Below are 56364 nucleotides of genomic sequence, written 5' to 3' on the forward strand. Positions count from 1 at the left end.
ACTACACCGAGCAGGAGGAGCACTACGGCGAGAAGGTGTGGCTCACTCGCAAGGGCGCGGTCAACGCCCACGAAGGAGTGGACGCCGTCATCCCGGGTTCCATGGGCACCCGCTCCTACGTGGTCCGGGGGAAGGGCAGCAAGCCCGGACTGTGCTCCGCCCCGCACGGCGCCGGCCGCAGGTTCTCCCGCACACAGGCCCGGAAGCGGTTCACCGTGGCGGACCTGGCCGAGCGCATGCAGGGGATCGAGTACCGGCACGGCGCCGAATGGATCGACGAGATCCCCGACGCCTACAAGGACATCGACGTCGTCATGGACGACGCCCGTGATCTCGTCGAGATCCGCCACGAGTTGCGGCAGATCCTCAACCTGAAGGGCACCTAGAAGGTTCGTCGACCAGGGGCCCGGGATCGTTCCCGGGAACGATCCCGGGAACGTTCCCGTCTGTTCACTCAGCGGTGCCGATGGCGCCACCGCCGTGTCGGTTCGACCATTGACGATCACTTTCGGAACGAGGTCCCCGAGAGTGAGGTCGTGTGATGGTGAAGCGGTCGGTGTTGGCAGTGGGTGCAGCTGCCTTGGCGGGTGTGCTCGCACTTGCTGGGTGTTCGTCGGGTGGTGGAGGGGAATCGAGCGCGGATTCGATCCTGGTCTATTCGCCGCAGGGCGAGGGGCCGCGAGGTGAGTACATTGCGTCTCACGCCAAAGATGCTCTCGGTCTCGATGTTTCGTTCGTCTCCGGTGGCGGCGGCGAGCTGACCGAGCGGCTGCTCGCGGAGAAGAACAATGCCCAGGCCGATGTCGTTCTCGGGCTCGGCGAGGCACAGCTGAACCAGATCGGGGCTGCCGGTGTGCTGGCCGACTACTCGCCCGTCTGGCGAGATCTGGTGCCCGGCGAGTTCGACTCGGGCACCGGGGCCTTCACCCTGTTCTCGCAGACTCCGATCGTGATGGCGTACAATCCGGCAGCTCTCGACGCGGCGCAGGCGCCACGCAAGTGGGAGGATCTGGCGGACGAGCGGTTCGCGAACAAGTTCGTGTTCCCGAGCGTGACGAGTCAGACCGGGCAGGCTGCGGTCGCGGGGATCTTGTGGCTCCACACCGACCGCGAATCGGGTGAGGTCACGGATGCGGGCTGGGACCTGCTGACTCGGATTCTGCGGAATGCGGTACCGGTCGCATCGGGCCAGAAATTCGACTGGAACCGGGTCACCTCCGGAGAACAGCCGGTGGTCGTGAACTGGCTCGGCGGCATCGAGACCGGCGCGAAGGACAACGGGCTGGATCTGCGTGTGGTCGATGCCGAGGGTGGTTCGCCCTTCGTGTCGACCGGCATCGGTCTGGTGGCCGGCAGCGATCGCGCAGATGCGGCGAAGCGCTTCATCGATTGGTTCGGGTCGGCCGAGGTCCAGGCGGACTTCGTGAAGACGACCGGCAGCGACACCCCGGTGAATCCGCAGGCGCTGGCGCAGCTACCGGAGGCCGAGGCGGCACTGGCGGAGATCGGCAAGCAGGACATCGACTGGGGCGTCGTGGCGCCGCGAATGTCGTCGTGGCTCGAGCGGATCCAGCTCGACATTCTCGGCGGCTGAGCGGTGCCGGTGCAACGGGGAGTGAGTGTCCGACGATGATCGGTATCAAGGGTGTACAGGTCCGGTACGGCGACAAGACAGTGATCCCCCCGCTCGACCTCGAGGTCGGCAGTGGCGAGTTCGTGGCGCTTCTGGGGCCGTCCGGGTGCGGTAAATCGACCCTGCTCCGGGCCCTCGGGGGATTCGTCCCGATCTCGTCGGGCTCCATCGTCGTCGACGGTCGCGACGTCACCGCGGTCGAACCGGAGCGGCGCGGAATCGGCTTCGTGTTCCAGAGCTACGCGCTGTTTCCGCACCTGACGGTGGCGCAGAACGTGCAGTTCGGGTTGAAGGTGCACAGGCTGCCCAGAGCCGAGGTCGTCTCGCGCACCGCGGAAGTCCTTGAACTGACGGGACTGGACGCGTTCGCGAACGCGACGCCGAGTGAACTGTCGGGGGGTCAGCAGCAGCGGGTCGCGATCGCCAGGGTCCTGGCAACGAAGCCGTCGGTGATGCTGATGGACGAGCCCCTGTCGAATCTCGATGCACGGCTGCGGGTCACGTTGCGCGATGAGATCAAGCGCCTGCACCGCGAGCTGGGTGTGACGACCGTGTACGTCACCCACGACCAGGAAGAGGCGTTGGCGCTGGCAGACCGGGTGGCGGTGATGAACTCCGGCCGCATCGAGCAGGTCGACAGCCCGCACGCGGTCTACCACTCGCCGGTCAACCGCTACGTCGGCGAGTTCGTGGGCTCGATCGACGTGCTCGAATCCGGGACCAGGGCATTGTTCGGCGTGGCCCGGGGAGGTCAGCTGGCGCTACGTCCCGAGCGGTTGCGGCTTGCCGACGGAGCCGGGCTCGACTGCGTGGCCGGCGGCACCGTCACCGACGCCGCGTTCCTCGGCTCGACGACGCGCTACCGCGTCGAGATCGGCGGGCAGGGACTGACGATGCTCGCCGGCTCGGACCGCAACGCGGTTCTCCACGTCGGTGACGAAGTGCGGTGCGGTTTCGACCTGCCCGATCTGATCGAGCTGTCGGCATGACCGGGACGACGGCGACGCCGACCGCGACGACGACCTCGCGGTCCGGTGGCCTCACCCGCCGTGTGAAGCGACTGTTGTTCGCCGCTGCGGTCGCCGCGTTCGGGTGGTTCGTCGTGACGTTCCTGTTCTTTCCGAATCTCAGCGTGATCGATGCGGTACTGCGCTCGGACCACGGATCCGTCGGACAGGTCGCGTCGAGGTTGATCGACTCGGGCCGGGTCGTGGGTGCCGTGCGCGACACTCTGGTGATCGCGGTGATCTCGACGGTCACGGCGAACGTGGTCGGGATTGCTCAGGTGTTCTTCCTCGAAGCCTTCGCGATCCGTGGAAGGGGTTTTCTCACAGTCGCCTACGCGGTGCCGCTGGTGTTCGGATCCATCGCGGCAGTGACCGGATACGCGATGGTGTACGGCGAGAACGGGCTCATTACCCGAACTCTGCAAGCAGTGATCCCGGGCCTGCCCGATGACTGGTTCTCCGGGATGGGCGCGGTGATCTTCGTGCATACCTTCACCATGACCGGGTACCACTTCCTGTTCCTGCGGCCGGCGATCCGGCGTGTCGACTTCTCGATGGTCGAGGCGGCCCGGTCGCTGGGAATGCGGCCGCTTCCGGCTCTGTTCCGGGTGGTGCTTCCGGTGCTGAAGCCGACGATCCTGGCGTCGGTGCTGATGGCCTTCATCTCGACTCTCACATCGTTCGCGGCGCCGACCATCCTCGGTGGGGCCGAGTTGACCATGATCGCCCCGATGATCCAGTCCCTGTCGGGGCTGGGGCGCATGGACATGGCCGCGCTGCTCGGACTGCTGCTCGGCGCGGCGACGACGGTGTTGCTGGTGTGGGCGCTGCGTCAGGAGCGCCGCAGCGGTGCCGTGATGTCGAGCAAGACGCCGCGGCCGTTCGAGCCGATTCGGCTACGCGGTCGGGGTACGAAGTTCCTCGCCTATGGGGCCGCGTACCTGCTGGCGATCGTCAATCTGGCCCCGCTGGTGGTGACGGCGCTGCTGTCGCTGGCTCCGGTGGAGGCGATCCGTCGCGGCGAGATCAGTCCCGAGCTCACGGTCGAGCACTACGTCCGGATGCTCACGAACCCGACCGCCTATGAGCCACTGGTCAATTCACTCACACTCGCCGTACTCGCCATCCCGCTGGCGCTCGTCATCGGAACAGTCGCTGCGCACCTCTCGTATCGGTCGCGACGAAGGTTCGTCGGTGACGTCATCCAGCTCACGATGTTCCTGCCGTACTTTCTCCCCGGAATCCTCGTCGCGTTGGGGTTCCTCATCGCCTTCGGTGCGGGGAGTGCGCTCGTCGGCGGTCAGGTCCTGGTCGGCACGTACTGGATCCTGCCGCTGGCGTATACCGTCCTGCTCCTACCGGTGGTGTCGCGCTTCGTCACCGCCACCTACGCCGGTCTCGATCCATCGCTCGACGACGCGGCCCGGTCGCTCGGCGCAAGCCCGACGAGAAGGTTCCTGACGGTGATCCTGCCGGCGTTGACGCCAGTGCTCCTGCAGGTCGCAGCGTTGGGGTTCAACGACACCCTCTCCGAGTACACCGTCTCGGTGATGCTCTACAACATCAACAACAAGCCGCTCGGTGTCACGCTCGGAACGCTGGCTGCCGAACAGGATCCGAACCTGGTGGGCCTGACCACCGCCTACGTCGTCACCATCACGGCGCTCTCGATCGTGGTCGTGCTGTTCGCCGATCGCATGGCGCTGCGGGCATCCAGACGTGGGGTCGGCCGACGATGATCCACCAACTATCCAGACGAACAGGAGCTGTCCTCCCGTGCCCGTGAGTCCCGCACCCATCCCCTGCGTCGGAGGGGTTCAGAGTGCCGAACCCTGCGCCCTCGTGGAGCTTTCCGGGGAGAACGCCTACGCGCAGGAATGGTTCATCGCGCCGAAGAGTGCCGTGTCGGCGTGCGAGGACGCTCTCGTCGTCACCGAACACTTCGCCGCCGTCGTCGACGGAATGTCGAGCCCGCTGCGCGACAGGGGACAGGCCCCGAGCGGTCGGCTCTACGCCGAGACCGTCGCCAGGGAGATCGCCCGGCTGGAGCCGAACGTGTCGGCCCGCCGTGCCGTCGACACGATCAGTCAGGCGCTCACACACATCCGGCCCGATCACGCCGGCCCGTCCGGTGCCGTCGCCGCGGTCTACTCGCGGGCGCGCCGCGAGATATGGAGGATCGGCGATATCCACCTGCGCATCGGCGACCGGGTAGTCCCGGGCGAGAAACGCGTGGATCAGGCTATGACCTTGTTCAGAGCGGCAGTCGTTGCGGCCCATGCGGCGGCCGGAGAGTCTCTCGACGCGCTGCGCGATCAGGACCCGGGGTTGGCGGCGAGCCGGCCGTTGCTCGAACTGCAACACCACCTCGCCAACCGGGACGCCGCCTTCGGCTACGGAGTGCTCGACGGCAGTGCCGTCCCCGACTGCCATATCGAGGTGTTCCCGGTCGCCGGCGCCGCAACCGTGGTCTTCGCGAGCGACGGGTATCCGGGGCCGGCGGCCACGCTCGCGTGCGCCGAACGCGAACTGTTCGCCGCCATTGCACACGACCCGGCCTGCATCGGCGAGCTGGCAGCCATGGGCAAGCCGCTCCGACCGGGCGCCGAGACCCCCGACGACCGCACCTACCTCCGGTTCGACCCATCGAGTTCGTACGCCGGTTTCGACACAGAGAGAGAGTCCTGACGATGAGCACACTGCGCGTGGTGACCTGGAACGTCCTGCACACGAACCGCCATCAGCGGGTCGGGCTGCTGGCGGCAGCCGTGGCGACCCGCCGCCCGGATTTCGTCCTCCTGCAGGAATCGAGCCCACGGCACGCCGAGGACCTCGCGGCGGAGCTGGGCATGCACGTCGCCGCCGTCCCGGACGACGCCGCCGACCTCGTCAGCGTCCCCGCCGTGCTGTCCACACGGGAGCCGTCGGAGGTCCGCGTCGATTGTCTTGCCGGGGACGACGGCCGCAACTACTACCTCACCACCGCGGTACTCGAGGTGGACTCGACGCGGATCAGAGTCGGCTCGACCCATCTGCGCCACACCCCGTCGGCATGGCAGATGACCGAGACCGGCAGGAGGTTCGCCCGAGATTCGGGGATTCGAATCGACTTCGGCGCAATCGAAGCCACCACTGCGGTGCGGCTGCGGCAGCTGGCCGAGATCGGTGATCTCCTGCATCGGAAGATGGAACCGGTGGATCACGAGATCCTGGGAGGGGACTTCAACCTCGTCCCCGACAGCCCCGAGTACGCCGCGATCATCGAGGACCGGCTTCGGGACAGCTGGAACGGCGCCACCGCGGCCGCCCGGGCGACGGTGCTCGCCAGGAACCCACTGGTCGGCGACACGCCCGCGCACCTTCGTTCGGACGGCCCGGCGGCGCGGGCGCTCGACTACACCCTCGACTACCAATTCCATTCGTCCGGAATGGAAGTGGTTTGCGCCGAGGTGATCGGCGAACCGGACGGTGAGGGCGCCTGGCCGAGTGATCATCTCGGACTGAGCGTCGACTACACGCCGGCGGACCGGGGCGCATCGGGCACCGGACATGGCTGACCGCATCACCATTGCGGATGTCGCGGCCGCAGCGGGGGTGTCGAAGTCGGCGGCCAGCCGTGCGCTGCTGGCGCAGCCCGGCGTCTCCGACGATGCCAGGCAGCATGTCGAGGCGGTCGCGGCCCGGCTCGGCTATATCAAAGATGTACGCGCCCAAGCATTGAAAGCGAAGAACACCAAGATCATCGGAGTGTTCGTCCGATCCGTGCGGCTGTCGTTCTACGGGGAGATGATCGCTCACCTCCAGGAACATCTCGAGGAGGCGGGATTCTCCCTCGCGGTCGGTACCGCATCGGCCGGTACCACGCCCGGCGATGTGCTGGCCGGACTGCTCGGACTGCGGCCCGAAGCCCTCGTCATCGCCTCCGGACGGATGCCCGAGGCGCAGATCGTTCCGGTGGCTCAGCGCCTCCCGACCGTCCTGATGGGGCGCGCGAGCACCTCGCCGTCGATCGGGTCGGTCTGCGACGACGGTCGTGGAGCGGAGGTCCTAGCGGGGCTGATCGCACATGCCGGCCACCGCGCTGTCGGGGTGCTGCATGTGGCTGCGGAGCATTCGACGACACTGCACCAACGATCGACCCGGATGCAGCGGGCCCTGACCGAGGCGGGCATCGACACCGTCGCGATCCCTCGGGCGGCCGCGGGTGACCATCCCGAGCCGGATATTCTTGCCCGCTGCCTCGACGACGTCTCGGTCATCATGTGTCCCAACGACCCCACCCTGCTGAGTACGTGGGAACAACTCACTGCGCTCGGCGTCCGGGTGCCGGACGACATTGCTCTCACCGGATACGACGGGATCGGACAACTCGCCAGCCCCGTTCTGGGGCTGACCACCTGGAGGCAGCCGATCGAGCAGATAACCGCAGCCACGGCCCGGCAGGTTCTACGCCGATTGACCGGTGACAGTCCACCCGAACGCATCGAGCTCCCCGGCGATCTGATCCGTGGACGAACGCTGCCCACGTACCTGCCGCTGGGATGACCCGGCGGATGGCGGTCAGGCCGCCGGGAGCCCGCTCGAAACGACGAACACCCCGGGATCGTCCCGGGGTGTTCGTCGACTATCGGATCAGCTGAACTCGATGGTGCTGCCGAAGTTCAGCAGGTTCCCGATCGTTCCGATCAGCGGGAACAGTGAGATGAGATTGAGGTTCATGGCGGACTCTCCCCTGACCAAGGTTTCGTCGAGCGATTGTGATCGAAACGAAATATAGGCCACGGGTCGCCTCGGATACGGCGTTTTCCCGAAATCCATTTGGACGATCGTCCAAATGAATTTCGTTACGCGGTGCGGGCGAGCATCGCGTCGAGGGCCGCGAAGCTCTCGTTGAGGCCCTGTTCCATGCCGGACTCGATCATTCCGTCCCGGTCCTCCGCCGTGAGGAAGATCGAGTCCAGCACCAACTTCGTGCGGCCGTCGCCGAGGTCGACGAAATCGATGGTCTCGACGGATACGTGAGTAGGCATCCCGTCCCATTCGAACGACCACACGATGCGGTCCTTCGGAGTGACCTCGCGGAAGCGCCCCTCGAAGCCGGAGCTCCCGCCCTCGTGGTGCTCGACGAAGCGCCAGTGCCCACCCCGCTCGAGTTCCCACTTCTCGATGTCGAGCCTGTTGCCGCGGCCCCACCACTGCGCGAGCAGCTCGGGTTCGGTGTATGCGGCCCACACGCGATCCCGGGGCGCATTCAGCGTGCGTTCGATGTGCAGGCCACGGTCGCCCGGGGTGGTGACGGTCGTGGCGGATGTCTGGCTGGTCATCGATCCTTCTCCGTTCGGTTGGGGTCGTCGTTCTCCAGGAATGCCTCGAGACGGTCCAGTCGCGCCTCGACCTCGCGGTGGTATCCGAGCATCCAATCGAGTTCCTGCCGAAGTGGATTGGTGCCCAGTCGGCAGAACCGGACCCGACCGCGCTTCTCGCTCACCACCATGCCGGCGGCCTCGAGGAGTGCCAGGTGCTTCTTGATCCCGGTCAGGGTCATCTCGAAACTCTCCGCCAGTTCGCTGACCGTTGCCGCTCCCCGTGTGAGGTGTTCGAGAATTCCGCGACGGGTGCTGTCCGACAGCGCTGCGAACGTGGCGTCGAGATCCGAATGCTGAACCATCTAGTTCAGTGTTGCGCGCCGCGCGGATGTTGTCAATGCGCCATTGATGCCCCAGTCAATGCCTCAGTTGATGCCCCCGGTCGATTGTCCCTAGTACGGAAGGGTTGTGTCGGTGAGCTTTTCGGCCACCGCCCACAGTGACGGTGCGAGGTCGACGCCACGCGAGCTGCGGGGCTGGTCGAGTCGGCGGGTCGGGCCGATCAGTCCCATTCGTCCGCCGGGCCCGTAGTACCCGCCCTGGGCGGCATCGGGACTGGTCGCGGCGAACAGGAGGGGTTCGGCGCCCTGCTGGACATCCTGGGACGGCAGGATCGTGCGGTCGCTGCCCGAGAACACACCGTGCCGCGCCCGGTCCCGGCCCAGGCTCGCACCCGCGGTCTGCAGGTTGGTGCGGGTGTAGCCGGGATGCGCATACGTGCTGAGTAGGTTCCATCCGCGCTCGACCGCGACGCCGGCGAGGTACTGCGCCATCAGCATGTCGGCGAGCTTGGACTGCGCGTAACTCAACGCCGGGCTGTACCGGTGTGCGGAGTGCAGGTCCCGGAAGTTGATTCGTCCGTAGTGCGCCGTGCCGCTGGTCATCGTGGCCACCCGGGGGGCCGGCGCGTCGAGCAGCAGTGGCAGCAGGAGATTGGTCAGGGCGAACGGGCCCAGGAAGTTGGTGCCGAACTGCAGCTCGAATCCGTCGACGGTCTCGAACCGCTCGGGCGGCGACATGACCCCGGCGTTGTTGACCAGGAGGTCGAGGGGGCGTCCGTCGTCGAGGAAACCGGCGGCAAATTCGCGGACGGATCCGAGATCGGCCAGGTCGATCCGGCGGATCTCCAGTTGCGCGTGCGGAAGGTCGTGCATGATCTCCGCGCACGCGGCCTCGCCCTTGCGCGGAGTGCGGCAGGCCATTACGACATGGGCGCCCGCCGCGGCCAGCCGTCGGGTGGCCTCTTTACCGGTGCCGCTGTTGGCGCCGGTGACGATGACGTACCGGCCCTGCATGTCGGGAACGTGGTACATGCGAACTCCCTGGCGATCGATGATTCGCGGGTGGCGTTCGCGTTCCAATCTACCGGTGTGCGCTGACGAGCGAGTGCGTCATCGGGGAGAGAAGCTGCTCGGTGGTGTGCCGAGCAGCTTGGTGAACATCGCTGTGAACGACGCCGGGCTGGCGTAACCGAGGCGGGCCGCGACAGCTGCGACGGGGCGTCCCGTTCCCAGTTCGGGGAGTGCGGCGAGGACGCAGGCGCGTCGACGCCAACTCGCCGAACTCATCCCGGTCTCGGAGGAGAACATCCGATCGAGGGTTCGGGTGCTGACGTGCAATGTGTGGGCCCACGCCTGGTTCCGGTCGTGGATGTCGGGGGCGTCGAGGAACGCCTGGCACAGTGCGCGAAGTTCGGGGTGTCCGGGTAACGGTAGTTCCAGCGGCAGCGGCGCGGTGTCGGCGATCTCGTGCAGGAGCAAGGTCATCAGTGCGCCGTCACGGCCGAAGTGGTCGTACCGGAGGGGGACGTCGACCGCGGCGAGGAGCAGTTCCCGCAGGAGTGGACGTACGTCGACGACTCGGCATGCCCGGGGAAACCAGGGCGCCGCACCAGGCTCGATGTAGAGGCTGCGCGTACTGACGTCGAGCATCGTGACGCGATGCCGGGTGCGGGGAGGAATCAATACCGCTCGGTCCTGCGGTACGGTCCATGTGCCGCAATCGGTTTCGACCTGCATGACGCCGGAGGCGCCGAAGAGGAACTGGGCGCGGCGGTGCCGGTGCCAATCCAGCAGGTGGCGCGGCGGGTAGTCGGTGCCGATGGCGAGGACGGCGCGATCGGTGGTGTCGAGATCGTCGACCGGAACGTTGCGCACCAGAAGACGGTACGCCGGAAGGTGGCGGATTCGCGATAGAGGATGACGGGTCATCGATTGTGCGCCACTCGTGGGGTTCGTAGCGTCGGAGCCGTGAGTATTGCGGTTCTTCTTCTCTTCGGGTGCATCACCGGAATCACCACCGTCGCCTTCGGTTTCGGGGGCGGATTCGTCACGGTTCCGGTCGTGTACTGGTTCATCGGACGGTCGGCGACGGCGCCCGCGGATACGGCGATGCATGTTGCCGTCGCGACCTCGGCGGCGGTGATGGTGGTCAACGCGACGATCGCGACCTACACATATCGCCGGAACGGCGGACGCCGACTGGCGGGAACGGCAACGCTGCTTCCAGCCCTGGCGATCGGTGGACTGCTCGGCGCGCTTCTGGCGACGCGTGTCGACGGGGCGGTCGTTCACGCGTTCTTCGTGGTCTACCTCGTCGCCACCGTCGTCGACGTATCTGTCAGGCGCGGCTTCCTCGCCGCGCCGGCGACATACCGGCGGTCGCCGGGCGGCGCCGCGACCACGATCGGCGGAGTCGCGGTCGGATCCGTCGCGAGCTTTCTGGGAGTCGGTGGCAGCGTGATGACCGTGCCGATCCTGCGCCGACGAGGGATGTCGATGATCGACGCGACAGGCCTGGCCAACCTGCTGACGCTGCCGGTCGCACTCGCCGCGTCGGTGATCTACGCAACCACCGGCCCCGCAGCCGTCGCGTCGGCGACGGGGCTGCGAGTGGGGCTCGTGGATGTGGCCGCAGCAGGGGCGCTGCTGGCGGGTGCCTTACCGGCCATCGCGATCGTCCGACGGTCGATCGGGCGGATTCCGGACCGGGCCCACGCGGTCGGATACATCGGGCTCCTCGTCCTGGTCGCGGCGCTGATGACGGCTCTCCGATGAGTTTGCCCTGCACAAGCGGTCTGAATATATGAGTATTGGGTGGCCCGTATTCGTCAGGCTGTCGAAAGGGACCATGTCATGCAGAAGATCACTCCGTGCCTGTGGTTCGACACCGAAGGGGAGGCGGCCGCGCAATTCTACACCTCGGTGTTCAAGAACTCGAAGATCCGGAACATCTCCCGTTACGGCCCCGACATGCACCGACCGGAAGGCCTCGCGCTCACGATCGAGTTCGAATTGGACGGGCAGAACTTCACGATCCTCAACGGGGGGCCCGAGTTCACCTTCGACGAGGCGATCTCGTTCCAGGTGAGCTGCGCCGACCAGTCCGAGGTCGACGCATACTGGACCCAGCTCACGGCCGATGGTGGGCAGGAGAGCCAGTGCGGTTGGCTCAAGGATCGGTTCGGGGTGTCGTGGCAGATCATTCCTGCCGCCCTGGGTTCGTACATCGGGGGCCCGGACTCCGAGGGGGCGCAGCGGGCCACGCAGGCGATGCTGGGGATGCGCAAACTCGACATCGGTGTCATCCGCGCGGCCTACGAGGGATCCTGACGGTTTGGCCCACACCTGACCGGTGCGGTTCGCTGTCCCCATGGGATTCAGCCGCGCCGAACTCGAGTCGTTCCGGGACAAGGAGGTCCCGGATCTGATCGGTCCGGGGTGTCGCCTGCTGTTCGTGGGCATCAATCCGGGGCTGTGGACGGCCGCCACCGGGGCGCATTTCGCGCGCCCGGGCAACCGCTTCTATCCGGCGCTGCTGCGGGGCGGGATCGTCGACCGGCCGATCGATCCCACCGCCGGCATGTCCGACGCCGACCGCGATCTGCTCGTCCGGCGCGGCGTCGGCATCACGAATCTTGTTGCGCGCGCGACGGCCCGGGCCGACGAGCTCACCGCGGCGGAGTTGCGGGCGGGCGGACAGCGGCTACGCGACGTGGTGGCGACGGTGCGCCCGCGGGTGGTCGCGGTCGCCGGCATCACCGCCTACCGGGCCGCGTTCGGCGCGCGGGCGGCGCAGAAGGGCCGGCAGCCCGACGGCTTCGAGGGTGCCGAGTTGTGGGTGGTGCCGAACCCGAGCGGGCTCAACGCGCACGACACCGTCGACTCCCTTGCACACGCGTATCGCGCCGCGGCCGTCGAGGCAGGGGTGATCGTGGACTGACGTTTTCCGGTGGAGGCCGGTCTCGTGCCGTCCTCGCGAATCGGGACACAGCGGGGGCGCCGTCGAGGCACACTCGGAGGATGGCGGAGATCCGGCGCGGACGGTGGCATCGGCTGTGGACCAACGGTCTGATGGTGCTGATCGCGTTGGCGTTCGGGCTGGTGGGAGCCCCCCGCGCGGGCGCGGCGGTCGATTCGGTGATCTTCGCCGGCACCTCGAACCAAGTCATCACGGTCTTCGCCCCGACACCGGAGGCAACAGTCGCGGAACTCACGGCATGGGAGCGGGGCGCCGACGGCGTCTGGCACGAGGTTGCCGGGCCGGTGGTCGCGCAGGTCGGCGCGGAAGGGATCGGGGCGGCGAGCGAATTCTCGGCCCGCACCCCGGCCGGGGTGTTCCCGCTGACCGGGGCCTTCGGCCGGCTTCCCGATCCGGGCACCGCGATGCCGTACTTCCGTACCGATGTGCAGGACTGGTGGGATTCGAACCCCGCCTCACCCGGTTACAACACACACGTGCGGCAGTCGGTCAGCCCGGGCGCCGCCAGCGAGAACCTTTACGCCGCCGATGCGGCGTACGACTACGCTGCGGTGATCGGATACAATTCCGCGCGCACGCCCGGCGCAGGATCGGCAATCTTCCTGCACGTCACCGACGGCGCTCCGACGGCTGGTTGCGTTGCGATCGACCGTGATTCGCTGGCGTCGATCCTCGGCCGACTCGACCCCGCACGGCACCCGTTGATCGCGATCGGCGTGGGGGAGGCGCCTCGGCCGTGACCGGCGACGGTTCGGCCCTGCCACTGTTCGCCACCGAACCGACCGCGGCGGTGATCCTCGCATTCGCGTTCGTCGCGTTGCTGTACTCCGAGTACCGGATCGGGCGAACTCATCCCGGCGGCGGCTCACACCGTGACGGATGGACCGGTCCCGCTGTCGGGCTCGGCCTGATGGTCTCGTATGTCGGTGGGGCGGCGGTGAGCGTGCTGGTGTCGACGACGGTGACCACGACGGGCGCGTGGTGGTACTTCTGGATCGGCCTGCTGGTGGCCGCGGCCGGGCAGGGACTGCGGCTGCGGGCGGTCCACGAACTCGGGGCGTCGTTCACATTCCAGCTGCAGACCGCACCGGGGCAGTCGGTGATCGACACCGGTCTCTACCGGCGGATCCGGCATCCGTCGTACACCGGTGCACTGGTGTGCGCGTTGGGATTCACGGTCGCCTATACGAACTGGCTCGCACCGCTGACGGTGCTCGCCCTGGCCGCCGCGTACGTGGTCCGGATTCCACACGAGGAGCGGGTGCTCGTCGACGGGCTGGGGGAGCCGTACCGGCAGTACATGCGCCGGACCAAGCGGCTGGTTCCGTACGTGCTGTAGCCGCGGAACGCCGAAGGCCCGGCGGAGCGAATGCTCCACCGGGCCTTCGGTGTTCGACGCGCAGGCTCAGATGCCGGGGCGCTTGCCGATCGTGAGAGTGACCTCGCCGGTGTGGGCGAAGAAGTCGTTGCCCTTGTCGTCGACGACGATGAACGCCGGGAAATCCTCGACGTCGATCTTCCAGACCGCCTCCATGCCGAGCTCTTCGTACTCGACGATCTCGACGTTCTTGATGCAGTCCAGCGCCAGACGCGCCGCCGGGCCGCCGATGGAGCCGAGGTAGAAGCCGCCGTGCGTGTTGCACGCGTCGGTGACCTGCTTGGACCGATTTCCCTTGGCCAGCATGATCATCGATCCGCCCGCCGCCTGGAACTGCTCGACGTACGAGTCCATGCGGCCGGCCGTGGTGGGGCCGAAGGAACCCGATGCCATGCCCTCGGGGGTCTTGGCCGGGCCGGCGTAGTACACCGGGTGGTCCTTGAGGTACTGCGGCATCTCCTCGCCGGCGTCCAGGCGCTCCTTGATCTTCGCGTGCGCGATGTCGCGCGCGACGACCAGCGGGCCGGTCAGCGACAGCCGGGTCTTGACCGGGTGCTTGGACAGCTCGGCCAGGATCTCCGGCATCGGGCGGGTGAGGTCGATCTTGACCGCGGCGCCCTTGCCGGTGCCCGAGATGCCGTCGGTCTCGGCGTCGAGCTGGGTGTCGGTGACCTCGGGCAGGAACTGGCCGGGGTTGAACTCGAGCTGCTCGAGGAAGACGCCCTCGGGGGTGATCTTCGCCTTGGCCTGGCGGTCGGCCGAGCACGAGACGGCGATCGCGACGGGCAGCGAGGCGCCGTGGCGGGGCAGACGGATGACGCGGACGTCGTGGCAGAAGTACTTGCCACCGAACTGCGCGCCGATGCCGATCTTCTGGGTGAGCTCGAAGACCTGCTTCTCGAGCTCGTGGTCACGGAAGCCGCGGCCGGTGATCGCGCCCTCGGTCGGCAGCTCGTCGAGGTAGTGCGCCGACGCATACTTGGCCGTCTTGAGCGCGAACTCGGCGGACGTGCCGCCGACGACGATCGCGAGGTGGTACGGCGGGCAGGCCGCCGTGCCGAGCGAACGGATCTTGGCCTCGAGGAACTGCATCATCGAGTCCGGGTTCAGGATGGCCTTGGTCTCCTGGTACAGGTACGACTTGTTGGCCGATCCGCCGCCCTTGGCCATGAAGAGGAACTTGTAGGAGTTCTCGTGGCCCTTCGCGGTGTCCGCGTACAGCTCGATCTGCGCGGGCAGGTTGTTGCCCGTGTTCTTCTCGTCCCACATCGTGATGGGGGCGTTCTGCGAGTAGCGCAGGTTCAGCCGGGTGTACGCGTCGTACACGCCGCGCGTGATCGACTCCTCGTCGTCGCCCGGGGTGAGCACGTGCTGGCCGCGCTTGCCCATGACGATCGCGGTGCCGGTGTCCTGACACATCGGCAGCACGCCGGCCGCCGCGATGTTGGCGTTCTTCAGCAGATCCAGTGCCACGAACTTGTCGTTGTTCGACGCCTCGGGATCGTCGAGGATGCTCGCGACCTGCTTGAGGTGGTCGGTGCGCAGGTAGTGCGAGATGTCGTGCAGAGCCGTCTCGGTGAGGAGCCGCATGGCCTCGGGCTCGACCTTCAGGAAGGTGCGGCCGTCCGGTCCTTCGACGGTGGACACCCCCTCGGTGGTGAGCAGCCGGTACTCGGTGGGGTCTTCACCGATCGGCAGCAGGTCCTCGTAGAGGAATTCGGCCATCATCTCTCCTGAACACGGGGGTGCGAAGTTCGACGTTCAGGCTAGCCGCGTGGCGCGAGCGGCCCGAATCGGGGCGTCCGGTGCGCGCATATCATCGAGGTGTGCCGAACATCGTGTGTTCGAGGTCACCGCAGTGGACCCGCAGATTTCCGTAGGCTTGTATAAATAACAACCGGATAACGATCTGCAGCGCGTCGTCTCGTGACGAGCCGCAGGGGTTGGGGCAGCACCGCATATGACTGTCGAAACTGTGGGCGTGGGCCATTCCGTGAATTCCGGCCTCGGCCACGCGTCGGGACTGCATCGGATCCGAGCAGCGCACGCCTGGCTCGACGTGGCCGTCGTCGTCGCGGTGCTCGTATCGACCAATCTCATCGCGCACTTCACCACCCCGTGGGCGAGTATCGCGACCGTGCCGATCTCCGCGGTGATCCTGGTTGCCCTCACTCGCCGCCGTGGCCTGGGCTGGGCCGAACTGGGGCTCTCGCCCCGGCACTGGCGCAAGGGTTCGCTGTACGCGCTCGCGTCCGTCGGGCTGGTGCTCGCGGTCGTCGGGATCGGGATCGCGCTGCCCCTCACCCGCCAGTTCTTCATGGCCGACCGCTACGCCACCATTTCCGGTGCCCTGATCGCGTCGATGATCGTGATCCCGCTGCAGACGGTCATCCCGGAGGAACTCGCGTTCCGCGGTGTGTTGCAGGGGACGCTGTCCCGGGTCTCCGGCGCCCGCGGCGTCTTCGCGGCCGGTTCGCTCATGTTCGGCTTGTGGCACATTGCGTCGTCGCTGGGGCTGACCACCAGCAATCGTGGTCTCACCGGGATCCTGGGTGGCGGGTTCGTCGGCCAGGTCCTCGGTATCGCGGGTGCGGTCGCCGCGACCGCCGCGGCCGGCTTCGTCTTCACGTGGTTGCGCCGCCGCAGCGGCAGCCTGCTGGCCCCGATCGCGCTGCACTGGTCGCTCAACGGCATCGGTGCCCTCGCCGCCGCCCTGGTCTGGCACGCCTCCCTGGGCTAGACCTTCTCGGTGACGCCCGCGAGCGTGACGCCCCGGAACTCCGCGAGCGCCGCCGCCTGCTCGTCCAGCGAGCGGCGATCGGATCTCGACAGCTTCTCCCACGGCGTCACCTCGATCGAGAGCTTCTTGCCCGATGTCCGCGGCCGCCACAGTCCGACGATCTCGCCGCCGATCGCGATCGCGCCGGGGCGCCCGAGCGTGGGCCACAGCGCCTTGCGGCGCGCCTCGTCGGAGACGAGGAGTTCGCGATCCTTCAGCTGCAGATAGGGGTCGAACGGGCCGAGCAGGCGCGCGGATCGATCCGGTGGTGCGGCACCCAGCCCGTCGCGGTCGGAGGCGAGCATCGAGCGCGGCGCGCCCCCGACGACCACGTCCACCGTGTCGTCGGGCCAGTGCGCCTTGACGTCCTTGACCGGGGCGTCGATGTAGGCGGCGACGGCCTTCGGGTCGGCGGGGCCGAAGAAGCGCAGGTAGCCGCGGATCACGTCGAACCGCGGATCCGCGTCGGCGCCGGTGCGGTTGTACGGCTTCGATCCCCATCCGGGGATGCGTTCGAGAACCGGCGGCGAGGTGTTCGGGCGTAACTCGAGGCCGGCCTGCAGGGCCGCGAGCCGGAACGGCATCTCGTACATGTGGGTGGCGTTGCACGGCCGGCAGAACCGCAGATACGGCTCGCTCATCCGGGCGGTCAGTGCCGCCGACATCTCGCCCTTGACGGTGGGGGCGTCGACGATCTCCCGCATCGCACCCGCCACCTCCCGCAGCGCGTCGAGCGTCCCGATCCCGGCCGCCTTCAGCGGACGGTTGGCGTCGAAGATGCGTTTGGCGGCGTCGGCGTCCGACAAGGGCGCGGTGGCGACGGCGACCTGCGGCAGGTCCGCCCGCCGGTAGCTGTGCGGGGCGCCGCGCAGCGTCCAGGCGAGCGCCAGGTCGCCGGGGGAGGCCTGCGGTGCGCCGCGCACGAACAGGGCCCACGCGGCGCCGTCGGGTCCGGTGTTCTGGATCCCGAGATCGAGGATGTCGCAGTCGGTGGGTCCGGTGGCGATCCCGCTGCCACGATCGAGTTGCTGGACGTGCCAGCGATACGAGAGCACCTGAGCGCGTGTGACTTCGACAGTCATGGCGGGAGTGTAAGGCCGGTCACTGACAGATATCGGCTGTCATTAGACTCCCGGTATGGGAACTGAACCCGCCGAGCAGTTGTCGTTGCGTGAACTGCAGAAGCGTCAGAGTCGAGCGCATCTGCTGGAAGCGGCGGCACGGCTGATCGGTGAGCGTGGGTTCCGGGAAACCACGATCGACGACATCGCCAAGGCAGCCGGGGCGAGTCGGGCCACCCTCTACGCCTACTTCCCGAGCAAGGACGCGATCGTCCAGGCCGTCGTGGAGGAGATGTGGGATCGGGCCGAATCGTTGTACCGGGACTTCGGAGGGCTGCCGGATTGGTCGCGGGCCACGATCCGTGCCTGGGTGCAGAGCGTGGTCGACGCGTGGGAAGCGAGCCGCGACAAGCTGCGGGTGCAGGCCGCCGGCCTGGTGCGGTTCGACGAGTTCTATCTGGACTACCACCGCCGGTTCGTCGACGCCCTCACCGCGAACGCCGAGCTGTGGAGTCGATTCGATGCCGCCGACGCGGAGCGCCGGGCGCTGCTGCTGATCAGCGGACTGGAGCTGTTCCTCAACACGTGGCTCGTCCGCGGCTGGGACGCCGACCGTGACGGTGCCATCGACACCGTCACGGATGTGTGGTGCGCCGCCCTCACCCGAACATGAACTTGGCCCGCATCAGGCCGCCGATCTCGGCGAGCGCCAGACGGGCACGGACGTGACGGTCGGCGTGCATCAGGAATCCGTGTGCGACACCGGGATAACGTAGAACGGCAGTCTGCACACCGGCGTCGCGCAGCCGGTGTCCGTACTCCTCGGCGCCGTCTCGGCTGGGGTCGTGCGACGCGGTGACGATGATGGTCGCGGGCAATCCGGACAGGTCCTCGGCGAGACTGGGCACACCGTACGGATGGTCCGCGCCCGGATCGTCGCCGAGATACAGGTTCTTGGTCCACGCGAAGTCGCCCGCGGTGATGATCGGGCCGTCCGCGAACTCGAGAACCGACGGCCGGGTGTCGTCCCGGTCGATGCCGGCGTAGATGTGCAGCTGGAACACCAACGGCACCCCGCCCTCCTCGCGGATCTGCAGCGCGGCGCCGGCCGCGAGCGTCGCGCCCGCGCTGTCCCCGGCCACGGCGATCCGCGCCGGATCGACCCCGAGGTCGGCGGCGTTCGCGCCGAGCCACTGCACCGAGAAGTAGGCCTCGTCGGTGGCGACCGGATACCGGTGCTCGGGGGCGAGCCGGTAGTCCACGCTGACGACGACCGCCTCGGCGGCCTGCGCGAGCATCCGGGCGAGGATGTCGAACGTGTCGACGCTCCCGATGACCAGTCCGCCGCCGTGGAAGTACACGATCGCCGGGAGATCCGGCGCGTCCACCGGACGGTAGATCCGGAGGGGCAGGGGCCCGTGCGGTCCGTCGACGACGCGGTCCTCGACGCTGTGCATGTCGGGTCCGGGGCGTCGAGGCAGGGCGTTCAGTGCCGCGCGTGCGGCCTCGACGCCGGCCTCGTGCATGGGTACCCAGTTGTCCTGGCGGGTGCCCAGATAGGCGGCCACATCGGGATCGAGCTCGAGCATGATGGGATTCTCCTGGTGATCGGGGGTCAGGCCTGGACCTTGCCGGTGACGTCGGGCGCGATCTTCACCGCGGCCCAGTCCCCGCGCGCCTGGGGGCTCATGCGGCCGACGAACGCGTCGAGGTGCGACCACATGGACGGCGGGATGATCATGTCGTCGGGCTGCATCACCTGATCGATCAGCGCGGGCCAGCTCTCGGGGGAGTGGTCGGAGGCCAGTGCACCGGCCGTCTCGGCCTGAACGACGCGGGCGACGAGACCGCCGCCCACGGCGAACGCCTCGCCGGTGATCGCCGTGTCGGCGTGGAGCAGGTAGGTCGCGAATGCAGCAACGGCTTCGGGCGGGAAATGCGACTGCAGGAACTCGCCGAATCCGGGCTGCTCGATCCCGGCGGTGGAGCGCGTCCACGCCGAGGGGAGGATCGCGTTGGACCGGACACCGTCCCGCGTCCCGAGGATCGCCTGGGTGCGGGTGAGCGAGAGGATTCCGCCCTTCGCGGCGGCGTAGCCCGGCATGGCCGGAGCGCCGAAGCTGCCGCTCGACGAGATGTTGAGGATGCGTCCGTTTCCGTTGGCGGACAGGTGCGTCCAGGCCGACTCACTGATCCGGTTGGCGCCACGGAGGTGCACGTCGATCAACGTATCGAAGTTGCCACCGGCTCCCGCGTTGTTGATGACGATGTCCAGGCGCCCGAACGCGTCGACGGCGGCCTGGACGATCGCGTCCGCCTCGGTCACGACGTCGCCGGTGACCCCGATCGCGGAACCGCCGTCCTCGGTGATCAGCCGAACGGCCTCCTCGGTGCCGGGGGTGCTGGCCGACCCGCTCCAGTCCCGGCCGAGGTCGTTGACGACCACCGCACAACCCCGGGCGGCGAGGAGGCGGGCGTATGCGAGCCCGAGTCCGAACGTGGACACGCCGGTGATGAGGGCGACTTGTCCGTCGAATCGCAGAGGGTCCATGACAGGCAACACCTTTCGTGTGGTGAATCCGCGGATGCGGGCTCCGCGCGGGTGGCGATGGTGGGACGGTAGCCCACCCGGGACGTCTTCGGTAGACCTTTGGGCAAAAAGTCAGACTGACAGTCTGCTAAACGGGACATTGGTATGGACACGAGCTGTCGGGTGGCCTAATGTCCCGATTCACGCCGCCGCCGGTCCCGGTCATGCGGTAGGTACTCCTGCTCCACGACGAACGCCACCAGGCCTCGGACATTCAGGCCTGCAAGGAGATTCCCATGACATCAAGTACCACTGCACCACGGTTCGCGGCAGACGACTCGGTCGATCCCGGGCTGCTGCGGGCCCACCTTCGCCTCGCTGACCCGGCCGTCCTGTTGGCGGTGCTCGCGCAGCTCACGGGTGATCATGCGGTGCTCGATCGCCACGTCGACGCCATCTCGCACATCTCGGACCCGCCCGAGATGGCGGCCGTGGCGGACAGCGACACGGTCGCCGAGATCATCGAACGTTTGGTGGACGTGCTCGGGTCGGAGGAGCGGCCCGCGCCGGACCTCGCGCCCGACGACCCGGCCTTCTTCGCCCGGCTCGCCCCGCTCGCACTCGGGGTGGCGATGGGCGAGGAGTTCTTGCCGATGCTGCTCGAGCAGGGCGGATTCCACTCCGCCCGACCTGTGCTCCCGCGCACGACGCCGCTGCCCGCCGACCTGGACGTGGCGATCATCGGTGGCGGCCTGGCGGGGATCGCGGCGGCCCTCGCCGCGACAAAGGAGGGTATCGCGTACCGGATCTACGAGCGCAACGAGGACGTCGGCGGAACCTGGCTGATCCAGAACTATCCCGGCGTCGGGGTCGACACGCCGTCGTCGTACTACTCGCTGTCGACCGAGCTGAACCCCGACTGGACCAGCTACTACCCGAAGGGCGGCGAGTACCAGGACTACCTGCGCGGCGTCGCGGACCGGCACGGGATCCGCCGCCACACCCGCTTCGGCACCGAGGTGGAATCGCTGGTCTGGGACGACGCGTCCTACCGGTGGAACATCCACGTGCGCAGCGCGGACGGCACTCGATCGACCGAGCACGCCGCGACGGTGATCACCGCCGCGGGCTACCTCAACCGCCCGCAGTTCCCTCCGGTGGAGGGTCGGGAGATGTTCGCGGGCATCAGCATCCACTCGGGGGAGTGGGATCCGGCCCTGGACCTGACCGGCAAGAGGGTCGCGGTGATCGGGGCCGGCTGCACGTCGGCCCAGATCGTCGATTCTATCGTCGACGACGTGCGACACCTGACGCTCTTCCAGCGGCAGCCGCACTGGGTCGCGCCCCGCAAGCGGGACAGCGACGACGTACCCGAGCATCATCGGTGGCTCTCTCGGCACGTGCCGTACTACGCGAACTGGCTGCGACTCAAGGCGTTCTGGGGATCGGCGGACAGCGCCTATCCGGTGGTGATCGTCGACCCCGAATGGGCTGCGTCGCACCTGTCGATCTCCCGAGCCAACGACATGCTGCTGCAGGACTGCCTCGCGTACATCGACCGGACCTTCGGGGCCGGGTCGGAGCTGGCGACCAAGGTGACGCCCGACTTCGCGCCGTTCGGCAAGCGCATCATCCGGGATCCGGGCGGCTACTACCCGGCGCTCACCCGCGAGCACGTCGAGGTGGTCGCGGCCGAGCCGGCCCGCGTCATACCGGAGGGGATCGTCACCCCCGACGGGGATCTGATCGAACTCGACGCCATCGTCTATGCCACCGGCTTCCACCTGGACTTCCTGTCCACCATGGAAATCCGGGGACGGGACGGCAAGTTGCTCACCGAGGAATGGGCCGGGAACGATCCGCGCGCTTACCGCGGTGGGACCGTGCCCGGGTTCCCGAATCTGTTCATCACCTCGGCGCCCAATGCCAACCCGAGCCACGGCGCCGGCAACAACTTCGGTATCGAGGTGGCGGTCCACTACATCGTCGAGTGCCTGCACCTGCTGGCCGAGCGCGGGGCACGATCCCTCGAGCCGACCCGCGCGGCGTACAACGCGTACGTCGAGGAGATCGATCGTGCCATGGAGAAGACGGTCTGGAAGCACACCCCCGGCGCACACACCTACTACCGCAACGACAGCGGCCGCGTGATCGTGGCCAGCCCGTGGCGCCTGGTCGACGTCTGGCAGCAGCACCGGACTCCGATCGAGGAGCACTTCGTCATTCGCTAGCCCACGAGTGAAAGGGAGTCATGTCATGTCTGTTTCGACCTCTGCCGGCGGATCCGACGAACCGCAGGTGTCCACGCGCACTGCCGCGACCGAACGGCCGACCCGATACTGGGTTCGCACGCTTCTGATCCTGCTCCTGCTCACGGAGCAGTCGGCGCTGGGCTTCTCGCTCTTCGCGCCGACCCTGCCGAAGGTTGCCGCCGAGTTCCAGACCACCCAGGTGGTGTGGGTGATGACGGCCTTCACGCTCTCGGGCGCGGTGGCCTCACCCATCATCGGCAAACTCGCCGACCTGTACGGCAAGAAGAGGATGCTCGTCGTCACCGCCGCGATCGGTGCGCTGGGCGCGTTGATCTCGGCGATCGCGCCGACATTCCCGATCCTGGTTGCCGGACGCTTCCTCTCCGGTGCCGGCTTTGCTTGTCTCGCGCTGGGGTACACCCTCATTCGGGACACGTTCCCGACCCGGTTGCAGCCCATCTCGATCAGTATCGCCAATACGGGTGTCGGTGCCGTCGGTGTCGGTGCGCTGCTGCTCAGCGGTGTGCTCATCGACCACCTGGGTATGCGGTCTGTGTTCTGGTTCGCGTTCGGATTCTGCGCGGTCGGCGCCCTGCTGACGTTCTTCTTCGTGCCCGAGACCCCGATTCGTGCACACGCACGCATCGACTGGTTCGGCGCGGTTCTGCTCGCGGCGAGCATGTTCGTCGTCCTGGTCGGACTGTCCCGCGGCAAGGAGTGGGGCCTCACCGACGGTCGCACACTCACGTGCGTCGGTATCGCCCTCGTCGGATTCGCGGTGTGGGTGTGGTGGGAGCGACGCACCGAGGAACCACTGATCCGTCTCGACCTGATCACGAAGCCCGCGCTGCGGTACACCCTCATCGGCGGTGGCATCGCGTACGGTGCCACGACCCTGCTGGCCAGCCTCACCCCGATGCTGCTGCAGGCCCCGGAGAGCACCCCGTACGGCTTCGGGCTGTCCGCCACCGAGATGGCGGGGTGGTTGCTGCCCGGCCAATTGATGATCGTGGCAAGTGGATTCATCGTCGGGGCCACCGCGCGCTCGATCGGTTTCCGCAACCACCTCATCTTCGGCGCGGTGTTCATCGCGATCGCGGCCGCCGTCCTGTCCGCCGTTCCGACGGTTCCTGCGGTCATCGTCGTCGCGTGGATGCTGTTCGGCCTCGGCTGCATGATCTACGCCGCCGTCCCCAATCTCGCTCTGCTGGCGCTCCCGGAGACCGAGCGCGCCGTCGGATCGAACTTCGTCGGTGTCGCGCAGACCCTGGCCGGCACGCTGATCTCCACGATCGGCTTCACCGTCCTCGCCCACTACGTGCTCGCGACCGACGGACAGGGTGTTGCCTACGAATCCGCCGGATTCCGAGGTGCGTTCCTCGTCGCGGCGGGCGCTGCGGCACTCGGCGCGCTGGTGTCCATCGCCGTGCCGAAGATCAAGCAGTCCGTCTCGTCCCTCAATTAGTCTCCCGGAGACATCGAATGCTTCCCGAACCGAGATTCGTCGACACCAACGGCGTCCGCCTCGCCGTCTTCGAGGTGGTGCCCGAGCAGGTCACCCGCGACGTGTGAGCACTGGTGGACCAGGATGGCGAACGCTTCTCCCGGCTCTTCATGCGCCGCGACACCGGTGCGGGTACGAACCTGTCCCGCGCCGGCCGGCACGATCCGGAGTCGACGAGCTACATCCACTGGCTCGCCGACGACGAATCCACCTGGCCCGGTGAGGTGGTGCTCGACGCCGAGGAACTGCGGTACTACGAGGACACATACTCGTGGACTCGCCCATCCGGTACTTCTGATGGGGATTGGCGCCCAGGTTTCGGTGCGCCACATTACGCTCAGAGATTGACCTGACATCCGATGGCAGTTCGAGTGTGGACGACACAAGGAGCCAGCCTTCACTCGATACTCTCGCCCGAGGGCTGCCTCCCACCCGTTCAGTGTGGTCGGACCCGATCGTGATGGTGAAACCTGACGTCAGGATCCACCATCACGACGGGCTTCTTGCGTTCGTTACTCCGGGAGTTCGTACTTGTCGATCACGGACTCGAGCAACTGTGCGGCTCGGGAACCGCTGATGACGTCCTCAGACGCAACCTTGTTGACAGTCTTGGAACTTGCATCCTCGTAAACGTGTTCGCCGATCAATCGGACGTCGTTGTCGTAGTGCCAGACGAATGCGAGCGTGCGACGGACCAGGTAATACGCGTCAGCGTCGTACTCCGAAGCACTGCTGGACGTGCTCTCATCGAGACTGCCGAAGACGTTGTCACCAAGCATCTTTCCCGGAACAAACTGACTGAATTCCGCCTCGCCGGCGAATCCCCAGTCCGCGACCGCCATCTTCTGCTTGCCCGTCCACATCACCAGCATGTCCATGCCGGCCAGTGTCTGGTAGAAGCCGCGAACCTCGGTCATTCCGTCGAGGATCACACCTTGGCCGCCTTCGAAGACCCGGTAGTGAGGCGAGTCGACGGTCATATTGGGAGCGAGCAGTTCGTCGTAGCGTCCCGACACCTCCAACAGGCCATGGCGGCGGTAGTTGACAAGAATCTTGCGGTGGATGGGATTGGTGGTGCTGTCGATGAGGGTGTCGATGTCGTCCATCATGTGGACGAACTCCTCCTCGTACGAGGTTCGGGGGGCTGCTGCCGGCAGGTCGGAAAATGCTGTGCTCATTGTTGTTCTCTCCCTAAAGGTACTTGCTGAGGTCGGGGTAGCTGCCGACTTCGTAGCCGCCGTCGACAACAAGGCTGGTGCCGGTGATGTAACTGGCGCCCGCTCCCGCCAGGAAGATTGCGGGAGCGGCGAGCTCTGCGGGCTGTGCAGGACGCTTGAGAACGGCATTCGCATAGAACTCGTCCATGATGCCTTCGTTCTCGAGGATGAAACCCGCCATCGGAGTCTCGACGAGTCCGGGAAGCACAGTGTTGACGCGGATTCCGTGCCGGGCCAGCTCCAGTGCGGCGTTCTTGCCGAACATCTCCGCGCCGGCTTTGCCCGCGGCGTAAGCGCTTCCGCCGTACAGGGGTAGGTGTGCGTTGACCGAGGAGATGTTGACGATCGCGCCACCGACTCCCGTCCGGATCATGGACTGCGCGACGTATTTGGTACAGAGGTAGACGCCAGTGAGCACCACGTTCATGGTGAAGTGCCAGTCGGCTTCGGCGAGATCGGTGATGGGGGCGGGGCGCAGTCCGCCCGCGACGTTGAACAGGCTGTCGATTCCCCCGAGGGAAAGTTCGGCCTTCTCCACCGCGGCTTTGACGTCGTCGGGTTCAGCGACGCTGCCGGAAAACGTTGTGTAGGAACTTCCGAGCTTCTCGGCCGCCGCGGCCAGACCGTCCTTGTCCAGATCGAAGGCAAGGACGGAGGCTCCGGAGGCGATGAGTTGCTCGGCAATCGCATAGCCGATTCCGGATGCGGCGCCGGTGATGAGTGCTCGTTGAGGAGACTTCGCAGTTGCTGACATGGGTTCCCGTCTTGGATGGCTTTCGGGTGGTTGAAGGCCCGATCATGTTCCGGCTCTTGGATTTCTTCCGGTCTCAAACACCTTGACACCGTGCGGCTGACCAGTAAATTGAGATCCACGACACAGGGTTAAGTAGTTGCTTCATCGGAGGAGTCGGTTGTGTCCTCGTTCTTGAATCTGACTTTGGTCAATTCGTTGGAGGTGCTGATCGAAGAGGGAAGCTTCGCGCGTGCGGCGGCGCGATTGTTCGTCACACCGCCGGCGATGACCCAGCAGATCCAACGCCTGGAGGGCGCCGTGGGTTACAAGTTGGTCGAGCGTGGCACCACCCCGATCCGGCTCACCGACCGTGGCAGGGAGTTCATGGTGCATGCGGGCGCCGCGCTGGCGTCTTCGCGCATCGCGCTGGGAGAAAGGACCGACCAGGAGGTCCTGCGAATCGGGTTCATCAATGGCTTTCCAGGCCGGAGAGACGAGGGTTTTCTGGCGGACTTCGCGGCGAAGAACCCCGGTGCTCGGCTGCAGTTCATCCAACTCGAGTGGGGTGATCAGCTTTCGCGACTGGCTCGTGGTGACGTCGATGCGTCTCTCGCTCGTCCACCCTATCGAGAGATGGCGGACAAGTTGGACCGCATTGTTGTGCATCGAGAGAAGCGGGTGGCGGCGGTGCCAGTCGACTCGGCACTCGCGACGTATGGGGTATTGACCCTCGGGGACCTCGACGGCTACGCGGTCGTCGGCGCAAAAGGCATCGCCCGTGAGTGGACGAAGGAGTGGGTGGTAGACCCTCGTCCCAGCGGACGGATCGTTCAGTATGGTTGCTGGGCAGCAACAATGGAGGAGGCGATCAACGGCGTTGCGCTCGGCGGCAATGTTATGATCACCGCGCAATCGGTGGCCAATCGCTATCAACACGACGGCGTCACCTACCGAGACATTGCTGACGTGGACCTTTGCCAGGTTGATCTGATTACTCGATCCGCAGACCGTAGACCACTCACCAAAGAGTTGCGCCGCGCAGCTCTTGCTCGACTTGACGACTTGACGACTTGACGCCCATCCCCGCCCAGTGCGCGATACTCGAGCCCCTCTGGGGTGTCGATGAGGATGCCAGCCCCAGTCGGTCGGAGTGCTGAGTGTCAGAGCGATGAGTATTGATTGGTTACAACAACTTTGGCGGCCTATCCGTTCCCGATATCGAGTGGTTGTCGGATGGAATCGAAGGGCGCTGCGCTTGTCGCATCGGCGCAGCTCGTCCGTGTCACCGCGCCCGAGGTGTGACGCTACGGATCAGCGTGCCGCGGCCTTCGCGGGTCGGCGCGTCCGCCGGGCGACGGTCGGTTCCACGGTTTGGCGGATTCGTGCGTCGAGGGCTTGAACCCCACCGACGATCAGACCGACGACTGCGCCCCAGATCGCCGACACGACGAGACCGAGCAGTAGCGCGAGCGCGTAGGTGCCGATCCCCTGATGGGTTTCGAAGCTGAGGAACACGATCCGCACCAGATTCCCGACGGCGACGCCGACCACGGTGGCGAGAAGGCCGGCGAGAAACGGGCGGCGGACCTCGCACTGCAGTCGCGCCCAGACCGCGGCAGGAGGCCACGGTCACGCTCACGCCCCGCGGTTGATCCTCACGCCCCGGGACGCGGCGCGAACTCCCGGCGCAGGGCGTCGCCGCAGTCGTCGAGCGTCGGCGACGGAATGGTCGATCCCAGCGAGTCCCAGGTCCCGAACTTGAGCGGCGTGCCGGGGACGTCGAAGCCGCCGACGTTCTTGATCATCCCGCGTACCGCGATCTGGTCCAGCTTGCGGGTGTCGTCGACGTTGAGCACGATCCCCACCGGCACGCCCGCCTCGATCAGCCGTCCTCGCCATGCCTCGCCGGTGTCGGACTTGAGCACGTCCTCCATCGCGGTCTTGAGTTCCGCGTGATTGGTGCAGCGGTCGACATTGGTGGCGAACCGGTGGTCCGACGGAAGATCGGTCAGTCCCATTGCCTCACACATGAGTTCGAAGAGGTGGTCGTTGCCGACGGCGATCGCGATGGGGCGGTCGCGGCACTCGAACGTGTCGAATGGGTACATGAAGGGGTGCCGGTTGCCGAGCCGTGTCGGCCGCACGCGTGGGCCGAGGGCGTCCATCAGTCCGTGCTCCATAAACGCGAACGTGCTGTCGAGTATCGCGACGTCGATGGTGGTGCCGCGGCCGGTGCGTTCGCGGGCGACGAGGGCGGTGACGATGCCGCAGTAGCCCATGACCCCCGCGATGATGTCCGAGATCGACGTGCCGACCCGGGTCGCCGGACCGTCCGGCCAACCCGTGGCGTCCATGATTCCCGACAACGCCTGGATCACGGTGTCGTAGGCCGACTCCTGGTGCATCGGGCCGTACTGGCCGAACCCCGACACCGAACACACGATCAGCCGCGGATGCTCGGCGACGAGATCGTCGGGAGCCAGGCCGAGGCCCGCCATCACCCCGGGCCGGAAGTTCTCGACCACCACGTCGGCGTGCGCGATCATCGTCCGGACCACCGCCATGTCGTCGGGATCCTTGAGATTCAGTGCGATGCTCTCCTTTCCGACGTTCGCGAGGCGGTAGTACTCGGAACTGCCGTCGTCGGCGAACGGGCCCATCTGCCTGGTGTCGTCACCGATGCCGGGCCGCTCGATCTTGATCACTCGTGCGCCGGCGTCGGCGAGCATGCGCGTGCAGGTCGGTCCCGACAGCACGTGCGTGAAGTCGACGACGGTGATGCCCTCGAGGGCTTGCGGTTTGGTGGGATCGAGATGGCCGCCGGGATCGTGTTCGGTCATGTTTCCTCCTCGTGCACCGGACGATTGAGCTTCTGTAGATGCCCGCTCTCGGTGCCGGCCGCGGGATCGATGACACAGTGGATGAGGGCCGGATCGGTCGTGGTGAGGGCGGAACGGAGCGCGGACGCCACCTCGTCGGGGGTCTCGGCGTGGTAGCCGACGCCGCCGAAGGCCTCGATCAGCGTGTCGTAGCGGCTCGAGTGCAGCAGCACCGTCGGGGCCGGATCCGCTGAGCGCGTATTGATCTCGTCACCGCGGTAGACGCCGCCGTTGTCGAACACGATGACGATCACGCGAAGTCGGTAACGGCAGATCGTCTCGATCTCCATGCCGCTGAAGCCGAAGGCGCTGTCGCCCTCGATCGCGACCACCGCCGCGCCGGTCTCCACGGCAGCGGCGATCGCATAGCCGAGGCCGACGCCCATCACGCCCCACGTTCCGGTGTCGAGTCGATGCCGGGGACGGTGGATCGGAATGATATTGCGCGCGTTGTCGAGAGTGTTGGCGCCCTCGCTGACGACGATCACGTCGCGGTGTGTGTCCAGCACGTCCCGGATCGCGCGGAGCGCTACCGCGAAGTTCATCGGATGCGCGTCGGCGTACAGTCGGGCCTCCATCTTCTCGGTGTTGGCGCGCTTGCGTTCGTCGATCTCGCGCAGCCAGTCCGGTGCCGGGGTGATCCGTCCCGGGCGCAACGCCGCCAGCAGCGACGCCGTCGACGACGCGATGTCGCCGAGGACCGGGGCCGCGATCGGACGGTTGCTGTCGAACTCGGTGGCGCTGATGTCGAGTTGTACGAACCGGGCGTCGGGCGACCATTGCGGTGGCTCGCCGTGCTCGAGCAGCCAGTTGAGGCGCGCGCCGACGAGCACCACGACGTCGGCGCTGCGCAGGACCAGGGAGCGGGCCGCGGCCGCGGACTGCGGGTGATCGTCGGGCAGCAGACCCTTCGCCATCGACATCGGCAGGAACGGTGCGCCCGTGGCCTCCACGAACGCGCGGATGTCGGCGTCGGCGCGGGCATATGCCGCACCCTTGCCGAGGACGATCAGCGGGCGCTGCGCCTGCTCGAGCAGGTCGATCGCGCGCGTGACCGCGTCGGGTGCCGGTATCTGACGCGGCGCCGGATTGACGATGGGGGGTCGGCGCGTGCGCGGTGCCGACGCCGTCAGGACCCGCGCCGGCAGATCCAGGTACACCCCGCCGGGGCGGCCCGAGACCGCCGCGCGGATCGCACGTCCGACGCCGACGCCGATCATGGCGGGGGAGTCGACCCGGTAGGCGGCTTTGGCGAACGGTCGCGCCGCCGCCAGCTGGTCGAGTTCCTCGTAGTCGCCCTGCTGCAGGTCGACGATCGAACGGTCACTGGACCCGCTGATCTGGATCATCGGGAAGCAGTCGGTGGTGGCGTTCGCGAGCGCGACGAGGCCGTTGAGGAAGCCGGGCGCGGACACGGTGAGGCAGATGCCGGGACGTCCCGTGAGGTAGCCGGCGGCCGCCGCGGCGTGCCCGGCGGCCTGCTCGTTGCGGAACCCGAGATAGCGGATGCCGCGGGCCTGCGCCGTGCGGGCGAGGTCGGTGATCGGGATGCCGGCGACGCCGTAGATCGTAGTGACGCCGGCGGCTTCGAGCGCGTCGACGACGAGGTCGTTCCCGTCGGCAGTCTCGGAGTCGGCCATGTGAACATCCCCGAACGGTCGGACTCCGCCTCGATGGGCGGCGGTCTTCTCCGAGTATCCCCCCGCGGGGTCCGCAGGTCAGCCCGCGCCGACATGCCGGACCGAAACGTCCGTCATGTCCACCACGCGAGCACCCCGACCGGACGAAGTCTGCGCACCTCGACAGAATTGGTCATATGACCTATTTTTGATCTCATGAACGACGAACTCGCGCACGACCCCGCCGGACCGGTCCTGATCGTCGGCGGATACGGCACCGTGGGAGCGGCCCTGGCCGACCTCGCCGGACCCGAGTGGCCGTTGCTCCTCACCGGTCGCAACCCGGACAGGGGTGCCCTCCTGGCCGAGCGGCACGGGGCGTCCGTGCGGCGCTGGGACCTGTCCGACCCGGAACCCTTCGCAGCGGGTGTCCGCGCCGTGGTCGGTGCGGTCAACGACCCGGGCGATCGGGTGCTCCGGGCTGCGGTGAGGGGCGGCGTGCCCTACGTCGACATCACGCGGTGGACCTCTCGCCTCACGCGCGCGGTCACGGTCGCAGCCCTCGCCGAACCGACTGCACCGGTGTTGCTTTCGTCGTCCTGGATGGGCGGCGTCACGAGTATCGTGGCGGCCGCCCTCGTCGCCGAACGAGGCGGTGACGCGACGTCGGTCGACATCGCGATCCGATATGACGTGAAGGATTCTGCCGGGATCGACTCTGTGGACTTCATCGATCGGCTCGGCTACGACTACGAGGTGCGGCGCTCCGGCGTTCCGGTGACCGTGGCGCCGCTCTCCGACACCCGATGGGTGGACATCGGCGGTTCGCGGACCAAGGTCGCGCGCCTCGACACCCCCGAGCAGTTCACACTGCCGTTGACGCTGGGGGTGGACACCGCGACGACGCGGATCGGTTTCAGCTCGAACTCGGCCACGACCGCCCTCCTTGCGGCGAAGAAGGTCGGGTTGTTTCGGTGGGGCCGCGGCGAACGATGGACCTCGGTGCGCCGATCCCTGCTGTACTCACCGGGCGACGGGGGTAGCGCACAGATCCGCATCGACGTGGCCGGTGATGCCACCGCCACGTCCGCGACCATCGTCGATCCCCGCGGACAGGCGCATCTCACCGCGGTCGGTGGATTTCTGGGGCTCCGCCGGGTGCTCGCTGCCGACGCGGTCGCCGGAGTCACCTTCCCAGAACTGCATCCGCGTCTCGACTCCGCGCTGCGGGAGCTCGAGGAGCAGGGGGTGGAAGTATTGACGTCATGACCATGTCCAAGGGCGCGCAGCGGCAGGCCGAGCTGCTCGACGCCGCCGAACGTGTGCTCACCACGCGGGGCAATGCGAACGCCGCGCTGCGGGACTTCGCCGCGGAGGCCGGGGTGCGGATCGGCCACCTGCAGCACTACTTTCCCACCCGCGCCGACCTGATCAGGGCGGTGCTCGACCGTGCACTCGATCGTTCGCTGGCGCGCCTGTCCGCCGCCACGGGGCAGCCGGTCGGCGGCGGTGACGCGAGAACCGTGACACGCGAGGACACCGCGCGGATGCTCCGGGTGCTCCTGTCCGAGCAGGACGACCCGGCCTGTCTACGGCTGTTTCGGGAAATCTGGGCGATCGCCGGGGGGGACGAGCAGACCGCGGCGGTGGTGCGCGCCTTCTATCGCACGTACGTCGGACACGTCGCCGACCTGATTGCATGTGCCCGGCCGGCGTTGCCCGCGAATCGGCGAACAGCGTTGGCGGAGAACGTTGTCAGCCTCCTCGAAGGATCCGCCGTCGTGCGTTCGGAGATCGGGGTGCGGCGGACGAAAGCGGGAGACGTCGAGATGGTTCGAGCCGCGGTGATGCTGATCCACGGCGACGGAGGCCGCCCGGCGTGACCGCCGGGCGGCCTCCCCGTCGTCCGACTGTCAGCCCTTGGCCGCGCTGATCCCGGCCCGACGGCCGAAGAAGCTGCCGTCGCCCAGAGACGTGCCGCTCGCGTAGCCCCACGCACAGACACCGGCGGTGCAGCGTCCGGCCGCGAAGAGCCCCGGGATGGGATCGCCCGACACGTGCAGCACCTCCGAGTTGGTGTTCGTGCGCAGGCCTCCGAGCGTGAAACCCGCGGTGAAGTTGCGCAGGTCCAGTGCAGCGATCGGCGAACCGATGGGCTTGACCCACTCGGGCTTCTTACCGAGGACCGGGTCCTGACCGTTCTCGGCGTGCTTGTTGTAGACCTCGACCGTCGACTGCAGGGTGCCCTCCGGCAAGCCCATCTCGGACTCGAGTTCCTCCACCGTCTCGGCCACCCACTTGGGCTGGAAGCGGAAGAACGGTGTGGACGACGGCGTCGTCTTCGCCTCCTCGTACGCGTCCTCGTCGATGATCAGGTACGCCTGATTGTCGTTCTGCAGCAACGTGAGCTGACCGATGCGGCCCGGGTAGGTGTCCTCGTTGACGTAACGCTGGCCGCGGCCGTTGACGAGGATGCCCCGCACCATCATCTGCGGGTCGCCGAAGAACGCGACCTCCGTGGCGTCCATGTGCGCCAGGTCGGCGCCGAGGGCCTGCGCCATGCGGATCGAGCGGCCGTCGTGCTCCTCGATCGCGGCGCCGGGACGCCCGATCAGCCGCGGTGCGAACGCCTCGACCATGTCCTTGTTGTACGCGAAGCTGCCGGTCGCGAGGACGACACCCTTGCGCGCGCGGACCACGACATCCTTGCCGTACTGCTTGGCCTGCACACCCACGACGCGGCCGGAGGCGTCGGTGATCAGCGTCTGTACCCGCATGTCGTACTGGGCGCGGACGCCGAGCTTCTCCGCGGTCTCCACGAGCGGCTTCATCAGCATGTAGCCGCCGCCCTTCTCGCCCACCTTCTTGTCGGCCATCTGCGGGACGTGCCCGCGCGGGGCCGGGGTGGCGATCGCGTTGAACGGCGCCGCGTTCTCGCCGCCGGAGTACATGAGTCCGTCGTCGAACGGCGTCTCCCAACCCGGCTGGCCGTAGAAGCTCTCCTTGAACGGGACGCCGCACTCGACCAGCCAGTTGTAGTGGTCGACGCTGCCCTCGCAGTAGTCGGTGACCTTGGCTTCGTCGGCGCCGGGCCCGAGGGCCGCCATCATGAACGTCTTCATGTTCTCGGTGGTGTCGTCGAACCCGAGTGCCTTCTGCAGCGGGGTGCCGCCGCCCATGTAGATGAACCCGCCGGCCAGCGACGCCGCGCCGCCCCAGCCGCCGGCCCGCTCCAGGACCAGGACTTCCGCACCGGCGCGGGCGGCCTCGACGGCGGCGCTGACGCCGGCGATGCCGTAGCCGGCGATCACGACGTCGGCCTCGTAGTCCCAGGTCTCGATGCTTTCGGCGGACAAGGGACGAACGGGGGTTGCCTCGGACATTGGGGTAGATCCTTTCGACGCGCAACGGGTAGAACGTGTTCTATAAATTAGTATCCGCGCCGAGGACGGTCGCCGTGCCCGAATCGCCGGACTATCCGTCTCGCTGCTTCTCCGCCGCGCGTGCCGCCTTCCTCCGGTCGGCCTTGACCGAGATCAACGCGTTGTTCAGCCCGGTGCCGAGGGGCCAGCCCACGTAGTGACAGAGGAAGATCGCGGCCTCCTCCACCTGCTGCTCGGTCAGCTCCTCGTTGTGGAGGGCGGCGTTGATCTGGATCTTCGCGACGTCGCTCTGGCCCTGCGCCGCGATCGCGCCGAGGAGGAGCAGGCGCCGGTCGCGGATGCTCAGCCCGGGCCGGGTCCAGATGTCGGCGAACAGGTGGTCCGCGGTGACGGCGAAGAAGTCGCCGGGCACGTCCGACGGCATCTCCCAGCCGTACACCTGGTTCATCATCGCGACTCCCCGCGCGCGAGTCTCCGCCGCGGCCGCGTCGCCGTTCGGGTGGGTCATGCGTGCTCCTTCTGATCGGGGGTGGAATGGTCCGCGGCGGCCCCGGTGCCGACGCCCAGTCCCGGGCCGAGTCCGGTCAGGGCGCGCCGGGCGAGGGGCAGGTCCACGTCGAAGCGGTCGCCGAGGCCGAGCGCGAGCGCCAGGTCCTTCTCGCCGAGGTTGCGGACGTGGGAGAGGATCGAGAACCACGGGTCGTCGTCGGAGACGGGGGCCGTGGTGTCGCGCAGCATGATCGCGCCGGCGCCGCCGGTGATGGCGTCGGTGTGGCGCACCACCTTGCCCAGTGCCCGGATGTCCAGCCCGGCGGCCTCGGCCAGACGCTGGGCCTCGGATGCGGCGGTGAACGAGACGAAGTGCAACAGGTTGCGTGCCAGCTTCATCCGGGTGCCGGCACCCACCGGTCCCGCATGGATCACCAGTTCGGCGAAGTGGCCGAACGGCTCCCGCACCGACTCGAACGCGTCGTCGCTGCCGCCGACCATGACCGCCAGTCGTCCCTGCCGGGCCCCGGGAGCGCCCCCGCTGACGGGAGCGTCGACGAGGTCGACGCCACGTGCCCGGCAGGCGTCGGCGAGTTCGACAGCGGTCACGTCGCTGATGGTCGAGTGCACGGCGATCACCGTGCCTGGGCGGGCGGTGGCCAGGATGCCGTCCGGCCCGGTGACGACGTCGCGGACCTGGGTGTCGTCGAGGACGGTCACCGAGATGACCGTCGCCCGGTCGGCGACCTCGGCCGGCGTGGCCGCGGCGATCGCGCCGGCCGTGGTGAACGGTTCGAGTGCCTCGGCACGGGCATCGCACACGACGAGTGTGCCCGGCCGTTCGAGCAGGCGGGTCGCCATCGGCGCGCCCATGTTGCCCAGGCCGATGTAACCGACGGTGGGAAGTGCGGTGCTCACGACCGGATCACCTGCCCGCCGTCGACGTTGAAGATCTGGCCGGTGATCCAGCTCGCCTCGTCGGAGAGCAGGAACAGGCACATGCCGACCAGGTCGTCGGGGGTGCCCATGCGCTGCAAAGGAATCCGCTTGACCATGTCCGCGACGATGTTGCCGGGCGTGACGGTGCGGGTGGCCTCGGTGTCGATCGGACCGGGTGCGATGGCGTTGATCCGGATGTTGGACCAGCCCAGCTCGAACGCGAGCTGCTGCGTGAGACCGTTGATGCCGACCTTCGCCAGCCCGTAGAAGTTGGAGTACACCCAGGCGGCGGTGGACGACTGGTTGACGATGGAGCCGCCGCTCGCCCGCATGTGTGGCACGACGGCCCGGCACACGTTCAGTGCGCCGTCCATGTTCACGCTCATGAACTTCTTGTAGTAGTCCCACGGCACCGTCAGCAGCGAATCGATCTTCATGCCGCCGTAGATCGCGGCGTTGTTGACGAGATGGTCGATGCGGCCGAACTTCTCGATCGTGAACGAGGCCAGCTCGAGCGCCGAATCCGGCTCGGCCACATCCACTTCCTTGAACACCGCCGATCCGCCGTCCGAGGAAATCTGTTTGGCGACGGTCTCGCCGAGCTCGCGGTTGAGGTCGGCGACGACCACGTCGGCACCCTCGGCGGCCAGTGCGCGGGCGTAGCTTTCGCCGATGCCCTGCGCGGCGCCGGTTACGATGGCGGTGCGTCCGTCGAAACGTCCCATGTCCGTTCTCCTTACGTCGACTCGCTCTATGCCGTTGCGGGTTCCGCGACGAGCTTGGTCTCCAGGTACTCCTCGAATCCGGCCACACCCATCTCGCGGCCGATACCGGACTGCTTGTACCCGCCGAACGGTGCGTCGGCGGCGTACCAGACGCCGCCGTTGACAGCGAGGGTGCCGGTGCGCACGCCCGCAACAACTCGGTCGACGCGTCCTCTGTCGGTGCCCCACACCGAGCCGGACAGCCCGTACGGGGAATCGTTCGCGATGCGCACGGCGTCGTCGTCGCCGTCGTGGGGGAGGATCACCAGGACCGGCCCGAAGGTCTCCTCCTGAGCCACCCGCGAGGAGTTGTCCAGCCCGGAGATCAGGGTGGGTTCGACGAAGAAGCCACGCTCGTGCTCGGCGGGCCGGCCGCCACCGACGACGATCGTCCCGCCCTCCTCGACGGCGAGCTTCAGGTAGCTCTCCACACGGGCGCGCTGGCGCGCGGAGATCAGTGGTCCGCAGACGGTTCCCTGCGCGGCCGGGTTGCCGGGACGGATCCCCGACATGGTGCGGGCGGTGGCGGCGACGGCGTCGTCGTAGCTCTCCCGCGGCACCAGCAGGCGCGTAGTGATCGCGCAGCCCTGGCCCGCGTGGGTGCAGACGGTGAACGCCGCGACCGCACACGCGGTGGCCAGGTCGGCGTCGTCGAGGACGATGAACGCCGACTTGCCGCCCAGCTCGAGGAACACCTTCTTGAGGGTCTCCGACGCCGCCGCCATGACCGCCTTGCCCGTCGCCGTGGAGCCGGTGAACGAGATCAGGTCCACCCGCGGGTCCCGAGAGAGCTGGGCGCCGAGCCGGTGGTCGGTGGAGGTGACGATGTTGACGACGCCGGCCGGGATGTCGGTCTCCTCGGCGATCACCTTGCCGACCAGCGCCGCACACCACGGGGTGTCGGGCGCGGGCTTGAGCACCACGGTGTTGCCCGCGGCCAGGGCGGGGCCGATCTTCGCGAAGTTGATCTGGTGCGGGAAGTTCCACGGGGTGATCGCGCCGACGACGCCGATCGCCTCCTTGAGGAGCCGACGATGGGTCCGGATGCCCATCGGCGACGCCACCCCGAGATCGGTTTCCCAGCAATAGGACTCGGCCAGGTCCGCGAAGTACCCCAGGTCGGCGATCGGACCTTCCAACTGGGGGCCCGCGGTGAGCATCGTGGGTGCACCGACCTCGGCGACGGTGATCTCGCGGAGTTCCTCGACGTGCGACTGCAGAGCGTCGCGCAGTTGCCGCAGACACCGCGCGCGAAAGGCGTGATCGCGGGACCACGTGGTGTCGTCGAACGCGTGTCGCGCCGCCGCGATGGCCGCGTCCATATCGGATTCGGTGCCCTCGGCCGCGTGTCCCAGGACCTCTTCGGTCGCGGGATCGATCACGTCGAACACGCCGCCCGCGCCGGGGACGAGCTTGCCGTCGATCAGAAGCGCGGAACTGTCGGTCGGGCGAAGCGTCATCTCGTGGCCTCTCCAAGTCTGTTCGGAATCCGACTGGACATGTGTCTGGACCGTAGTCCGTGAGCGTAGTAATGTCCAGACACGTGTCCAGTGAAGTGCACTTCGAATCGACACGCCGTCGTCTCAGTGAACGGCAGGCCGACACGGTCGACCGCCTCACCGCGTCGGCGGTCGCGGTGCTGCACGAGGAGGGGTTCGCGGGACTTACGGTCCGCGCGGTGGCGTCGAGGGCCGGGGTGGCGCCGGCCACGGCCTACACGTACTTCTCCTCCAAGGAACATCTTGTCGCAGAGGTGTTCTGGCGGCGTTTGGCGCAGGCGCCGGAGCCCGACCCGGTCGACGGCGGTCGCATCGATCGGGTCGTCGCGGTGCTGCGCGGGATCGCACTGCTGATGGTCGACGAACCCGCACTGGCCGGCGCCGTGACCAGCGCGCTGCTCGGCCGGGACCCGGACGTGGAACATCTGCGGACCCGTATCGGAATCGAGATCCGTCGGCGCCTCGGCGACGCCCTCGGTCCGGGTCCCGATCCCGATCTGGTGGAGACGCTCGAACTTCTCTACTCGGGGGCGCTCGTGCACGCCGGCATGGGATACGGCTCCTACCAACGACTTGCCGATCGACTCGAAACTTCCGTCAAGCTGATCCTGGAGTGACTCGATGACCACAGCGTCCACATCCGGGGCGTCACTCGACCCCGTGACGTTCAACCCGTACGACTACGACTTCCACGACGACCCGTATCGGGTCTACGCGCGACTGCGGGACGAGCACCCGCTGTACCGCAACGTCGACATGTCCTTCTGGGTGCTGTCGCGCCACGCGGATGTGATGGCCGGTTTCCGTGACAGCAAACGTCTTTCGAGCGCGAACGGTGTCTCGCTGGACCCGGCCGCGTACGGGCCGCACGCGCACCGGACGATGTCGTTCCTCGCCATGGACGATCCGCGGCACATGCGGATGCGTCAGCTGGTCTCGCGTGGGTTCACACCGCGGCGTGTCGCCGAACTCGAGGGCCGGATAACGGAACTCACGCGCCAGTACCTCGAGCCCGCGCTCGATGCGGGGGAGTTCGACTGGATCTCCGAGTTCGCCGGCAAGCTACCGATGGACGTGATCTCGGAACTGATGGGCGTGCCGGAATCGGACCGCGCGGAACTGCGCCGGCTCGCCGACCTGGTCGTCCATCGCGAGGACGGCGTCCTCGACATCCCGCCCGCCGCGATCGAGTCGTCGATCAAGCTGATCACCTACTACGTCGAGATGCTCGGGCAGCGGCGGCGGAACCGGGCCGACGACCTCACGTCGGCGCTCATCGACGCGGAGATCGACGGCGACAAGCTCACCGACGAGGAGATCATCGGGTTCATGTTCCTCATGGTGGTCGCCGGCAACGAGACCACCACCAAGCTCCTCGGCAACGCGCTGTACTGGGGTGCACGTCATCCGGACCAGGCGGCGGCGGTGCTGCGCGACCGCGCCCTCGCCCCGCAGTGGGTCGAGGAGACGCTGCGTTACGACACGTCGAGCCAGATCCTCGCCCGCACTGCGGCCGTCGACCTCGAGTTCCACGGGCAGACCATCCCGGCGGGCGACCGTGTTCTGCTGCTCGTCGGATCCGCCAACCGGGACTCCCGGGCGTTCGAGGACGCCGACGAGTTCCGCATCTCCCGGGACAGCAGCAACAAGCTCGCCAGCTTCGGCAGCGGCACCCATTTCTGCCTGGGCGCGCATCTCGCGCGGCTCGAGGCCAACATCGCCCTGGCGGAGTTCGCCGACCGTGTCGAGGAGTTCGAGATCGACGAGTCCCGTTCGGTACGAGTCCATTCCACCAATGTTCGAGGATTTGCCTCTCTCCCCACGAAAGTGAAGGTGCGCAGTGCCTAGATTCGAACCCCATCCGGAACGGCGACCGGCGTTGATAGCCGGCGCATCGTCGGGCATCGGGACCGCAACCGCCTACGCCCTCGCCGAACTCGGCCATCCGGTGGCGCTCGGTGCCCGCCGAACCGAACAGTGCGAGGAGATCGCGGACAAGATCCGAAGCAACGGTGGCGAGGCGGTCGCGCTGCACCTCGACGTCACCGACACCGCCTCGGTGGACCGATTCGTCACCGGCGCCGAGGAGCGGTTGGGCCCCGCCGAGATCGTGCTCTCCGGCGCCGGCGACCTGGTGTTCTCGGAGGCTCACGAGATGGATCCCGACAGCTTCCTCGCGCAGGTGAACGTCCACCTCGTCGGCGCCCAGCGGCTGGTCAACCGTGTGCTGCCGGGGATGATCGAGCGCCGTCGCGGCGACTTCGTCCTCATCGGATCCGACTGCGCCGACATGCCGCGGCCGGGGATGGGCGCCTACAACGCCGCCAAGACCGGGCTCGAAGCGATGGGGCGGCAGATGCGAATGGAACTCGAGGGCACCGGGGTTCGCGCCTCGATCGTGCGACCCGGACCGACCCTGACCGGGATGGGCATGGACTCCACCCCCGAGGTCGTCGGGCCGATGCTCGAGGCCTGGTCCAAGTGGGGCTTCGCCCGCCACCCCTACTTCCTGCGGGCGTCGGACATCGCGGCGGCCGTCGTCGCCGTCGTGTCGACCCCGCGCGGTGCCCACATGGTGCTCGTCGAGGTCCAGCCCGAGGCGCCCCTGCGGAAGGACGACCAATGACCACCATCGTCGAACCCCGGCGCGTGTCCGGGGGCGAACACGAACACGGCCACCTCGAGGAACTGCGCGCCGACCCGATCGCGCTGATGCGCCGGGTGCGTGCGGAATGCGGGGACGTCGGGTCGTTCCGGCTCGCCGACCGCAATGTGGTGCTGCTGTCGGGGGCGGAGGCCAACGAGTTCTTCTTCCGCTCCTCGGACGAGGAGCTGGACCAGCAGGCCGCGTACCCGTTCATGAAACCGATCTTCGGCGAGGGTGTGGTGTTCGACGCCAGCCCGGAACGGCGCAAGGAGATGCTGCACAACTCGGCGCTGCGCGGCGAGCAGATGAAGGGGCACGCCGCGACGATCTCGCACGAGGTCGCCCACATGGTCGAAGCGTGGGACGACGAGGGCGAGATCGACCTGCTCGAATTCTTCGCGGAACTGACCATCTACACGTCGTCGGCGTGCCTGATCGGCAAGAAGTTCCGCGACCAGCTCGACGAACGGTTCGCGCAGCTCTTCCACGAGCTCGAGCAGGGCACCGACGCGATCGCCTTCGTCGATCCGTACGCGCCCATCGAGAGCTTCCGTCGCCGCGACGAGGCCCGGATCGCGCTGGTGGCGCTGGTGCAGGAGATCATGGCGGAGCGCATCGCGAATCCTCCACGCGGCAAGGAGGATCGAGACATGCTCGACGTGCTCGTCTCGATCAAGGACGAGAACGGCACCGAGCGGTTCAGCGCCGACGAGATCACCGGCATCTTCATCTCGATGATGTTCGCCGGCCATCACACGACGTCCGGGACCGCGGCATGGACGCTGATCGAACTGCTCCGCCACCCCGACTTCATGCAGAGGGTGACGGCCGAGCTCGACGGTCTGTACGGCGACGGCTCCGACATCACGTTCGCCGGGCTGCGGCAGATCCCGATCCTCGAGTCGGTGCTCAAGGAGACGCTGCGGCTGCACCCGCCGCTGATCCTGCTGCTGCGGGTGGCCCGCGGCGACTTCGAGGTGGCGGGTCATCGCATCGCCGAGGGTGATCTGGTGGCGGCCACGCCGGCGATCTCGAACCGGATCGCGGAGGACTTCCCGAATCCCGACGTGTTCGATCCCGGTCGTTACATCGACCCCAACCAGGAGGACATCGTCAATCGGTGGACCTGGATCCCGTTCGGGGCCGGGCGGCATCGCTGCGTCGGCGCGGCCTTCGCGCTGATGCAGCTGAAGGCGATCTTCTCGATTCTGCTGCAGGACTTCGAGTTCGAGATGGCTCAGCCGGCCGACAGCTACCGCAACGACCACAGCAAGATGGTGGTCCAGCTCGAGCAGCCGTGCCGCGTGCGCTACCGCCGGCGGACGCCGGGAAGCGAGGGGTGATGAGGGTCGAAGTGGATCTGGACCTGTGCCAGGGGCACGCGATGTGCGAGCTCGAGGCGCCCGACATCTTCCGTGTGCCCAAGCGCGGGCAGGTCGAGATCGCCGACGGTGAGATCCCCGACGACATGCGCGCGGACGTCGAACGGGCAGTGCAGTACTGCCCGACGGCTGCGCTCCGGCTCGTGAACCAACGCAGTGCCCAGACCACGGAAGGTGATTGAGAAATGACCCAGTTCGATCGCGCCGAACTCGACGAGATGGTCCAGCGATGGATCGAGGAGAACAAGCGCTGCGAGGCCAACGGCGATTGGAAGCCGTTGGCGCAGATGTACACCGAGGATGCCACCTACGGCTGGAACTACGGCCCGCAACAGGATTTCATGGCCGTCGGCCGTGACGAGATAAAGGAACTGGCGCTGGGGCAGGAGATGCTCGGACTCGAGGGGTGGCAGTACCCGTACCAGCAGTTCGTGATCGACGACCGCACCGGTGACGTCATCGGACTGTGGAAGCAGATCGCGGATCGGACCCGCGACGACGGCAGCCACTACCAGGTTCACGGCATCGGCGGCAGCTGGTTCCGCTACGGTGGTGACTTCCAGTGGGCGTGGCAGCGGGACTTCTTCGACTTCGGCAATGTGTCGGCACTGTTCGTCGAGATGATCACGAACAACGCGCTGTCCGAGGGCATGTCCGCGCGGATCCAGCGGTCGGTCTCGGGGGAGAAGCTGCCGGGGTGGTTCCCTGCCGGCCAGTCACCGGTGGAGCTGTGGTGAGCGAGACCCGCCGCCGATCGTCGTTCGAGGCACTGTCCCGCGCGGACCTGGCGGTGCTGGTGCCCGAGCTGCTGCTGTGCGGGCAGCTGATCGACCGCTCCGGGATGGCGCACCTGATCGTCGCGTTCGGGCGAGAGGGAATGACCGAGGTCGCCATCGAGGAGTGGCAGGCGTCGAGCCCCTGGTACACCCGGCGGATGCAGCGCGCCCTGAACTACGAGGGCGACAGCGTCGAGACCATCTTCAAGGGCCTGCAGCTCGACATCGGGGCGCCGCCGCAGTTCATGGACTTCCGGTTCCGCGTCGACGACCACGACCACGGCGAGTTCTGGCTCCACCACTGCGGCGCGCTCATGGACGTCGAACCGATGGGCGACGCCTTCGTCACCGCGATGTGCCACGACATCGAGGATCCGACCTTCGACGCGACGGCGCTCGCGACCAACGTCCACGCGCAGGTGCGGCCCATCCACCGTCCACCGCGCGTGCCCGCCGACCGGCATCCGCACTGCGCGTGGACCGTCACGATCGATCCGTCGCATGTGCCACCGGTCGTTCAGCCGCACACCGAGGCCATCGGCCGGACGGCCGCCGTCGCGACGGAGCTGACCCCCATCGACGCCGGCGACGACGGCCGGGCCGACTACGCGGGTCCGCTGCTGTCGGACGTGCGGTTCGCCGACTTCTCCCGGTCCGCGCTGGCGCGGATCGCGGAAGAGGTGTGCCTGCAGCACCACCTGCTCGCGCTCGGCTTCCTCATCGGGGTCCGCAAGCGCACCGATGAGGTGACCGCGCGGACCATCACCCGTAAGCAACTCACCGGCATCGCCGGTCTGGCGGCCGAGCGAATCCGGGACGCGCTGGGGCTGCCCGACGACCTGGAGGGTCTCGCCGCGGTGCTGTCGGTGCATCCGCTGTTCGCGCCGGAACAGTACGTCGACAGCGAGATCCGGTTCGACGACGGACGCCTGCTCATCACACTCGGGCGGCAGGGCCGCGCCGACGCCGACGGGGCGTGGCCGACGCTGATCGACGGCGACCACCTCGAGCCGCTGCAGGCCTTGGTGCGGGGCGTCAACGCGCGCTTCACCGCGCACGTCGTGTCCGAGGACGGCGATGCGCTGGTCGTCGACATCCGGACCGAGGACGGTCCGACGAAGGAATGCAGCGAGGTGGCCATCACCCGTTTCAGCACCGGGGCGGACTTCGCTTTCGCGGACAGAGGTATCCCATTGCCGCTCACCGTCGTGTGAGCGAACTTCATCGGAAGGACGTCCCGCGTGGCCTTCAACCTTGCCGACCTGTTCGAGCACGCCGTCGACGTGATGCCGGACCGGATCGCGCTCATCAGCGGCGATCGTGAGCTCACCTACCGCGAACTGGACCAGCGTGCCAACCGGCTGGCCCATCACCTGCTGGCCGAGGGGTTCGGGGCCGGTTCCCACATCGGCATCCACCTCCACAACTCGTTGGAGACAATGGAGTCGCTGATCGCGGTGTTCAAGATTCGCGCGGTGCCGGTCAACATCAACTACCGCTACACCCGCGACGAACTTGCGTACGTGTACGACAACGCCGATCTGGAGGCGGTGATCCACCACCGGGTGTACGCGCCACGGATCGAGGAGGTCCTGCCGACGCTGCCGAGGATTCGGCACTCCATCGTCGTCGAGGACGACCAGGGTGGGCTCGGGTTGCACTGTCGCGGTGTGGAGTACGAGCGTGCACTCGACGGACGATCCGCGGAGCGCGACTTCGACGAGCGCCGCAGCGACGACCTGTTCCTGATGTACACCGGAGGGACCACGGGACGGCCGAAGGGCGTCGTGTGGCACCACGAGGACATCTGGCGGGTACTCGGCGGCGGGATCGACTTCTACAGCGGTGAACCGGTCGTCGACGAGTATCAGCAGTCCCGGGTCGGAACGGCCGGAGAGCCGATGCGCTGGTTCGCGCTGCCGCCGTTGATCCACGCGGCCGCGATGATGCCCACGTTCACCGCGATGTTCACCGGCAACACGGTGGTTCTTGATCCCAAGTTCGACGCCCATCGGACGTGGAAACTCTTGGAACAGTGCAACGTTCAGGTTCTCATCATCACCGGTGACGCGATCGGGCGCCCGCTCATCGAAGCGTTCGCCGAATCGACGGCCGACGTCTCCAGTCTCGCGGTGGTGGCATCGGGCGCAGCGCTCTTCTCGCCGACGATCAAGACGGCCTTCCTCGACACCTTCCCGAACCTCTTGGTCTCCGACTCCGTCGGATCGTCCGAAACAGGTTTCGGCGGTATCGGATTCGCGTCGAAGGACGGTCCGGACAGTGGTGGTCCCCGGGTGCAGCCTGGTCGGGCCTCCTTCGTTGTCGACGACAAGGGCGATCGCGTCGCACCCGGGTCCCCGGCCGACGGGTGGCTGGCCAAGGGCGGCCACGTACCTGTCGGCTACTACAAGGACCCGGAGAAGAGCGCCGAGATCTTCCGTGTCATCGACGGCGAACGGGTGGTCGTTACAGGTGACCGTGCCAAGGTCGAGGTCGATGGCTCGATAACCCTGCTGGGCAGGGGAAACATGGTCATCAACACCGGCGGGGAGAAGGTCTTCGCGGAGGAGGTCGAGAGCGTCGTCAAGGCCCATCCGGACGTGTACGACGCCATCGTGATCGGGGTGCCCGACGAACGCTGGGGCCACCGTGTGGCCGCGGTGGTGCAGGCCCGGGACGGTGGTGCCATCGATTTCGGCGACGTGGAACGGCACGCGCGCGATCGTTTGGCCGGCTACAAGATTCCGCGCTCGATCTGGGTTGCCGACCGCGTCGAGCGCACACCTAGTGGGAAACCGGACTACCGGTGGGCGAAGACGTACGCCGATGCCGCGGAACCCGATCACCGGATCTGAGCGGTACCGGGGCGCAGCAACTTTGCCGATGCGGTGAGGTGACATGCTCGTTCCCAAGGTGAGTTGCGGGGTGAATTCAGCACCCCGCTCACCCCGGTCTCCGGAGCGAAAATGCCAGATCGGTGGGTGGATTGCGCCGCGTCGGGCATCGCTGCAACTGGACGAATGACAAGGTGCGGTGAAGATTTCGTAATCGATACCTGTTCGAGATGTTATCGTCGTTGCGCCTGTATGCATGTGGCCGGGGGAAAGTTGCTATCCGTTCGATCGGGGGATCGAACGGATTCTTGGGGGGCGTCGTTCGTCATTTCTGTCGTCATGCGGTTGGGCTGACTGTCTTTGCATTTGCTGTGCATGCCGATCAGGAGGTCGTAAAACGATGTCTACCCATAGGGGCAGAAACATCCGCACGCTGAAGATGAAGAGTCGCATCATGATCGCCGCAACGGCGGTCGGTGCCTTGACGATCGGAACGCCCGCCGTCGGTCAGGCAGATCCGGCGCCGGGCAACGGCGTCGGAAGCAGCGCCAATGGGGGCGCGAACGGAGGGCTGGCGGGTCTCGGCAGCAGCGCGGGCGGAAACGGCCAGGCCGGACTCGGCAGCAGTGCCGGACCAGGTGGCGCCAACGGCGGCGTGAACGCCGGGAGCGCGGGCAACCTCGACCTCAACGGTCTCACCCAGTTGGTGCTGGGCAGCCTCGGTAACGCCGGCGGCGGCAGCTCCGGCGGCGGTGAACTGGGAATCGGCAGCCTCGAGGATGCCGTGCAACTCGTGACCGAACTCGCGGCCGGCAGCCTCGGCAACGTAGACGGCGGCAGTGTCGGCGACACCGGCAGCGCCGGCGGTAGTGCCGAGAGCGGCAGCACTGACCTGAATCTGGGCAGCCTGGCCGACCTGGGTACGGGTAGCGATTCCGGCAGCACCGACACGGGCAGCGATGCCGGCAGCGTGGACGGTGGCAGCGCGGATGTGAATCTCGGCAGTCTGGGCGACCTGGCGCTCGGTAGCCTCGCGGCCCCGTTGGGGAGCTTGGCGACGGGCAGCGAGGGTGAGGCGGGGCTGGATCTGGGTAGCCTGGCCGATCTCGGTTCGGGCAGCGATTCCGGTAGTGCTGATTCGAGTAGCTCGGGCAGTGGCGATGTCGATCTGGGTAGCTTGACCGACCTTGTGCTCGGCAGCCTCGGGTCCGGCAGTGACAGTGGCGCCGGCCTCGATCTAGGCAGCCTGAGTGACCTGGCGCTCGGTAGCCTTGCGCTCCCGTTGGGGAGCTTGGCGGCGGGCAGCCAGGGTGAGGCGGGGCTGGATCTCGGTAGCCTGGCCGATCTCGGTTCGGGTAGCGATTCGGGCAGCGCGGATTCGGGAAGTGCTGGTGGTAGCGCGGGCAGTGGTAGCACCGATCTGGATCTCGGCAGCTTGGCCGACCTGGCCGCGGGCTCTACCGATTCCGGTAGTGCAGGCGGGCTTGATCTGGGCAGCCTGGGCGAGCTGGCGCTCGGCAGTCTTGCGCTGCCGTTGGGTAGCTTGGCGGCCCCGTTGGGGAGCTTGGCGGCGGGCAGCGAGGGTGAGGCGGGGCTGGATCTCGGTAGCCTGGCCGATCTCGGTGCGGGCAGCGCCGATTCCGGCAGTACCGATTCCGGCAGCGCGGATTCGGGTAGTTCGGGGAGCGGCGACCTCGATCTCGGCAGTCTGGCCGAGTTTGCGCTCGGCAGCCTCGGGTCGGGTAGTGACAGTGGCGGCTCGGGCAGCGGTAGTGCCGGTCTGGATCTGGGCAGTCTGGGCGAGCTGGCATTGGGAAGCCTGGCGCTTCCGTTCGGTAGCCTGGCGCTTCCGTTCGGTAGCCTGGCGCTTCCGGTCGTGGGTAGTGCGGCGGCTCTGGGGAGCACGGGCGACTCCGGAAGCGCAGGAGGTATCGATACCGGTAGTGCGGGGTCCGGAAGTGATTCCGGTAGTGCCGATTCCGGTAGCTCGGGGAGCAGCGATCTCGATCTGGGTAGCCTGGCCGAACTTGCGCTGGGCAGCCTTGGTTCGGGTAGTGACAGTGGCAGCGCGGGAAGTGGTAGCGCCGATCTTGATCTGGGCAGTCTGACTGATCTGGGTGCCGGTAGTGCCGATTCCGGTAGTGCGGGCGGGCTGGATCTGGGCAGCTTGGGTGAGCTGGCGTTGGGTAGCCTTGTGCTTCCGTTCGGGAGTTTGGCGCTTCCGGTTGTGGGTAGTGCCGCGGCTCTGGGGAGCACGGGCGACTCCGGAAGCGCGGGCGGTATCGATTCCGGTAGTGCGGGGTCCGGAAGTGATTCCGGTAGTGTCGATTCCGGTAGTGCAACCGGCAGCTCGGGGAGCGGCGATGTCGATCTGGGTAGCTTGGCCGAGCTTGCGCTGGGCAGCCTTGGTTCGGGTAGTGACAGCGGCAGCGCGGGCAGCGGTAGTGCCGGTCTGGATCTGGGCAGTCTGACCGACCTGGGTGCCGGGAGTGCCGATTCCGGTAGTGCGGGCGGGCTGGATCTGGGCAGCCTGGGTGAGCTGGCGCTGGGAAGCCTTGTGCTTCCGTTCGGGAGCTTGGCTCTTCCGGTTGTGGGTAGTGCGGCGGCTCTGGGGAGCACGGGCGACTCGGGCAGCGCGGGCGGTATCGATTCCGGTAGTGCGGGGTCCGGAAGTGATGCTGGTAGTGCCGATTCCGGTAGCTCGAGTGGGATCTCGGGGAGTGGCGATATCGACCTCGGCAGCCTCACCGACCTCGCGCTGGGCAGCCTCGACCTGGGTAGCGCGGACGGCGGCGGCACCAGCGGCAGCGCGGCACCGGACAGCGGCAGCGAGGGCGGATCGGGTAGCGCCGGCGACGCCGGTAGCTCGACGCTCGGCGGTGCAGGACTGGGCAGTGCGGCACTCGGCAGCGCAGTGCCCGTGCTCGGCAGTGCGGCGATCGGTGGCTTGACCCTCGGCAGCGCGCTCGCCGGCGGAGCGACCATCGGGAGCGCGGCACTCGGTAGTGCCCTCGCGGGCGGTGCAACCCTCGGTAGCGGCGGTGCCGCCGGAACCGGAAGCGGTGAAGGCTCCGCACGGGGCGAGGCCGCCGACAGTAACATTCAGGACATCGTCCTTCGCGCCACGGCGCCCGGTGATAGCTTTGCTGCGCAAGGCATCAGCGCGCCGACCGCTCAGACCGAAGTCGGTGCGGCTCGTACCGGTGGCCAGATCTCGGCTGTGCCGGTCGGTGGCGTCGAAGCCGGCGACAAGGGGCTCGCCGACGACGCGCCGGCGCGCGGAGCGCTCCTCGGCACCGCCCTGCTGCTTGCCGCGGCGGCCGGCACAACGGTGGCCGCCGGACGGCATCGTCGTAAGTCGTAGGAGGGTCGCAGTTTCATGACCGACAGATCGACAGGCCGTTGCCCGCGCTCGCGGCGCAACGGCCTGTCGGCGGCTGTCGCAGCCTGCGCCACAGCAGCACTCGTTCTCGCCGGATGCGCAAGCACCGAACCGGGGAACGAGCAAGTGTCGGCGACAACGCAATCGGCGACCACACCGGCAACCGGCGCGGGCGCCAACCTGGCCGACCCCTCGGCCCTGCATCCCGTGAGCATCTCGATTCCGGCAATCGGCGTCACGTCGGATCTCATGATGCTCGGCCTCGAACCCGACGGTGCGCTCGAAGTGCCCCCCGGAGGGCATCCCGCGGGATGGTATTCCGGCTCACCGGTTCCCGGCGAGATCGGCCCGGCCATCGTTGCCGGGCATGTGGATTGGGAGGGCGATCCCGGCGTCTTCTATCGACTCCACGAACTCACGCCAGGCGACGAGGTCACCGCCACCCGAAGCGACGGCGTCACCGCCGTGTTCCGGGTGGCGAGTGTCGAGCGTTTCGCGAAGGCCTCGTTCCCGACGAGCAGGGTGTACGGAGACCTCGACCATCCCGGCCTCAGACTGATCACGTGCGGGGGAGAGTTCGACGACTCCGTTCGCAGCTACCGCGACAACACCGTGGTATTCGCAGATCTCATCGACCAGCGTGACTCGATCTCGGATGCCCGTTGACGCCTCCGGCTACCCGATCATGCGGATGTGCGCCGGCCCCAGCGGAAGTAGGACAGCGGGCCGATGAAGTTCACCGCGATGATCGCGGCCCACTTGCCCTTGCTGCCGTTGACCTGCTCGGGGTCGCGCGTGGCAAGATCCGTCCACGCGGTAGCAGCGAGACTCAACTGCACCGAGCCCAGCACGAGTATCACCGCACGCCGGCGCGGGCTCAGCTCGGCCCATCGTTTCTTCGCCATGTCGCTCTCCTCTTCCTTCGCGTCGATCGAACGTACCCAGGTCCTTCCTACCCGATTCCACGTTTCCGACACGACGGCGTTCGACGCGCAGAAAGGACGGTCGGTCGGTAGCGTGTCGCGTGCGAGATCTCGGCCGTCCGGAGGCCCGAGCGAAACGGGAAGTGGCGGGGTGTGTCAATGGCGGATCTGGTGCTCTTCGGCGACGTTGTGACCATGGACGACGCGAAGCCGCGGGCCTCAGCCGTCGCCGTCGAGAACGGCCGTATCGTGGCCGTCGGTTCGGACGCGGAGGTCGCCCCGCACATCGGACCGGGCACCATCGTCCACGATCTGGGCGCCGCGTGCATCATGCCCGGATTCATCGAGGCGCACGGCCACCCGTTGAACGAGGCGGTGGTGCTGGGTGAGCCCGTCGTCGACATCCGGCCGGTGACGATCCCGGACGCAGCCGGAGTGCTGGCCGCCATCGAACAGGCCGTCGCCTCCGGTGGTCCGGAAGGCGCTCTTCTCAACGGTTGGGATCCTCTGCTGCAGAAGGGATTGTCCGATCCCACGCTGCAGTGGATGAACGAGATGTCGCCCGACGCACCTCTGGTGATCCTGCACAACTCGGGGCACGCCGCCTACTTCAATTCCGCCGCCGCCGTCGCCGCCGGTATCACCCGCGACACCCCGGATCCGGAGGGCGCGCGCTTCGGCCGCGACGAATCCGGGGACCTGGACGGCGTCGCCTACGAGATGGCGGCCGTGCTCGCGATCGCCAGTCCCCAACTGCTGTCGAACGCGGACCGCTTCCCGCAGCTCCTGGCCGCGGAGTGCGCCCGGATGAACGCCGCCGGTGTGACCACGGTGAGTGAGATGGCGTTCGACCCCGCGATGCGTCCGGCGCTGGAGGCCGCGGCCGAGGCAGGCGTGCTCACCACGCGGCTGCGGCTGTACGAGACGTCCGGTCCGCGACGGTCCTCCGACGTCGCCCCGGGCGCCGGCAACGACATGGTCCGGCAGGTGGGCATCAAGATCTGGTCCGACGGGTCCCCGTGGATCGGCAACATCGCGCTCAGCTTCCCGTATCTCGACACACCGGCCACCCGGGCGCTCGGTATGGCGTGCAGCCACGGCCACGCGAACTACACGAAGGACCAGATCGTCGAGATCAGCACGCCCTATTACGAGCAGGGGTGGCAGATCGCCTGCCACTCGCACGGCGACGAAGCGATCACGATGGTGCTCGACGCGTGGGAAGAGATGCTGGGCGACAATCCCCGCCCCGACCACCGTCTGCGACTCGAACACGTCGGAGCCATGCGGCCCGATCAGTTCCGTCGGGCCGCCAGGCTGGGGGTCACGTGCAGCCTGTTCGTGGACCACCTGTACTACTGGGGCGACGTCCTGGTCGACGACCTGTTCGGTAGTGACCACGGAGCACATTGGGCCGCAGCCGGTTCGGCGCTCGCGGCCGGTCATCGGATCTCGTTCCACAACGACGGTCCGGTCACCCCCACCAACCCGATCCGGAACATCGCGGACGCGGTCACGCGGCGCTCCCGCAGCGGCCACGTGCTCGCCCCCGAGGAGCGCATCCCGGTCGGTGCGGCTCTGCGGGCGCAGACGATCGACGCCGCGTGGCAGCTGTTCAGCGACGAGAGCATCGGATCACTGACGCCCGGTGCACACGCGGACATCGTCGTCTTGTCGGCGAACCCGCTCACGGTGGATCCCGACGCGTTGGCCGACCTCGAGGTGCGGGCCACGGTCTTCGCGGGAAAGACGGTGCACGGCAGCCTCGGCTGATCAGTTCGGACGGATCCGGGCGGTCGCCTTGATCTCGACGAGGATGCCCGGCTTGCCGAGCGCGGCCGCACCGATGGCGGTCCAGGCCGGCCGCGCGGCACCCTGGAATCGGGCCTTGGCGGCCATGAACTCCACCATGTGGTGGGGGTAGTCGACGTGGAAACTCGTCAGCTCCACGAGGTCGAGCGGAGACGCGCCGTGCTTCGCGAGCAGGGCCCCGAGTGTCGCGAACGCCAGGTCGTACTGGCGTTCCGGGTCCGCGGGCGGGGTGCCGTCCGAGTCCAGACCCACCTGGCCGGAGCAGAACAGCAGATCTCCGCTGAGCACGGCATCCGAGTAGCCGTACTCCTCTTCCCAATCCGTACCTGACGACATCGACACTCCTCGACTGTTCGGGGACGACGTACGCCGCCCGGGACGATGATGTCCCGGGCGACGGGGAGGGTGGGACATCTTCCCGCCCAGTGGGATTCGTCAGGCCACGAGGTGTTCAGGACGCCAGCACGCCGATCACCGACATCGCGCCGAGCACGCCCAACTGCTGGCGGAGGCGGTGCAGGCCGCCGCCACCGAACTGTTCGCCGAGCAGGGCTTCGCCGCGCTGCAGGTGCTGATAGACGGCCGGCCGGAGTGGTGTTCCGCTGGATGGGAAGCCCCGCGCGCCCACCGGCCGCACCCCTCGACAATGACCGGGGTCACACCGAATCGCGGTAGCGACTCGGGTCCCACATCAGATTCGGGTCACATCAGATTCGGGTCACATCAGTCGAGAGGGGCGAACGTGGGCGTTGCGGGTTTCGATGAGGAATTCGACGTGGTCGTTGTCGGATCGGGGGCGGCGGGTTCGGCCGCGGCGCTCGGTGCACACCACGCGGGAGCGAGCGTTCTGGTCGTCGAGAAGTGCGACGAGGCCACCGCGGGCGGCAACACGCGAGTCTCCGGCGGCGGCTGGTGGGTCAACCGCGACCCCGAGCGGGCGCGCGCCTTCCTGAACTCGTTGAGCGGCGCGTTCCCGGTGGCCGACGACGTCGTGGCGGCGTGGGCGTCGGAGACCGCCGAGAACTCGCGGTGGCTCGAGGAACTCGGCGCCGACGTCGCGCTGAGCCCGGACTACCACACGGAGCCGGAGTATCTCGAGCTCGACGGCAGCGACTGCTACGCCGGCATGGACACCGTCGCCGGGCGGATGGGCAATTCGCTGCTCTACGACTTCCTGCGCGGTGCGCTCGACGAGCGCGGCATCGAGACCCGTTTCGGGACACCGGCAGTCGAGCTGATCACCGATGGCGGCGCCGTCGTGGGCGTCGAGGTCGAAGGTGTCGAGGGGCGGCGCCGGATCGGTGCGCGTGGCGGGGTGGTGCTGGCGACCGGCGGATTCCAGGCCAATGCCGCGATGGTCCGCGACTACCTGCGGGTCGAGGACCACGTGCTGTGGGGCTCGCCCGCGTCGACCGGCGACGGCCACCGCATGGCGCAGTCGGTCGGTGCCGATCTGTGGCACATGGGCAACATGATGACCATCACCGGTGTGCGCGGTGACGACGAGTTCGGCCACTACCTCGCGCTGTGGAACGCGCACAACTACCTGTGGGTGTCCGAGGACGGCCGCCGCTTCGTCGACGAGGCTGCCGATCCCAAGCACGGCCACATCCTCCGGAACGGCACCTACGAACTGTTCCCGCTGCGGCCCTTCCACCTGATCTTCGACGAGCAGATGCGCATCGCCGGCCCGCTCAGTCCCACACCCGACGTGCTGCCGGTCGGGTGGAACCTGCTCATGACCGAGAATCGGTGGAGCCTGGACAACAGCGACGAGATCGAGAAGGGCTGGATCCGGCGCGCGGACTCGATCGCCGAGCTCGCCGAGCTGGTCGGACTGGACGCCGCGACGCTCGAAGCCACCGTCGAGCAGTACAACGCGGCGTGCGCCGCCGGCTCCGACGACCGCTTCGGCCGCGACCCGGAGAAGCTCGGCGCCGTGTCGCAGGCGCCGTTCTACGTCCTCGACGTCACCCCGCTGCTCGGATGGAGCAACGGCGGACCGCGGCGCGACGGCCGCGCTCGCGTGGTCGACACCCGCGGTGTCGCCATCGACGGCCTGTACGCGGCCGGGGAGATGAGCTCGACCTACAGCTGGACCAAGGACGGCGGCTTCCACGTCGCCGACGCGCTCGCATTCGGTCGGGTGGCCGGACGCGACGCCGCGGCCCGGGCCTGACCAGTCCCGGTGGTTCCGCCACACGGGCGGAACCACCGGATTCGGGGCGGCGCGCAACACCGGATAACATCCAGGTCGGCTGGCCGATCCGGTGTCGAGCGGCCTCCGACGGACGGTGCGATGGGAGCGGGTGTGCAGGTGCAGGAGCCACAGTGTGGGGATGTCGCCGGTCAGGAGGCTCTGATTGCACAGCTCCCGCCGTACACCGAGCTGCTGTGGCCCACCCTCCAGGCGTTGATCGCGCTGGGCGGGTCGGCATCCAACAACGAACTCGACAGCGCCGTCGTCGAGCGGGAGGGCTGGTCGCCGGAGCTGCAGGGGGTGCTCCACGGCGACGGGCCCGGAACCGAGGTCGAGTACCGATTGGCTTGGGCGCGTACGTATCTCAAGGGTATGGGCCTGTTGGCGAACAGTCGTCGTGCCGTGTGGAGTGTGACGAAGCGGGGGCGCGAGGCGACCGAACCCGAGTTGCGCCCGCTGTTGGCGGCCTTCACCGCCGACAAGCGGCGTCAGCGCCTGAACCGCAAGGCCAACACACCTGGTGCGCAGGCTCTTCCGCTGTCGGACACGGAGGCGGAGTCCGAGTCGACGGCGGACACGTCGTACGGCGACGCCGCCGATGCGGTCGCGTGGAAGTCGACTCTGCTGGACTCGCTCCTGCGGATGTCATCGACCGCCTTCGAACGCCTCACGCAGCGCCTGCTCCGCGAGGCGGGCTTCTCGAGTGCCACCATCACCGGGCGCACCGCCGACGGCGGCATCGACGGGATCGGAATGTGCCAGATCTCGTTGCTGAGCTTCCCGGTCGCGTTCCAGTGCAAGCGGGTCAGTGGCAGCGTCGGGGCCGGCGCCGTCCGGGATCTCCGAGGCGCCATGGCCGGCCGCGGAGAGAAGGGCCTGCTGATCACGACGGGCACCTTCACGAGCGAGGCCCGCGCCGAATCACGTCGCGACGGCGCACCCCCGATCGACCTGATCGACGGGGACCGGTTGTGTGCACTGCTCAAGGAGCATTCGCTCGGCGTGAAGACCACGACCCGGGTCGTCGAGGACGTGTCCGTGCGTGCCGACTTCTTCGCCGGCCTCGAGTCGGACTAGGGGACGAAGTCACCGATGTGACTGACGAAACCAGAGTGACTGTGGTGAAATAGGCGTCGAATCCCACAGGGCCCGCGGCGAATACGCCACGGATGCCCAGTCAGAGCGATGCCGGAATCCGCCGGTGATGCGAGGTTTGCAGTGCAGGTTTCCAGACGAGAACTATTCAAGATTGCCGCGGCCGGCACCGCGGCAGCGGGCATCGCGGCCGTCGCCGGCCCCGCGATCGCGAACGCGGGCCCGGCGACACTGATCGACTACTCCGCCGGCGTCCCGTCGCCCGTCGGTATCCGCCTGGCCGGGCACGTCGGCGCCATCCGGTACGTCTCGGACCGCCGCCCCGACGCCGCGTGGATGCTCGGCAAGCCGATGCAGTTCGGCGAGGCCGCCGCGATGGCTGCGGTCGGCCTGCAGATCGTCTCGTGCTACCAGTTCGGCAAGGGGGCGACGTCGGACTGGCGGGGCGGATACGACGCCGGTGTGCGTCACGCCCGCCGCGGCGTCGAATTGCATCGCGCCGCAGGCGGGCCGGAGAACTGCCCGATCTACGCCTCCATCGACGACAACCCGTCCGCCTGGGAGTTCGACAACCTCATCGCCCCCTATCTGCGCGGGTGGGAGAACGTCATGGGCCACCGCAACGTCGGCGTCTACGCGAATTCGCCGACGATCGACCGCTGCCTGCGTGCCGGTGTCGGCGCATGGTTCTGGCAGCACAACTGGGGTTCGCCGACCGGCTTCGTCCATCCGGCGGCACACATGCACCAGTTCGAGATCGACAAGCGCCAGATCGAGGGGATCGGCATCGACCTCAACTCGATCCTCAAGCCCGATTACGGACAGTGGTCGCTTCGTAAGCCGCTCTTCCTGTCCTGATTGCACTCCCCGGCACGGAGGTCAGCCGACCTGTGTCGTCGCCGACGCGGTGTCCGATTCGTGCACCGTCCCCGCGTAGCGCCGGGTGAATGATGTGCCGTCGTCGGTCGTGACGGTGACGTCGTAGCGGCCCTCCACGATGGGCCAGCGGACGCTCGCGCGGCCGTCCGGTCCGACCTCGCAGACGCGCGATTCCCCGCCGAATTCCCGCGGTGCGATCGTGAAGGACAGCGTCGTCGCACCGTGGTTTGCCAGCTCGAGCTCTACCCACGCGTCCGCGGGGCTGCCGTGCAGCGCCGCCCTGACGTGGGGTGCGGCCCCGTCGTCGGTCTTGGGTAGGACGCCCGCGAAGTGGCACAGGAATCCATCGGCTCCGTAGACGGTGAAGTCGTAGCGACCTGCGGTGCGGACAGCGTTCCACTCGTAGACCGCCGTGCCCTGCGGCGCGACGGTGAACGGAGTCCCGGCGAATGGCCGGTACGCGTTGGGGAACACCGTGTAGTGGAACGCCACGCTCCCAGCGTTCGTCAGCTCGGCGCGAACCCGGCCGGTGGCGCTATCCACCACGATGTCGGCCCAGGGCCGGTAGGGCAGCGGCCGCTGTGGACGGGCCCCCGGCTCCTGAGTCGGCATGACCTGGGCGCCCGGGGCGGGCAGCGGTACCGGGGGCAGGTCCACCGCCGCATCGGCCGCCGCCATCAGCGCCCTCGTATCCGGTAAGTCCGGGATCGAGTAGTCGGGATTGCCGAAGTCGAAGCAACTCGTCAGGTCACCGCACACCGCTCGCCGCCACGCACTGATATTGGGCTCGCGCACACCGGTGACGAGTTCCAGGAAGCGCAGTACCGAGGTGTGGTCGAACACCTGGGAGTTCACCCATCCGCCGCGCGACCACGGGGAGACCACGAACAGCGGCACCCGGTTGCCCAGCCCGATCGGCTGCCCGTCGACGAATTCCTCCGGGGTCCCGGTGGGCGGGAAGGGCGGCACGACATGGTCGAAGTAGCCGTCGTTCTCGTCGTACATGACGAGAAACACGGTGTGCCGCCACACCTCGGGGTTGGCGAACAGCGATTGGAGGGCGGAGTCGACCCAGTGCGCACCGTACGCGGGGCTGGCGTTCGGGTGCTCGCAGAACAGGTACGGCGACACGAGCCACGACA

General features: G+C 67.7%; 57 protein-coding genes (2 of these 57 running past the window's edge). 34 read left to right on the top strand and 23 right to left on the bottom strand.

Features of this window, described 5'->3' with window-relative positions; all coding sequences use genetic code 11:
* From DEU38_RS01570 to DEU38_RS01595, 7 genes are all read left to right on the top strand, one after another.
* A protein-coding gene (locus DEU38_RS01570) for an RtcB family protein (RefSeq protein WP_174909003.1) crosses the window boundary here: on the top strand, window positions 1–386 show its 3' end. The gene continues 811 nt to the left of window position 1, outside the view; 386 of the gene's 1197 nt are visible here — the last part of the coding sequence; its start codon lies beyond the left edge, outside the window; it ends in the stop codon at window positions 384–386.
* A 179-nt stretch (window positions 387–565) separates the two neighbouring features.
* Complete coding sequence (locus tag DEU38_RS01575) at window positions 566–1594, top strand: extracellular solute-binding protein (protein WP_181818643.1); 1029 nt, start codon at window positions 566–568, stop codon at window positions 1592–1594.
* A gap of 35 nt (window positions 1595–1629) precedes the next feature.
* Window positions 1630–2622, top strand: coding sequence for an ABC transporter ATP-binding protein (locus DEU38_RS01580; RefSeq protein WP_114718359.1), 993 nt, complete (start codon window positions 1630–1632; stop codon window positions 2620–2622).
* Window positions 2619–4379 carry an iron ABC transporter permease gene (locus tag DEU38_RS01585; protein WP_114718360.1) on the top strand — a complete coding sequence of 587 codons (1761 nt, stop codon included), beginning with the start codon at window positions 2619–2621 and terminating at the stop codon, window positions 4377–4379. Before DEU38_RS01580 ends, DEU38_RS01585 begins: the two co-directional genes overlap by 4 nt.
* A gap of 103 nt (window positions 4380–4482) precedes the next feature.
* A complete protein-coding gene (locus DEU38_RS28240) occupies window positions 4483–5328 on the top strand; it encodes a hypothetical protein (protein WP_174909009.1) in 846 nt (281 codons plus the stop codon).
* A gap of 2 nt (window positions 5329–5330) precedes the next feature.
* Window positions 5331–6197, top strand: a complete 867-nt coding sequence (locus tag DEU38_RS28245; RefSeq protein WP_181818644.1) for an endonuclease/exonuclease/phosphatase family protein — start codon at window positions 5331–5333, stop codon at window positions 6195–6197.
* Window positions 6190–7185 (top strand): LacI family DNA-binding transcriptional regulator, encoded by a 996-nt coding sequence (locus tag DEU38_RS01595; protein ID WP_114718361.1) that lies wholly within the window; start codon window positions 6190–6192, stop codon window positions 7183–7185. The genes DEU38_RS28245 and DEU38_RS01595 overlap by 8 nt, the downstream gene beginning before the upstream one ends.
* A gap of 87 nt (window positions 7186–7272) precedes the next feature.
* On the opposite strand, the gene DEU38_RS27985 is transcribed toward DEU38_RS01595, so the two are convergent.
* The 5 genes from DEU38_RS27985 to DEU38_RS01615 all read right to left on the bottom strand — a co-directional run bounded on the left by DEU38_RS27985 (window position 7273) and on the right by DEU38_RS01615 (window position 10162).
* A complete protein-coding gene (locus DEU38_RS27985; RefSeq protein ID WP_147283443.1) occupies window positions 7273–7458 on the bottom strand; it encodes a hypothetical protein in 186 nt (61 codons plus the stop codon).
* A gap of 26 nt (window positions 7459–7484) precedes the next feature.
* Window positions 7485–7964: an SRPBCC family protein gene (locus DEU38_RS01600; RefSeq protein WP_114718362.1), complete on the bottom strand. Its 480-nt coding sequence runs from the start codon at window positions 7962–7964 to the stop codon at window positions 7485–7487.
* Window positions 7961–8308, bottom strand: a complete 348-nt coding sequence (locus tag DEU38_RS01605; protein ID WP_114718363.1) for a helix-turn-helix transcriptional regulator — start codon at window positions 8306–8308, stop codon at window positions 7961–7963. Before DEU38_RS01605 ends, DEU38_RS01600 begins: the two co-directional genes overlap by 4 nt.
* Window positions 8309–8398: 90 nt before the next feature.
* A complete protein-coding gene (locus tag DEU38_RS01610) occupies window positions 8399–9319 on the bottom strand; it encodes an SDR family oxidoreductase (protein WP_114718364.1) in 921 nt (306 codons plus the stop codon).
* Window positions 9320–9397: 78 nt separating this feature from the next.
* On the bottom strand, window positions 9398–10162 hold the full coding sequence (locus tag DEU38_RS01615; protein WP_114718365.1) for a helix-turn-helix transcriptional regulator: 765 nt from the start codon (window positions 10160–10162) through the stop codon (window positions 9398–9400).
* A gap of 99 nt (window positions 10163–10261) precedes the next feature.
* Here DEU38_RS01615 and DEU38_RS01620 point away from each other — a divergent pair, with 99 nt between their 5' ends.
* The 5 genes from DEU38_RS01620 (at window position 10262) to DEU38_RS01640 (ending at window position 13605) form a co-directional block, all read left to right on the top strand.
* Window positions 10262–11062 carry a sulfite exporter TauE/SafE family protein gene (locus DEU38_RS01620; RefSeq protein ID WP_220181877.1) on the top strand — a complete coding sequence of 267 codons (801 nt, stop codon included), beginning with the start codon at window positions 10262–10264 and terminating at the stop codon, window positions 11060–11062.
* 78 nt (window positions 11063–11140) lie between these two features.
* Window positions 11141–11617, top strand: a complete 477-nt coding sequence (locus tag DEU38_RS01625) for a VOC family protein (RefSeq protein WP_114718367.1) — start codon at window positions 11141–11143, stop codon at window positions 11615–11617.
* A gap of 40 nt (window positions 11618–11657) precedes the next feature.
* The gene (locus DEU38_RS01630; protein ID WP_114718368.1) at window positions 11658–12227 is read left to right on the top strand and encodes a mismatch-specific DNA-glycosylase; all 570 of its coding nucleotides are present in this window, start codon (window positions 11658–11660) and stop codon (window positions 12225–12227) included.
* Between the two features lie 80 nt (window positions 12228–12307).
* The gene (locus tag DEU38_RS01635) at window positions 12308–13006 is read left to right on the top strand and encodes a L,D-transpeptidase (protein ID WP_114718369.1); all 699 of its coding nucleotides are present in this window, start codon (window positions 12308–12310) and stop codon (window positions 13004–13006) included.
* Window positions 13003–13605 (top strand): isoprenylcysteine carboxylmethyltransferase family protein, encoded by a 603-nt coding sequence (locus tag DEU38_RS01640; protein WP_114718370.1) that lies wholly within the window; start codon window positions 13003–13005, stop codon window positions 13603–13605. The genes DEU38_RS01635 and DEU38_RS01640 overlap by 4 nt, the downstream gene beginning before the upstream one ends.
* Window positions 13606–13671: 66 nt before the next feature.
* Here the strand turns inward: DEU38_RS01640 and DEU38_RS01645 are convergent, their stop codons facing one another.
* Entirely contained in the window at window positions 13672–15369 is a 1698-nt protein-coding gene (locus tag DEU38_RS01645; protein WP_114718561.1) for a fumarate hydratase, read from the bottom strand.
* A gap of 235 nt (window positions 15370–15604) precedes the next feature.
* On the opposite strand from DEU38_RS01645, the gene DEU38_RS01650 reads away from it, so the two are divergent.
* Window positions 15605–16384: a CPBP family intramembrane glutamic endopeptidase gene (locus DEU38_RS01650; RefSeq protein ID WP_397484179.1), complete on the top strand. Its 780-nt coding sequence runs from the start codon at window positions 15605–15607 to the stop codon at window positions 16382–16384.
* Here DEU38_RS01650 and DEU38_RS01655 read toward each other — a convergent pair.
* Window positions 16381–17505 (bottom strand): winged helix DNA-binding domain-containing protein, encoded by a 1125-nt coding sequence (locus DEU38_RS01655; protein ID WP_114718371.1) that lies wholly within the window; start codon window positions 17503–17505, stop codon window positions 16381–16383. The two genes, DEU38_RS01650 and DEU38_RS01655, sit on opposite strands and share 4 nt — an antisense overlap.
* 55 nt (window positions 17506–17560) lie before the next feature.
* Between DEU38_RS01655 and DEU38_RS01660 the strand changes: the two genes are divergently transcribed.
* Window positions 17561–18157: a TetR/AcrR family transcriptional regulator gene (locus DEU38_RS01660; protein WP_114718372.1), complete on the top strand. Its 597-nt coding sequence runs from the start codon at window positions 17561–17563 to the stop codon at window positions 18155–18157.
* On the opposite strand, the gene DEU38_RS01665 is transcribed toward DEU38_RS01660, so the two are convergent.
* Window positions 18144–19073 carry an alpha/beta hydrolase gene (locus DEU38_RS01665; RefSeq protein WP_114718373.1) on the bottom strand — a complete coding sequence of 310 codons (930 nt, stop codon included), beginning with the start codon at window positions 19071–19073 and terminating at the stop codon, window positions 18144–18146. The genes DEU38_RS01660 and DEU38_RS01665 overlap by 14 nt on opposite strands.
* A 26-nt stretch (window positions 19074–19099) precedes the next feature.
* Window positions 19100–20035, bottom strand: a complete 936-nt coding sequence (locus DEU38_RS01670; RefSeq protein WP_114718374.1) for an SDR family oxidoreductase — start codon at window positions 20033–20035, stop codon at window positions 19100–19102.
* A gap of 275 nt (window positions 20036–20310) precedes the next feature.
* Between DEU38_RS01670 and DEU38_RS01675 the strand changes: the two genes are divergently transcribed.
* From DEU38_RS01675 to DEU38_RS01685, 3 genes are all read left to right on the top strand, one after another.
* Complete coding sequence (locus DEU38_RS01675; RefSeq protein WP_114718375.1) at window positions 20311–22245, top strand: NAD(P)/FAD-dependent oxidoreductase; 1935 nt, start codon at window positions 20311–20313, stop codon at window positions 22243–22245.
* 25 nt (window positions 22246–22270) lie between these two features.
* Window positions 22271–23731 (top strand): MFS transporter, encoded by a 1461-nt coding sequence (locus tag DEU38_RS01680; protein ID WP_114718376.1) that lies wholly within the window; start codon window positions 22271–22273, stop codon window positions 23729–23731.
* A gap of 113 nt (window positions 23732–23844) precedes the next feature.
* Complete coding sequence (locus DEU38_RS01685) at window positions 23845–24123, top strand: hypothetical protein (protein WP_114718377.1); 279 nt, start codon at window positions 23845–23847, stop codon at window positions 24121–24123.
* A gap of 159 nt (window positions 24124–24282) precedes the next feature.
* Here DEU38_RS01685 and DEU38_RS01690 read toward each other — a convergent pair whose 3' ends face one another.
* Entirely contained in the window at window positions 24283–24879 is a 597-nt protein-coding gene (locus DEU38_RS01690) for a hypothetical protein (RefSeq protein WP_258557594.1), read from the bottom strand.
* 82 nt (window positions 24880–24961) lie between these two features.
* Window positions 24962–25741: an SDR family NAD(P)-dependent oxidoreductase gene (locus DEU38_RS01695; protein ID WP_114718379.1), complete on the bottom strand. Its 780-nt coding sequence runs from the start codon at window positions 25739–25741 to the stop codon at window positions 24962–24964.
* A 159-nt stretch (window positions 25742–25900) separates the two neighbouring features.
* Here DEU38_RS01695 and DEU38_RS01700 point away from each other — a divergent pair, with 159 nt between their 5' ends.
* Complete coding sequence (locus DEU38_RS01700; RefSeq protein WP_114718380.1) at window positions 25901–26794, top strand: LysR family transcriptional regulator; 894 nt, start codon at window positions 25901–25903, stop codon at window positions 26792–26794.
* Between the two features lie 237 nt (window positions 26795–27031).
* Here the strand turns inward: DEU38_RS01700 and DEU38_RS01705 are convergent, their stop codons facing one another.
* From DEU38_RS01705 to oxc, 3 genes are all read right to left on the bottom strand, one after another.
* Window positions 27032–27271, bottom strand: a complete 240-nt coding sequence (locus DEU38_RS01705; RefSeq protein ID WP_258557595.1) for a hypothetical protein — start codon at window positions 27269–27271, stop codon at window positions 27032–27034.
* A gap of 104 nt (window positions 27272–27375) precedes the next feature.
* Window positions 27376–28560 carry a CaiB/BaiF CoA-transferase family protein gene (locus DEU38_RS01710; RefSeq protein ID WP_114718381.1) on the bottom strand — a complete coding sequence of 395 codons (1185 nt, stop codon included), beginning with the start codon at window positions 28558–28560 and terminating at the stop codon, window positions 27376–27378.
* Window positions 28557–30239 (bottom strand): oxalyl-CoA decarboxylase, encoded by a 1683-nt coding sequence (gene oxc / locus DEU38_RS01715; RefSeq protein WP_114718382.1) that lies wholly within the window; start codon window positions 30237–30239, stop codon window positions 28557–28559. The genes DEU38_RS01710 and oxc overlap by 4 nt, the downstream gene beginning before the upstream one ends.
* Window positions 30240–30434: 195 nt before the next feature.
* Here oxc and DEU38_RS01720 point away from each other — a divergent pair, with 195 nt between their 5' ends.
* Window positions 30435–31487, top strand: coding sequence for a saccharopine dehydrogenase (locus tag DEU38_RS01720; RefSeq protein WP_114718383.1), 1053 nt, complete (start codon window positions 30435–30437; stop codon window positions 31485–31487).
* Complete coding sequence (locus DEU38_RS01725) at window positions 31484–32101, top strand: TetR/AcrR family transcriptional regulator (RefSeq protein WP_114718384.1); 618 nt, start codon at window positions 31484–31486, stop codon at window positions 32099–32101. The genes DEU38_RS01720 and DEU38_RS01725 overlap by 4 nt, the downstream gene beginning before the upstream one ends.
* A gap of 30 nt (window positions 32102–32131) precedes the next feature.
* On the opposite strand, the gene DEU38_RS01730 is transcribed toward DEU38_RS01725, so the two are convergent.
* From DEU38_RS01730 to DEU38_RS01750, 5 genes are all read right to left on the bottom strand, one after another.
* Entirely contained in the window at window positions 32132–33601 is a 1470-nt protein-coding gene (locus DEU38_RS01730) for an FAD-dependent oxidoreductase (RefSeq protein ID WP_114718385.1), read from the bottom strand.
* A gap of 91 nt (window positions 33602–33692) precedes the next feature.
* Window positions 33693–34109 carry a carboxymuconolactone decarboxylase family protein gene (locus tag DEU38_RS01735; protein WP_114718386.1) on the bottom strand — a complete coding sequence of 139 codons (417 nt, stop codon included), beginning with the start codon at window positions 34107–34109 and terminating at the stop codon, window positions 33693–33695.
* Window positions 34106–35008: an NAD(P)-dependent oxidoreductase gene (locus DEU38_RS01740; RefSeq protein WP_258557596.1), complete on the bottom strand. Its 903-nt coding sequence runs from the start codon at window positions 35006–35008 to the stop codon at window positions 34106–34108. The genes DEU38_RS01735 and DEU38_RS01740 overlap by 4 nt, the downstream gene beginning before the upstream one ends.
* On the bottom strand, window positions 35005–35754 hold the full coding sequence (locus tag DEU38_RS01745) for an SDR family oxidoreductase (protein WP_114718387.1): 750 nt from the start codon (window positions 35752–35754) through the stop codon (window positions 35005–35007). Before DEU38_RS01745 ends, DEU38_RS01740 begins: the two co-directional genes overlap by 4 nt.
* 26 nt (window positions 35755–35780) lie before the next feature.
* Window positions 35781–37253: an aldehyde dehydrogenase gene (locus tag DEU38_RS01750; protein WP_114718388.1), complete on the bottom strand. Its 1473-nt coding sequence runs from the start codon at window positions 37251–37253 to the stop codon at window positions 35781–35783.
* 95 nt (window positions 37254–37348) lie between these two features.
* Here DEU38_RS01750 and DEU38_RS01755 point away from each other — a divergent pair, with 95 nt between their 5' ends.
* The 10 genes from DEU38_RS01755 to DEU38_RS01800 all read left to right on the top strand — a co-directional run bounded on the left by DEU38_RS01755 (window position 37349) and on the right by DEU38_RS01800 (window position 48979).
* Window positions 37349–37909, top strand: coding sequence for a TetR/AcrR family transcriptional regulator (locus DEU38_RS01755; protein WP_114718564.1), 561 nt, complete (start codon window positions 37349–37351; stop codon window positions 37907–37909).
* Window positions 37910–37913: 4 nt separating this feature from the next.
* Window positions 37914–39140: a cytochrome P450 gene (locus DEU38_RS01760; RefSeq protein WP_114718389.1), complete on the top strand. Its 1227-nt coding sequence runs from the start codon at window positions 37914–37916 to the stop codon at window positions 39138–39140.
* Window positions 39133–39918 carry an SDR family oxidoreductase gene (locus DEU38_RS01765; RefSeq protein WP_114718390.1) on the top strand — a complete coding sequence of 262 codons (786 nt, stop codon included), beginning with the start codon at window positions 39133–39135 and terminating at the stop codon, window positions 39916–39918. Before DEU38_RS01760 ends, DEU38_RS01765 begins: the two co-directional genes overlap by 8 nt.
* On the top strand, window positions 39915–41282 hold the full coding sequence (locus tag DEU38_RS01770) for a cytochrome P450 (RefSeq protein ID WP_114718391.1): 1368 nt from the start codon (window positions 39915–39917) through the stop codon (window positions 41280–41282). Before DEU38_RS01765 ends, DEU38_RS01770 begins: the two co-directional genes overlap by 4 nt.
* Entirely contained in the window at window positions 41282–41503 is a 222-nt protein-coding gene (locus DEU38_RS01775; protein ID WP_114718565.1) for a ferredoxin, read from the top strand. The genes DEU38_RS01770 and DEU38_RS01775 overlap by 1 nt, the downstream gene beginning before the upstream one ends.
* Window positions 41504–41506: 3 nt before the next feature.
* Window positions 41507–42058: a nuclear transport factor 2 family protein gene (locus DEU38_RS01780; protein WP_114718392.1), complete on the top strand. Its 552-nt coding sequence runs from the start codon at window positions 41507–41509 to the stop codon at window positions 42056–42058.
* Window positions 42052–43311, top strand: coding sequence for a hypothetical protein (locus DEU38_RS01785; protein WP_114718393.1), 1260 nt, complete (start codon window positions 42052–42054; stop codon window positions 43309–43311). The genes DEU38_RS01780 and DEU38_RS01785 overlap by 7 nt, the downstream gene beginning before the upstream one ends.
* Before the next feature lie 27 nt (window positions 43312–43338).
* Window positions 43339–44952 carry an acyl-CoA synthetase gene (locus tag DEU38_RS01790; protein ID WP_114718394.1) on the top strand — a complete coding sequence of 538 codons (1614 nt, stop codon included), beginning with the start codon at window positions 43339–43341 and terminating at the stop codon, window positions 44950–44952.
* Between the two features lie 433 nt (window positions 44953–45385).
* Window positions 45386–48295 carry a hypothetical protein gene (locus tag DEU38_RS01795; RefSeq protein WP_147283444.1) on the top strand — a complete coding sequence of 970 codons (2910 nt, stop codon included), beginning with the start codon at window positions 45386–45388 and terminating at the stop codon, window positions 48293–48295.
* Between the two features lie 144 nt (window positions 48296–48439).
* Window positions 48440–48979 carry a class F sortase gene (locus DEU38_RS01800; protein ID WP_258557597.1) on the top strand — a complete coding sequence of 180 codons (540 nt, stop codon included), beginning with the start codon at window positions 48440–48442 and terminating at the stop codon, window positions 48977–48979.
* Between the two features lie 17 nt (window positions 48980–48996).
* Here DEU38_RS01800 and DEU38_RS01805 read toward each other — a convergent pair whose 3' ends face one another.
* Entirely contained in the window at window positions 48997–49218 is a 222-nt protein-coding gene (locus DEU38_RS01805) for a PLDc N-terminal domain-containing protein (RefSeq protein WP_114718397.1), read from the bottom strand.
* A 177-nt stretch (window positions 49219–49395) separates the two neighbouring features.
* Between DEU38_RS01805 and DEU38_RS01810 the strand changes: the two genes are divergently transcribed.
* Window positions 49396–51009: an amidohydrolase gene (locus tag DEU38_RS01810; RefSeq protein ID WP_114718398.1), complete on the top strand. Its 1614-nt coding sequence runs from the start codon at window positions 49396–49398 to the stop codon at window positions 51007–51009.
* Here DEU38_RS01810 and DEU38_RS01815 read toward each other — a convergent pair whose 3' ends face one another.
* Entirely contained in the window at window positions 51010–51384 is a 375-nt protein-coding gene (locus tag DEU38_RS01815; RefSeq protein WP_114718566.1) for a RidA family protein, read from the bottom strand. It lies immediately after the preceding gene.
* 115 nt (window positions 51385–51499) lie between these two features.
* Window positions 51500–51685, bottom strand: coding sequence for a hypothetical protein (locus DEU38_RS27990; RefSeq protein WP_147283445.1), 186 nt, complete (start codon window positions 51683–51685; stop codon window positions 51500–51502).
* A gap of 105 nt (window positions 51686–51790) precedes the next feature.
* Between DEU38_RS27990 and DEU38_RS01820 the strand changes: the two genes are divergently transcribed.
* The 3 genes from DEU38_RS01820 (at window position 51791) to DEU38_RS01830 (ending at window position 55201) form a co-directional block, all read left to right on the top strand.
* Window positions 51791–53227: an FAD-dependent oxidoreductase gene (locus tag DEU38_RS01820; RefSeq protein ID WP_181818645.1), complete on the top strand. Its 1437-nt coding sequence runs from the start codon at window positions 51791–51793 to the stop codon at window positions 53225–53227.
* A gap of 120 nt (window positions 53228–53347) precedes the next feature.
* Complete coding sequence (locus DEU38_RS01825; RefSeq protein WP_114718400.1) at window positions 53348–54325, top strand: restriction endonuclease; 978 nt, start codon at window positions 53348–53350, stop codon at window positions 54323–54325.
* 108 nt (window positions 54326–54433) lie between these two features.
* Window positions 54434–55201: a DUF1906 domain-containing protein gene (locus DEU38_RS01830; protein ID WP_114718401.1), complete on the top strand. Its 768-nt coding sequence runs from the start codon at window positions 54434–54436 to the stop codon at window positions 55199–55201.
* Window positions 55202–55222: 21 nt separating this feature from the next.
* Here DEU38_RS01830 and DEU38_RS01835 read toward each other — a convergent pair whose 3' ends face one another.
* On the bottom strand, window positions 55223–56364 hold the 3' portion of the coding sequence (locus DEU38_RS01835) for a phosphocholine-specific phospholipase C (RefSeq protein WP_181818653.1). Its footprint extends 739 nt past the window's final position; 1142 of the gene's 1881 nt are visible here — the last part of the coding sequence; its start codon lies off the right edge, out of view; its stop codon occupies window positions 55223–55225.

This window comes from Rhodococcus sp. AG1013 (assembly GCF_003350365.1).
GTDB lineage: Bacteria > Actinomycetota > Actinomycetes > Mycobacteriales > Mycobacteriaceae > Prescottella.

Bases quoted from the DNA above. Each gene is read 5' to 3' on its own strand.
- DEU38_RS01605 (WP_114718363.1), bottom strand. From the start codon at position 8,308: ATGGTTCAGCATTCGGATCTCGACGCCACGTTCGCAGCGCTGTCGGAC.
- DEU38_RS01680 (WP_114718376.1), top strand. From the start codon at position 22,271: ATGTCTGTTTCGACCTCTGCCGGCGGATCCGACGAACCGCAGGTGTCC.
- DEU38_RS01815 (WP_114718566.1), bottom strand. From the start codon at position 51,384: ATGTCGTCAGGTACGGATTGGGAAGAGGAGTACGGCTACTCGGATGCC.
- DEU38_RS01695 (WP_114718379.1), bottom strand. From the start codon at position 25,741: ATGTCAGCAACTGCGAAGTCTCCTCAACGAGCACTCATCACCGGCGCC.
- DEU38_RS01710 (WP_114718381.1), bottom strand. From the start codon at position 28,560: ATGACCGAACACGATCCCGGCGGCCATCTCGATCCCACCAAACCGCAA.
- DEU38_RS01775 (WP_114718565.1), top strand. From the start codon at position 41,282: ATGAGGGTCGAAGTGGATCTGGACCTGTGCCAGGGGCACGCGATGTGC.
- DEU38_RS01770 (WP_114718391.1), top strand. From the start codon at position 39,915: ATGACCACCATCGTCGAACCCCGGCGCGTGTCCGGGGGCGAACACGAA.
- oxc (WP_114718382.1), bottom strand. From the start codon at position 30,239: ATGGCCGACTCCGAGACTGCCGACGGGAACGACCTCGTCGTCGACGCG.
- DEU38_RS01610 (WP_114718364.1), bottom strand. From the start codon at position 9,319: ATGTACCACGTTCCCGACATGCAGGGCCGGTACGTCATCGTCACCGGC.
- DEU38_RS01600 (WP_114718362.1), bottom strand. From the start codon at position 7,964: ATGACCAGCCAGACATCCGCCACGACCGTCACCACCCCGGGCGACCGT.
- DEU38_RS01725 (WP_114718384.1), top strand. From the start codon at position 31,484: ATGACCATGTCCAAGGGCGCGCAGCGGCAGGCCGAGCTGCTCGACGCC.
- DEU38_RS01805 (WP_114718397.1), bottom strand. From the start codon at position 49,218: ATGGCGAAGAAACGATGGGCCGAGCTGAGCCCGCGCCGGCGTGCGGTG.
- DEU38_RS01655 (WP_114718371.1), bottom strand. From the start codon at position 17,505: ATGACTGTCGAAGTCACACGCGCTCAGGTGCTCTCGTATCGCTGGCAC.
- DEU38_RS01830 (WP_114718401.1), top strand. From the start codon at position 54,434: ATGCCGGAATCCGCCGGTGATGCGAGGTTTGCAGTGCAGGTTTCCAGA.
- DEU38_RS01730 (WP_114718385.1), bottom strand. From the start codon at position 33,601: ATGTCCGAGGCAACCCCCGTTCGTCCCTTGTCCGCCGAAAGCATCGAG.
- DEU38_RS01810 (WP_114718398.1), top strand. From the start codon at position 49,396: ATGGCGGATCTGGTGCTCTTCGGCGACGTTGTGACCATGGACGACGCG.
- DEU38_RS28245 (WP_181818644.1), top strand. From the start codon at position 5,331: ATGAGCACACTGCGCGTGGTGACCTGGAACGTCCTGCACACGAACCGC.
- DEU38_RS01795 (WP_147283444.1), top strand. From the start codon at position 45,386: ATGATCGCCGCAACGGCGGTCGGTGCCTTGACGATCGGAACGCCCGCC.
- DEU38_RS01660 (WP_114718372.1), top strand. From the start codon at position 17,561: ATGGGAACTGAACCCGCCGAGCAGTTGTCGTTGCGTGAACTGCAGAAG.
- DEU38_RS01750 (WP_114718388.1), bottom strand. From the start codon at position 37,253: ATGACGCTTCGCCCGACCGACAGTTCCGCGCTTCTGATCGACGGCAAG.
- DEU38_RS01675 (WP_114718375.1), top strand. From the start codon at position 20,311: ATGACATCAAGTACCACTGCACCACGGTTCGCGGCAGACGACTCGGTC.
- DEU38_RS01625 (WP_114718367.1), top strand. From the start codon at position 11,141: ATGCAGAAGATCACTCCGTGCCTGTGGTTCGACACCGAAGGGGAGGCG.
- DEU38_RS01635 (WP_114718369.1), top strand. From the start codon at position 12,308: ATGGCGGAGATCCGGCGCGGACGGTGGCATCGGCTGTGGACCAACGGT.
- DEU38_RS01780 (WP_114718392.1), top strand. From the start codon at position 41,507: ATGACCCAGTTCGATCGCGCCGAACTCGACGAGATGGTCCAGCGATGG.
- DEU38_RS01585 (WP_114718360.1), top strand. From the start codon at position 2,619: ATGACCGGGACGACGGCGACGCCGACCGCGACGACGACCTCGCGGTCC.
- DEU38_RS01825 (WP_114718400.1), top strand. From the start codon at position 53,348: ATGGGAGCGGGTGTGCAGGTGCAGGAGCCACAGTGTGGGGATGTCGCC.
- DEU38_RS01650 (WP_397484179.1), top strand. From the start codon at position 15,605: ATGACTGTCGAAACTGTGGGCGTGGGCCATTCCGTGAATTCCGGCCTC.
- DEU38_RS01735 (WP_114718386.1), bottom strand. From the start codon at position 34,109: ATGACCCACCCGAACGGCGACGCGGCCGCGGCGGAGACTCGCGCGCGG.
- DEU38_RS01665 (WP_114718373.1), bottom strand. From the start codon at position 19,073: ATGCTCGAGCTCGATCCCGATGTGGCCGCCTATCTGGGCACCCGCCAG.
- DEU38_RS01745 (WP_114718387.1), bottom strand. From the start codon at position 35,754: ATGGGACGTTTCGACGGACGCACCGCCATCGTAACCGGCGCCGCGCAG.
- DEU38_RS01580 (WP_114718359.1), top strand. From the start codon at position 1,630: ATGATCGGTATCAAGGGTGTACAGGTCCGGTACGGCGACAAGACAGTG.
- DEU38_RS01595 (WP_114718361.1), top strand. From the start codon at position 6,190: ATGGCTGACCGCATCACCATTGCGGATGTCGCGGCCGCAGCGGGGGTG.
- DEU38_RS01720 (WP_114718383.1), top strand. From the start codon at position 30,435: ATGAACGACGAACTCGCGCACGACCCCGCCGGACCGGTCCTGATCGTC.
- DEU38_RS27985 (WP_147283443.1), bottom strand. From the start codon at position 7,458: ATGGATTTCGGGAAAACGCCGTATCCGAGGCGACCCGTGGCCTATATT.
- DEU38_RS01630 (WP_114718368.1), top strand. From the start codon at position 11,658: ATGGGATTCAGCCGCGCCGAACTCGAGTCGTTCCGGGACAAGGAGGTC.
- DEU38_RS01690 (WP_258557594.1), bottom strand. From the start codon at position 24,879: ATGATGGACGACATCGACACCCTCATCGACAGCACCACCAATCCCATC.
- DEU38_RS01670 (WP_114718374.1), bottom strand. From the start codon at position 20,035: ATGGACCCTCTGCGATTCGACGGACAAGTCGCCCTCATCACCGGCGTG.
- DEU38_RS01645 (WP_114718561.1), bottom strand. From the start codon at position 15,369: ATGGCCGAATTCCTCTACGAGGACCTGCTGCCGATCGGTGAAGACCCC.
- DEU38_RS01760 (WP_114718389.1), top strand. From the start codon at position 37,914: ATGACCACAGCGTCCACATCCGGGGCGTCACTCGACCCCGTGACGTTC.